Annotated in this window: 54 protein-coding genes, 1 tRNA gene, 1 pseudogene and 1 riboswitch (2 of these 57 running past the window's edge); of the genes and pseudogenes, 30 read left to right on the top strand and 26 right to left on the bottom strand. The window is 58.9% G+C overall.

Annotated features, from left to right (window positions below; translation table 11 throughout):
* The 4 genes from RLW41_RS11885 to RLW41_RS11870 all read left to right on the top strand — a co-directional run.
* Positions 1-1246: the 3' portion of a glucan biosynthesis protein gene (locus RLW41_RS11885; protein ID WP_013945944.1), read on the top strand. It extends 323 nt beyond the left edge of the window; the window shows 1246 of its 1569 coding nt (coding positions 324-1569); its start codon lies beyond the left edge, outside the window; its stop codon occupies positions 1244-1246.
* A 295-nt stretch (positions 1247-1541) separates the two neighbouring features.
* A complete protein-coding gene (locus tag RLW41_RS11880) occupies positions 1542-3848 on the top strand; it encodes an FdhF/YdeP family oxidoreductase (RefSeq protein WP_414461558.1) in 2307 nt (768 codons plus the stop codon).
* Positions 3845-4168, top strand: coding sequence for a hypothetical protein (locus RLW41_RS11875; protein WP_414461557.1), 324 nt, complete (start codon positions 3845-3847; stop codon positions 4166-4168). The genes RLW41_RS11880 and RLW41_RS11875 overlap by 4 nt, the downstream gene beginning before the upstream one ends.
* Positions 4169-4386: 218 nt before the next feature.
* Positions 4387-4644: a hypothetical protein gene (locus RLW41_RS11870; protein WP_414461556.1), complete on the top strand. Its 258-nt coding sequence runs from the start codon at positions 4387-4389 to the stop codon at positions 4642-4644.
* A gap of 355 nt (positions 4645-4999) precedes the next feature.
* On the opposite strand, the gene RLW41_RS11865 is transcribed toward RLW41_RS11870, so the two are convergent.
* Positions 5000-5470 carry a CreA family protein gene (locus tag RLW41_RS11865; protein WP_414461555.1) on the bottom strand — a complete coding sequence of 157 codons (471 nt, stop codon included), beginning with the start codon at positions 5468-5470 and terminating at the stop codon, positions 5000-5002.
* A 41-nt stretch (positions 5471-5511) separates the two neighbouring features.
* Here RLW41_RS11865 and RLW41_RS11860 point away from each other — a divergent pair, with 41 nt between their 5' ends.
* Positions 5512-5847 carry a hypothetical protein gene (locus RLW41_RS11860; RefSeq protein ID WP_414461554.1) on the top strand — a complete coding sequence of 112 codons (336 nt, stop codon included), beginning with the start codon at positions 5512-5514 and terminating at the stop codon, positions 5845-5847.
* Here RLW41_RS11860 and RLW41_RS11855 read toward each other — a convergent pair.
* Positions 5831-6166 (bottom strand): hypothetical protein, encoded by a 336-nt coding sequence (locus RLW41_RS11855; protein WP_414461553.1) that lies wholly within the window; start codon positions 6164-6166, stop codon positions 5831-5833. The two genes, RLW41_RS11860 and RLW41_RS11855, sit on opposite strands and share 17 nt — an antisense overlap.
* 219 nt (positions 6167-6385) lie before the next feature.
* On the opposite strand from RLW41_RS11855, the gene RLW41_RS11850 reads away from it, so the two are divergent.
* The 7 genes from RLW41_RS11850 to RLW41_RS11820 all read left to right on the top strand — a co-directional run bounded on the left by RLW41_RS11850 (position 6386) and on the right by RLW41_RS11820 (position 13927).
* A complete protein-coding gene (locus RLW41_RS11850) occupies positions 6386-7204 on the top strand; it encodes a hypothetical protein (RefSeq protein WP_414461552.1) in 819 nt (272 codons plus the stop codon).
* A gap of 90 nt (positions 7205-7294) precedes the next feature.
* A complete protein-coding gene (locus RLW41_RS11845; RefSeq protein WP_414461551.1) occupies positions 7295-7693 on the top strand; it encodes a translational machinery protein in 399 nt (132 codons plus the stop codon).
* 160 nt (positions 7694-7853) lie between these two features.
* Entirely contained in the window at positions 7854-8261 is a 408-nt protein-coding gene (locus RLW41_RS11840; RefSeq protein WP_409561927.1) for an Hsp20/alpha crystallin family protein, read from the top strand.
* 10 nt (positions 8262-8271) lie between these two features.
* Positions 8272-10683 (top strand): endopeptidase La, encoded by a 2412-nt coding sequence (gene lon / locus RLW41_RS11835; protein ID WP_414461550.1) that lies wholly within the window; start codon positions 8272-8274, stop codon positions 10681-10683.
* A gap of 64 nt (positions 10684-10747) precedes the next feature.
* Positions 10748-11710 carry a cation diffusion facilitator family transporter gene (locus RLW41_RS11830; RefSeq protein WP_414461549.1) on the top strand — a complete coding sequence of 321 codons (963 nt, stop codon included), beginning with the start codon at positions 10748-10750 and terminating at the stop codon, positions 11708-11710.
* A 274-nt stretch (positions 11711-11984) separates the two neighbouring features.
* Complete coding sequence (locus RLW41_RS11825) at positions 11985-12869, top strand: alpha/beta fold hydrolase (protein ID WP_414461548.1); 885 nt, start codon at positions 11985-11987, stop codon at positions 12867-12869.
* A gap of 134 nt (positions 12870-13003) precedes the next feature.
* Positions 13004-13927, top strand: coding sequence for a hypothetical protein (locus RLW41_RS11820; protein WP_414461547.1), 924 nt, complete (start codon positions 13004-13006; stop codon positions 13925-13927).
* A 132-nt stretch (positions 13928-14059) separates the two neighbouring features.
* Here the strand turns inward: RLW41_RS11820 and RLW41_RS11815 are convergent, their stop codons facing one another.
* The 4 genes from RLW41_RS11815 to RLW41_RS11800 form a co-directional block, all read right to left on the bottom strand.
* A complete protein-coding gene (locus RLW41_RS11815; RefSeq protein WP_414461546.1) occupies positions 14060-14638 on the bottom strand; it encodes a hypothetical protein in 579 nt (192 codons plus the stop codon).
* Between the two features lie 95 nt (positions 14639-14733).
* Positions 14734-16824 (bottom strand): TonB-dependent receptor plug domain-containing protein, encoded by a 2091-nt coding sequence (locus tag RLW41_RS11810; RefSeq protein ID WP_414461545.1) that lies wholly within the window; start codon positions 16822-16824, stop codon positions 14734-14736.
* A gap of 260 nt (positions 16825-17084) precedes the next feature.
* Positions 17085-17311: riboswitch (cobalamin riboswitch) on the bottom strand.
* Between the two features lie 209 nt (positions 17312-17520).
* A complete protein-coding gene (gene pncB / locus RLW41_RS11805; protein ID WP_409561920.1) occupies positions 17521-18825 on the bottom strand; it encodes a nicotinate phosphoribosyltransferase in 1305 nt (434 codons plus the stop codon).
* A 103-nt stretch (positions 18826-18928) separates the two neighbouring features.
* Positions 18929-19357: a MarR family winged helix-turn-helix transcriptional regulator gene (locus RLW41_RS11800; RefSeq protein WP_013945925.1), complete on the bottom strand. Its 429-nt coding sequence runs from the start codon at positions 19355-19357 to the stop codon at positions 18929-18931.
* 67 nt (positions 19358-19424) lie between these two features.
* Between RLW41_RS11800 and RLW41_RS11795 the strand changes: the two genes are divergently transcribed.
* Positions 19425-19787 carry a VOC family protein gene (locus RLW41_RS11795; RefSeq protein ID WP_414461544.1) on the top strand — a complete coding sequence of 121 codons (363 nt, stop codon included), beginning with the start codon at positions 19425-19427 and terminating at the stop codon, positions 19785-19787.
* A gap of 518 nt (positions 19788-20305) precedes the next feature.
* Here the strand turns inward: RLW41_RS11795 and RLW41_RS11790 are convergent.
* The 3 genes and pseudogenes from RLW41_RS11790 to RLW41_RS11780 form a co-directional block, all read right to left on the bottom strand.
* Positions 20306-21304 (bottom strand): serine/threonine-protein kinase, encoded by a 999-nt coding sequence (locus tag RLW41_RS11790; RefSeq protein WP_414464588.1) that lies wholly within the window; start codon positions 21302-21304, stop codon positions 20306-20308.
* 144 nt (positions 21305-21448) lie between these two features.
* Positions 21449-21994: pseudogene (locus tag RLW41_RS11785) on the bottom strand (PP2C family protein-serine/threonine phosphatase); the annotation flags it as partial.
* Positions 21995-22007: 13 nt separating this feature from the next.
* The gene (locus RLW41_RS11780) at positions 22008-23483 is read right to left on the bottom strand and encodes a PLP-dependent aminotransferase family protein (RefSeq protein ID WP_414461543.1); all 1476 of its coding nucleotides are present in this window, start codon (positions 23481-23483) and stop codon (positions 22008-22010) included.
* Positions 23484-23636: 153 nt separating this feature from the next.
* On the opposite strand from RLW41_RS11780, the gene RLW41_RS11775 reads away from it, so the two are divergent.
* The 4 genes from RLW41_RS11775 to RLW41_RS11760 all read left to right on the top strand — a co-directional run bounded on the left by RLW41_RS11775 (position 23637) and on the right by RLW41_RS11760 (position 27253).
* Positions 23637-25064: an APC family permease gene (locus tag RLW41_RS11775; RefSeq protein WP_414461542.1), complete on the top strand. Its 1428-nt coding sequence runs from the start codon at positions 23637-23639 to the stop codon at positions 25062-25064.
* Between the two features lie 67 nt (positions 25065-25131).
* Positions 25132-25923, top strand: coding sequence for an aldolase (locus RLW41_RS11770; protein WP_414461541.1), 792 nt, complete (start codon positions 25132-25134; stop codon positions 25921-25923).
* Positions 25924-25947: 24 nt separating this feature from the next.
* Complete coding sequence (locus tag RLW41_RS11765; protein ID WP_414461540.1) at positions 25948-26856, top strand: dihydrodipicolinate synthase family protein; 909 nt, start codon at positions 25948-25950, stop codon at positions 26854-26856.
* A 235-nt stretch (positions 26857-27091) separates the two neighbouring features.
* Positions 27092-27253 carry a nitrile hydratase subunit alpha gene (locus tag RLW41_RS11760; RefSeq protein ID WP_414461539.1) on the top strand — a complete coding sequence of 54 codons (162 nt, stop codon included), beginning with the start codon at positions 27092-27094 and terminating at the stop codon, positions 27251-27253.
* A 423-nt stretch (positions 27254-27676) separates the two neighbouring features.
* Here RLW41_RS11760 and RLW41_RS11755 read toward each other — a convergent pair whose 3' ends face one another.
* The 9 genes from RLW41_RS11755 to RLW41_RS11715 form a co-directional block, all read right to left on the bottom strand.
* Positions 27677-28321 carry a class I SAM-dependent methyltransferase gene (locus RLW41_RS11755; protein ID WP_414461538.1) on the bottom strand — a complete coding sequence of 215 codons (645 nt, stop codon included), beginning with the start codon at positions 28319-28321 and terminating at the stop codon, positions 27677-27679.
* Positions 28322-28359: 38 nt separating this feature from the next.
* A complete protein-coding gene (locus RLW41_RS11750; protein ID WP_414461537.1) occupies positions 28360-29049 on the bottom strand; it encodes a tetratricopeptide repeat protein in 690 nt (229 codons plus the stop codon).
* A 51-nt stretch (positions 29050-29100) separates the two neighbouring features.
* Positions 29101-29985: an SDR family NAD(P)-dependent oxidoreductase gene (locus tag RLW41_RS11745; RefSeq protein WP_414461536.1), complete on the bottom strand. Its 885-nt coding sequence runs from the start codon at positions 29983-29985 to the stop codon at positions 29101-29103.
* On the bottom strand, positions 29942-30610 hold the full coding sequence (locus RLW41_RS11740; protein ID WP_414461535.1) for a TenA family transcriptional regulator: 669 nt from the start codon (positions 30608-30610) through the stop codon (positions 29942-29944). Before RLW41_RS11740 ends, RLW41_RS11745 begins: the two co-directional genes overlap by 44 nt.
* A complete protein-coding gene (locus RLW41_RS11735; RefSeq protein ID WP_414461534.1) occupies positions 30607-32097 on the bottom strand; it encodes an AMP-binding protein in 1491 nt (496 codons plus the stop codon). Before RLW41_RS11735 ends, RLW41_RS11740 begins: the two co-directional genes overlap by 4 nt.
* Entirely contained in the window at positions 32090-32662 is a 573-nt protein-coding gene (locus RLW41_RS11730) for a thermostable hemolysin (protein ID WP_414461533.1), read from the bottom strand. Before RLW41_RS11730 ends, RLW41_RS11735 begins: the two co-directional genes overlap by 8 nt.
* 190 nt (positions 32663-32852) lie before the next feature.
* On the bottom strand, positions 32853-34238 hold the full coding sequence (locus tag RLW41_RS11725; RefSeq protein WP_409561908.1) for a sensor histidine kinase: 1386 nt from the start codon (positions 34236-34238) through the stop codon (positions 32853-32855).
* 2 nt (positions 34239-34240) lie between these two features.
* Positions 34241-34918: a response regulator gene (locus RLW41_RS11720; RefSeq protein ID WP_409561907.1), complete on the bottom strand. Its 678-nt coding sequence runs from the start codon at positions 34916-34918 to the stop codon at positions 34241-34243.
* A gap of 226 nt (positions 34919-35144) precedes the next feature.
* Positions 35145-35474 (bottom strand): hypothetical protein, encoded by a 330-nt coding sequence (locus tag RLW41_RS11715; protein WP_414461532.1) that lies wholly within the window; start codon positions 35472-35474, stop codon positions 35145-35147.
* A 1079-nt stretch (positions 35475-36553) separates the two neighbouring features.
* Here RLW41_RS11715 and RLW41_RS11710 point away from each other — a divergent pair.
* On the top strand, positions 36554-38554 hold the full coding sequence (locus RLW41_RS11710) for a DEAD/DEAH box helicase (protein ID WP_414461531.1): 2001 nt from the start codon (positions 36554-36556) through the stop codon (positions 38552-38554).
* 344 nt (positions 38555-38898) lie between these two features.
* Here RLW41_RS11710 and RLW41_RS11705 read toward each other — a convergent pair whose 3' ends face one another.
* The 4 genes from RLW41_RS11705 to RLW41_RS11690 form a co-directional block, all read right to left on the bottom strand.
* Entirely contained in the window at positions 38899-39195 is a 297-nt protein-coding gene (locus RLW41_RS11705) for a hypothetical protein (protein ID WP_409561905.1), read from the bottom strand.
* Positions 39196-39506: 311 nt separating this feature from the next.
* Positions 39507-42110 (bottom strand): TonB-dependent receptor domain-containing protein, encoded by a 2604-nt coding sequence (locus tag RLW41_RS11700; protein WP_414461530.1) that lies wholly within the window; start codon positions 42108-42110, stop codon positions 39507-39509.
* A 558-nt stretch (positions 42111-42668) separates the two neighbouring features.
* Positions 42669-42758 (bottom strand) — tRNA-Ser (locus tag RLW41_RS11695).
* 65 nt (positions 42759-42823) lie between these two features.
* Positions 42824-43867 carry a hypothetical protein gene (locus RLW41_RS11690; RefSeq protein ID WP_414461529.1) on the bottom strand — a complete coding sequence of 348 codons (1044 nt, stop codon included), beginning with the start codon at positions 43865-43867 and terminating at the stop codon, positions 42824-42826.
* A gap of 286 nt (positions 43868-44153) precedes the next feature.
* Here RLW41_RS11690 and rplU point away from each other — a divergent pair, with 286 nt between their 5' ends.
* The 11 genes from rplU (at position 44154) to RLW41_RS11635 (ending at position 52763) form a co-directional block, all read left to right on the top strand.
* A complete protein-coding gene (rplU, locus tag RLW41_RS11685) occupies positions 44154-44468 on the top strand; it encodes a 50S ribosomal protein L21 (RefSeq protein WP_013945767.1) in 315 nt (104 codons plus the stop codon).
* Positions 44469-44498: 30 nt separating this feature from the next.
* Complete coding sequence (gene rpmA / locus RLW41_RS11680; RefSeq protein WP_013945766.1) at positions 44499-44771, top strand: 50S ribosomal protein L27; 273 nt, start codon at positions 44499-44501, stop codon at positions 44769-44771.
* Positions 44772-44910: 139 nt separating this feature from the next.
* Entirely contained in the window at positions 44911-45432 is a 522-nt protein-coding gene (locus RLW41_RS11675) for a GNAT family N-acetyltransferase (protein WP_409561901.1), read from the top strand.
* Positions 45429-46469, top strand: a complete 1041-nt coding sequence (obgE, locus tag RLW41_RS11670; protein ID WP_013945764.1) for a GTPase ObgE — start codon at positions 45429-45431, stop codon at positions 46467-46469. Before RLW41_RS11675 ends, obgE begins: the two co-directional genes overlap by 4 nt.
* 228 nt (positions 46470-46697) lie before the next feature.
* A complete protein-coding gene (locus RLW41_RS11665) occupies positions 46698-47801 on the top strand; it encodes a calcium:proton antiporter (protein ID WP_414461528.1) in 1104 nt (367 codons plus the stop codon).
* A gap of 149 nt (positions 47802-47950) precedes the next feature.
* Positions 47951-49111, top strand: a complete 1161-nt coding sequence (gene proB, locus RLW41_RS11660) for a glutamate 5-kinase (protein ID WP_414461527.1) — start codon at positions 47951-47953, stop codon at positions 49109-49111.
* 3 nt (positions 49112-49114) lie between these two features.
* Entirely contained in the window at positions 49115-50401 is a 1287-nt protein-coding gene (locus RLW41_RS11655; protein ID WP_414461526.1) for a glutamate-5-semialdehyde dehydrogenase, read from the top strand.
* A 26-nt stretch (positions 50402-50427) separates the two neighbouring features.
* Positions 50428-51081, top strand: coding sequence for a nicotinate-nucleotide adenylyltransferase (locus RLW41_RS11650; RefSeq protein ID WP_414461525.1), 654 nt, complete (start codon positions 50428-50430; stop codon positions 51079-51081).
* A 111-nt stretch (positions 51082-51192) separates the two neighbouring features.
* Entirely contained in the window at positions 51193-51654 is a 462-nt protein-coding gene (rsfS, locus tag RLW41_RS11645; protein ID WP_414461524.1) for a ribosome silencing factor, read from the top strand.
* Between the two features lie 66 nt (positions 51655-51720).
* Positions 51721-52203 (top strand): 23S rRNA (pseudouridine(1915)-N(3))-methyltransferase RlmH, encoded by a 483-nt coding sequence (gene rlmH, locus RLW41_RS11640; RefSeq protein ID WP_414461523.1) that lies wholly within the window; start codon positions 51721-51723, stop codon positions 52201-52203.
* The gene (locus tag RLW41_RS11635; RefSeq protein WP_414461522.1) at positions 52200-52763 is read left to right on the top strand and encodes a DNA-deoxyinosine glycosylase; all 564 of its coding nucleotides are present in this window, start codon (positions 52200-52202) and stop codon (positions 52761-52763) included. Before rlmH ends, RLW41_RS11635 begins: the two co-directional genes overlap by 4 nt.
* Here the strand turns inward: RLW41_RS11635 and RLW41_RS11630 are convergent.
* The 3 genes from RLW41_RS11630 to RLW41_RS11620 all read right to left on the bottom strand — a co-directional run bounded on the left by RLW41_RS11630 (position 52742) and on the right by RLW41_RS11620 (position 55853).
* Entirely contained in the window at positions 52742-53566 is an 825-nt protein-coding gene (locus RLW41_RS11630; RefSeq protein WP_414461521.1) for an SDR family NAD(P)-dependent oxidoreductase, read from the bottom strand. The two genes, RLW41_RS11635 and RLW41_RS11630, sit on opposite strands and share 22 nt — an antisense overlap.
* 190 nt (positions 53567-53756) lie before the next feature.
* The gene (locus tag RLW41_RS11625; protein ID WP_414461520.1) at positions 53757-54149 is read right to left on the bottom strand and encodes an META domain-containing protein; all 393 of its coding nucleotides are present in this window, start codon (positions 54147-54149) and stop codon (positions 53757-53759) included.
* A 24-nt stretch (positions 54150-54173) separates the two neighbouring features.
* Complete coding sequence (locus tag RLW41_RS11620; protein WP_414461519.1) at positions 54174-55853, bottom strand: acyl-CoA dehydrogenase family protein; 1680 nt, start codon at positions 55851-55853, stop codon at positions 54174-54176.
* A gap of 353 nt (positions 55854-56206) precedes the next feature.
* Between RLW41_RS11620 and RLW41_RS11615 the strand changes: the two genes are divergently transcribed.
* On the top strand, positions 56207-57115 hold the full coding sequence (locus tag RLW41_RS11615) for a YihY/virulence factor BrkB family protein (RefSeq protein ID WP_409561891.1): 909 nt from the start codon (positions 56207-56209) through the stop codon (positions 57113-57115).
* A gap of 74 nt (positions 57116-57189) precedes the next feature.
* On the opposite strand, the gene ccrA is transcribed toward RLW41_RS11615, so the two are convergent.
* Positions 57190-57671: the 3' portion of a crotonyl-CoA carboxylase/reductase gene (ccrA, locus tag RLW41_RS11610; RefSeq protein ID WP_013945752.1), read on the bottom strand. Its footprint extends 832 nt past the window's final position; 482 of the gene's 1314 nt are visible here — the last part of the coding sequence; the start codon falls outside the window, past its right edge; its stop codon occupies positions 57190-57192.

Genomic DNA, 57671 nt, shown 5'->3' with positions numbered 1-57671 from the left:
CTTCTACGCCGAGCCCGTTCGCATCTACGTGCTCGAAAACGGCTCGGCGCGGGAAGTTGTCTATAGTCCCGACTATTTCGATATGCCGGCCGATCATCCGCTGCGCAAACTGAAGAACGCCGGTTTCGCGGGGTTCCGCCTGATGAGCCGCGGCGGCGTCAGCGATTGGCTCGCCTATCTCGGCGCGTCCTACTTCCGTTCCTCCGATCCAAACGATCAATACGGCGGCTCGGCGCGCGGACTTGCCATCAACACCGGCAAACCGGAGGAATTCCCCCGCTTCACGAGCTTCTGGCTCGAACAGAACGGCAGCGGCATGACGATCTATGCGCTGCTCGAAAGCCAGAGCGTGACGGGTGCCTATCGCATGGACAGTCGACGGATCGAAGGCGGCCAAGGCGGCGCGCTGCAGGACATCGAGTGCGAACTCTATTTCCGCGCCCCTGTTGACATGCTCGGCATCGCACCGCTCACCGGCATGTTCTGGTATGGCGAAAACTCCGGTTTTACACGCGGCGACTGGCGGCCTGAAGTCCACGACTGCGATGGACTGTCGATGTGGACCGGCCGCGGCGAACGCATCTGGCGCCCACTCTCCAATCCGCCGCGCATCGTGACGAACAGCTTCGTCGACGAAAATCCGAAGGGCTTCGGATTGATTCAGCGCGACCGCAATTTCGAAAACTACCAGGACGACAGCTTGTTCTACGATCGGCGGCCGAGCATGTGGGTTGAACCCCTGTCGGGCTGGGGCAAAGGCTCCGTCAACCTCGTGCAACTGCCGACGACCAACGAAACCGAAGACAACATGGTCGCCTTCTGGACGCCGGCGGAGCCCGTGGTTGCCGGCTCGGTCATCAACTCGCGCTATCGCTTGTTCTGGGGCATCGATTCCCCGCCGGTCGGTGATGTCGCGCGTATCGTGGCGACCCGGATCGGAATAGGTGGTCTCGGCGGCCGCGACCTTGACCTGCGCCATATCAAGCGAAATGCCAAGAAATTCATGATCGATGTCGAAGGCAAGACGCTTGACGATGAGACCCGCTATGGCGGCACCAAAACCGTGGTGACGACGAGCCACGGCACGCTGAGCGGCATCGAGGCCTTCCCGGTTGTCGGCACCAACCGCTGGCGCATGATGTTCGACCTTAGTGACCTGAACGGCCAGCCTGCGGATCTCCGCGCCTATCTTGCGAAGGACGGCGAAGCCCTGAGCGAAACCTGGATCTATCAGGCCTTCCCCTAAGCGAAGTCTCCGGCCAGCGATTTGTGTTGTGGCAGCCGCACAGCCCAAAGCTGTGCGGTGCAATCCATTTTTGACCTGGCGCAGATCGCCGGGAGGCGTCTTGCGCCGTGATTTTGCTGCGACAGAGCGCCTTTTTGAGGCACACTCCTGCCCAATCCCTGAGCGCTAAAATGCTGAAAACGCTTTGGATATACCGTTTACGCATAACGGTTATTCCGCCACCAAGCGTTGCAGAAAAAGCCCATTTCGCAGATGCAAAAGAATTGCCGGGGCGGCGATTGATGGAAAAGGTGCGATGGGCAAACCCGAATTCATTGGCAAGAAGTCGAAAGCCGCTGGCGGCTGGGGCGCACTGAAAAGCTGCGGGAAAAAACTTCTCGCAAGCGGCGCGCCGCTGTCCGGCGCCGTCACGATGCTGAAGGCCAACCAGCCCGACGGTTTCGATTGCCCGGGTTGCGCCTGGGGCGATCCTGAGCACGGCTCATCGTTTGAGTTTTGCGAGAACGGCGTCAAGGCCGTCGCCTGGGAATCGACGGACAAGCGCGTCCATCCCGACTTCTTCAAAAGCCACACCGTCACCGAGCTTCGCACCTGGACCGACTACGAAGTCGAACGCGCCGGCCGCCTGACCAACCCGATGCGTTACGACCGCGCGACCGACCGCTACGTTCAAGTTACCTGGAACGAAGCCTTCTCCGAAATCGGTCAAATTCTGCGAAACCTCGACAGCCCGGATCGAGCCGAATTTTACACGTCCGGCCGCGCATCCAACGAAGCCGCCTACATCTATCAGCTCTTCGTTCGCCTCTACGGCACGAACAATTTCCCCGACTGCTCCAACATGTGCCATGAGGCGAGTGGCGTAGCGCTTGAGCAAGCCGTCGGCATCGGCAAGGGCTCCGTTCTGCTCGAAGACTTCGAGAAGGCCGACGCGATCTTCGTGATCGGCCAAAACCCCGGCACCAATCACCCGCGCATGCTGGGTGATCTCCGTCGTGCCGCGCTACGCGGCGCCAAGATCGCGGTCTTCAATCCGGTCCGCGAAAAAGGCCTTGAGCGCTTCGCCGACCCGCAAGACAAGCTCGAAATGATCACCGGCGGCAGCACTGCGATCGCCAATGAATATTATCAGGTCCGTCTCGGCGGCGACATGGCCGCCATCCGCGGTATCGCCAAAGCTGTGTTGGCAGCCGATGACGCCGCAATCGCCGCCGGGCACGCCTCGCTTCTCGATCGCGCATTTCTGAAGCAGCACACAACCAGCTTCGACGCCTATCGCGCCGCCGTCGATGCGACGACGTGGGAACATATCGAAGATCAGTCCGGCATGTCGCGCGAGCAGCTCGAAGGCCTGGCGAAAATCTATATCGAATCCAATCGCACGATCTGCACATGGGCGATGGGTGTCACCCAGCACCGCCACTCGGTGCAGACGATCCGCGAGATTGCAAATTTCCTGTTCCTTCGCGGCAATGTCGGTCGCCCCGGCACCGGTCTTTGCCCTGTGCGCGGCCACTCTAATGTGCAGGGCGACCGCACGGTCGGCATCAACGAAAAGCCGTCGAAGGCTTTCCTTGACGCGATGGAAAAAGAATTCCGCGTGCCGATGCCCCGCAATCCCGGCCATAACGTTCTGGCCGCCATCGGCGCCATGCTCGACGGCACGGCGCAAGCGTTCATCGGCCTCGGCGGCAACTTCGCCCGCGCGACGCCCGACAGCCCGTTGATCGCCAAAGCGCTGATGAACCAGAAGCTGACAGTCAATATCGCAACCAAGCTCAATCATGGCCATCTGCTGCCGGGCGAAGTGAGCTATGTGCTCCCTTGCCTCGGCCGCACCGAGATCGACCGCAACTCCGATGGCGTCGCGCAGATCGTGACGGTCGAAGATTCGATGAGCATGGTGCATGGCTCGGGCGGCATCAACAAACCGGCTTCGCCAGAGCTGAAGTCTGAAATCGCCATCATTGCGGGTATCGCCGAAGCGACCGTCGGCTCCGAGATCGTCGACTGGAAAGGCCTCGCCCACCATTACGATCGCATCCGCGATCTGATCGCGCGAACCATTCCTGGCTTCCACGACTTCAACACGCGCGTTCGCAAGCCACGCGGCTTCCGCCTGCCGAACGGCCCAGCCGAACGCATCTGGAATACGCACTCGGGCAAGGCGACGTTCTCGGACTGCGAGCTTCCCGTAAAGACCGAGCATCAGCGCGCGCTCGGCGAGCACGGGACGTTCGTGCTTCAGACGTTCCGCTCTCACGACCAGTATAACACCACGGTGTACGGCCTCGATGACCGCTATCGCGGCATCTACGGTGAGCGCCGCGTCGTATTCGTCAACCCGGACGACCTCGCCGAGATCGGCGCCAATGCCGGTGATCGCGTCGATATCATCGGCCTGCACGACGATGGCGTCGAACGCATCGCCGAAAGCTTCCGAGTCGTGCCCTATCAGCTGCCGCGCGGCTCCGTCGCCGGGTACTATCCGGAATTGAACGTGCTCGTACCGATTTCAACGGCGGGTGAACTCAGCGATACACCGACGTCAAAATCGGTTCTCGTGACCTTCCGGCTGTCCGAGCAAGCTCAGGCCGCATGAGCTCTGCGCCTGAAAGCGAACTCACCGAAGACGATTTTCTCGAGGCCGTCTCTGCCATCCGCTTTATCGCGCCCGATCTTTCACCGATCGGCGCGGCGATGCTGGCTGCAATTCATTTCGGCATCGCCAACGACAGTCGCGCCTTTTCACTGAAGCTCGGCGTCGAGCATGCTCTGACCCTTCGCGAAGTCACGGCACTATCGAGCCCCGAGCTTGGACTTTTGAATATCGTCAGTCGTAGTGAGCGCACACAACGCACGCACTTTGCGTTGACTGACAAAAGCAATCAGCTCATTGCGCGCGCATTCGCTTCAAATTGAACGAATGCCGCGCCGATGCCGCTCGCGACAATGTGATGATCTCTGAAACGCACTTTCTCTCACACTGCGGAAATGCACGCATTCTTGCGATGAACACCGACCAATCGGCATATGCTCTCCAGCAATGCGTATAGAGCTGATGGCTTCAGTGTCTTCGATCTGACGTGAGCATGTGCTACGGTGTTGCGTGTGGGGGAAGAAAGTTCGGGAGTGAACCGATGGACTCTTCTCGCGCGTACCTGCCAGACGCACTCGATCGCATGACGATCGTCCTCCAACGCGCCGCCAAAGAGCTCAATCTCGCTGGCTTGCCGTCTTCAGAAAAAGAACGACTGGCTGTCTGCATTCTCTCAGTCGGCAATACATATACCGACGTCAATCGCCTGCTCGAAAAATCGGTCCGCATTTATCTTCGCGCCCGCACGGCGAGCATCACGCAGCGACGTCAGCCTGCTGAAGTGACGGCCTTCTTCTAATCTTGTGTCGGCGCCAAACTCGGAATCACGTCGTTATCGGCATCCGTTTGCGTTACGACGCCGTTTCGTTCCGACAAACTCTTGTCGTTATCGATGCTGTAGCCGACCGCAAACAGCATCCCGAGCACAAAAACGGCCAATAGCCAAGGGAACGGGCCGTGCTCCGTTACACCGTCTAAGCTGCGTTGCGTTGATCGAGGCGTTCGGACCATACGTCCTCCGGAACGTTTCTTTCGTTTCCTCCGAACCCGCCATCATCGTCGAAGTTCCACGCTTTCAATATTTGCCACGCAGCTCCAGAGCGCGCCAAATCACCACGGTCGAGCGAATTGGATAATTTCGAACTGAGCCGGGCTCAGTGCCCGCTCCACGGCATGATCGGAACCGTCGAAATGGCATTATACGGCGAGCCATCGACCAGCCGGTCGCTGATCGCGACGTAAACCAACGTGTTGCGCTTTTTGTCGATAGCTCGGTAAACGTGCGTGTGCTTGAAGAACAGCGACGTGCTTTCCGAATAGACTTTCTCTTCGTCGGCGAGCTTCGCAATGTCGACGGTGATCGGGCCGACTTGGCGGCAAGCGATAGAAAATCTCGACGGATCTTCAGCGATTCCGAACGTGCCCTTGAGACCGCCCGTCCTAGCCTGACTGATGTGGCAGGCCACGCCAGGAACTTTAGGATCGTCAAAAGCGCTGATGCAGACTTTGTCGTTGGCGCCGATCAGCCGGAACGTCGTGCTGATGCAGGCGATGTCATCCGCCCTGGCGCCCGGAGCGTTGGCCATCCAAAGCCCGAGAGCTGCCGCCAACCAAGTATATCGCATCGAACATCTCCATTCCGATCGTTCGTCGAAGAATGGAGAAAGTGGCCATTACCCAAGAAACGCGCAAGGCCGAGGCGCGCTTGGGCGCGCCGTCAGCCCGCAGCGATCAAGCGCTCAAGCTCGGCAAGATAAACCTGATCGACCTCGCGCATTTCGCTCGTCAGGTTTTCATTGTGAAGCCGCTCCTCGGCCTCAGCCTTTTGCAGCCTGAGCAGATCCAGCAATCCCATTCCCGCCTCCATGGTAGCTTCCAAAAAGGCTACACCGAACCATGCTCTGCGCGAAGAAAAGCGCAGAGCATGCAGGATTTATGTTGTGGATTGTCGATTCGCTCTAAACGCGGATACGCGCCTGATACCGCTACCTTCGTTGCTTGAGATAGCGCGCCGGAACTTCGCCCGCATCAACCAGCGCCTGCACGCATTCAGTGGAGAGCACGCGGCGATTGCTCTCGAAGCAACGGCGAAGCTCTGCGCTTCCCTGCTTGTACTTCGCACAGAGGCTTCCATAGTCTGCCGAACAGGCATCCTTGACCTTCTGTGAATAGGCCAGGGCCGATGTGCTCACGAGGCCGACCGCACCTGCGGCAATTACAAGGTTCAGCGCGATTTTACTTTTCTTCATTGCGTCCTTCCCAACAACTTGCCCCTCAACTTTCTTAACCCGAATTGCCAATGCCACGACATTGGTTTCCACGTTATGCATTTTGCACGGATGGAGGCTAATGTGGCACTTCGCGCCATGAACCTGCGATGAACCCGCATTGTCTCGGCCGCATCTTGCAACCCATTTCAAGATAACCATATTTTTGCCGCGATGAACCTTCGCGTTTGCTGGCCGCCAGAAAGCCCTTAAAGTCGTTGGGATGTGCGGTTGTACTGGATTTGGTTCGCAAATCTTCGGGACAGGGTCGCGATGACGGACGGACTGAGCGTTGGTTGGCGTTGGAAATCGCTACGCAGCGGCATCTGCGGCGGCGCCGTATTGGCTATGTCGCTGCTTTCGAATGCCGCCGCCTACGCCGTTAGCGATCGCGTCAAAAGTGCCTGCCGAAACGACTATTTTCAACATTGCAGCCAATACATGGTCGGCAGTGAAGAGCTTCGCCAATGCATGCGCAAGGTCGGCGAAGACCTCTCGACACCATGCCTTGTAGCCCTCGTTCAGGACGGCGAGATCACCAAGCAGGACGTTGAACGCCACAACGCCGCAAAGACTGCGGTCGAGAAGACCGGAACAGCGAAGACTGGGCCCACCAAAAAGACCAGGGTCGGCCAGGCGGCAAACGAAGCGATGGAAGACCCCAAGGCCGCGGCAGCCAAGGCAACAGCCGCTCAGACCGCCAAAACGCATAAGACGGCCGGCAAGAAAAAACATGCCAAGAAGACGGACGCGGAGAGCGCCGCGAAACCAAAGAGCGCAACTGAGCCAGCCGTGACGTCGGCCAAAACCCACCACTCCGGGAAGAAAACCAAATCGGCGAAATCGACGAAGGCAGCCAAGACGACCGCCAAAAAACCGATCTCTGGCAAAAAAGCGAAGGCGAAAACTGCCGCGAAGACCGCCACGAAAAAGGCTTCGCACTCCAAAAAGACCGCCAATGCCGCTCACGCCAAAACCAAGTCCGCAAAGACGGCAAGCAGCGCCGGGACAGCCGTTAAAACCAAGAAAACCTCAAAGAAAAAGAGCACGGCCAAACATGCAACAAAACCTGTTGACGCGACGGCGCCTTAAGGATTTTGACAAATCGCAAACGACCGCCGCGCAGGACAGGCGATCGTAGTCAGGCACTCCGCCCTTCAGGCCAGCCCAATGGGAGAATTCATGTCAGGCCATTTCCACGCTGTCGTTTGGATCGATCACCACGAAGCCCGCGTTTTCCACTTCAGCGCTTCAGAGGCCGATACCATCGTTGTCCATCCCAAGGATCCTGTCCGCCACATCCATCACAAGGCGAATTCCATCGGCAGCGGCCACGCGAGCGAAGATCAGGAATTTCTGCAAAATGTCACGAATGCGCTCGCAGATGCCGGAGCCATTCTCGTCACCGGCCCGGCCAACGAAAAGAACGTCCTTGTAAACCATATCGCACAGCACGCACCTGCGCTGAAGCCAAAGATCCAAGGCGTCGAAACGCTCGGCCATCCCACGGACGGTGAGGTGCTGGCGTTGGCACGCAAATTCTTCTGGGAAGACCACCAGGAACCGCCCCGCGTCAGCTAATTACGATGGGTCGAGCCTCCTATAGCGGCTTGCTTCGCGGCATTGCTAAAACGCCCGATTAACGGCGGCGTGGATAGCGACAGATCGCGGATAGCGCGCTAGATTTCCCCTCCAACGAGCAAAAACGTCGACGGACCGATCCCCAAGGGAAAAAGTATCTATGTCGAACAAAGACCCGATGAGCTGGATGTTGTCCGAGGCCGTCGAATCCCTCGCCCGCGCCGAACGCATGCATCGCCAGTTTTTCCGGCTGCAGCCTTCGGGGCCAGCGAACGAACCTTCGTGGGAACCGCCTATTGACGTTCTGGAGACCGAAACCGAAATCCTGGTGTTCGTGGCGTTGCCGGGCGTCGATCCCGACAACGTCACAGCCGCCATCGACAACGGCGTTCTTGTCGTCTCGGGACGCCGTGTCCTGCCGCGCGAGCTTCGCGACGCAATCATCCACCGCCTCGAGCTGCCGCAGGGCCGCTTCGAGCGCCGCCTTCAATTGCCGGCGGGCCGCTACGTCGTGCGGCAGTTCGTACAAAATGGCTGCCTTGTCTTTTCGCTGACAAAGGCCGGTTGAGGGATTCCCAATGAAGACACTCGGTGAGACGAACCCACCCACCTCGGAAGGCTCTGCGCCTTCGAGTCAGGGCGCTACGCCGAACATTGCACTACCGTCGGACGCACTGATCCTCGTGCCGGTTCGCAAGCTTGTGCTTTTTCCGGGCCTCATTCTGCCGATCACCGTCGGTCGCGCGAAATCCATTTCCGCAGTTCAGCAGGCCGTGCGTGAGGAACGCCAGATCGGCATCGTCCTGCAACGCGATCCGGAAAACGATGATCCCGGCCCCGACGATCTGCACCGTGTCGGCACACTTGCCAACATCGTCCGCTACATCGCGGCGCCCGACGGAACGCATCACATCGTCGTCCAAGGCGTGCAGCGCATTCGCATCCTGGATTTCCTTCCCGGCACCCCGTTCCCGGTGGCTCGCGTAGTCAACATTCCCGAGCCCGAAACGCGCTCGACGGAAATCGAAGCGCGCTTCCGCAATTTGCAGGCCCAGGCGCTCGAAGCCGTTCAGCTTCTGCCGCAGGCGCCGCCGGAACTGATCGCGACGATCCAGAACGCGACATCCCCGGCCACCCTCGCCGATCTCGCGGCAGGCTACATGGACATCCCATCCGAGCAGAAGCAGTCCATCCTCGAAACTGTCGACCTCTCGACGCGCATAGACCGCGTCTCGGCGCTCCTTGCCGAGCGCATCGAAGTCATGCGTCTCACCCAGGAAATCGGCCGCCAGACCAAAGCTGCTTTCGACGAGCGTCAGCGCGAAGCCGTGCTGCGCGAGCAGATGGCCGCCATTCAGCGCCAGCTTGGCGAAGGCGACGGCAAATCGCAGGAGGTCGCCGAGCTGACGGAGGCCATCGCCAAAGCGAAAATGCCTCCCGAAGTCGAGAGCCAGGCCAAGAAGGAACTCGCACGCTATCAGCGCATGCCGGAAGCGGCAGGCGAAGCAGGCATGATCCGTACCTATCTTGACTGGCTGATCGAATTGCCGTGGAGCTTGCCGGAAGTAAAGCCGATCGACATCGCCGAAGCCCGGCGCATCCTCGATCAAGATCACTTCGGCCTCGAAAAGATCAAGACGCGCATCATCGAATATCTCGCGGTGCGTAAGCTGGCCCCTCAGGGCAAGGCTCCGATCCTGTGCTTCGTTGGTCCCCCAGGCGTCGGCAAGACGTCACTCGGCCAGTCGATCGCGCGCGCCATGGGCCGCCCGTTCGTACGCGTCAGCCTCGGCGGCGTTCACGATGAAGCCGAAATCCGTGGCCATCGCCGCACGTATGTCGGCGCGCTGCCGGGCAACATCATTCAAGGCATCAAGAAAGCCGGGGCGCGCAATTGCGTCATGATGCTCGACGAAATCGACAAGATGGGCCGCGGCATCCAGGGCGATCCGTCGGCCGCGATGCTTGAAGTTCTCGATCCTGAACAGAACGGCACCTTCCGCGACAACTATCTCGGCGTGCCGTTCGACCTGAGCCGCGTCGTTTTTATCGCGACAGCGAACATGCTGGACACAATTCCTGGCCCGCTGCGCGACCGCATGGAGATCATCAGCCTTGCGGGCTATACGGAAACGGAAAAGTTGCAGATCGCGCGCCGCTATCTCGTCAAACGCCAGCTCGAGGCCAACGGCCTGAAGCCGGAGCAAGCCGATATTGACGACGAAGCAATCGCCGCGATCATTCGGGGTTACACCCGTGAGGCCGGCGTCCGCAATCTCGAACGCGATATCGGTCAGGTGTTCCGCCACGCCGCCGTGCAGATCGCGGAAGGCAGCACCCAGCATGTCCATATCGGCGTCGCGGACGTCAGCGCGACGCTTGGACAGCCACGCTTCGAGAACGAAGTCGCCATGCGCACCAGCGTTCCGGGCGTCGCGACAGGCCTAGCCTGGACACCCGTCGGCGGCGACATCCTCTTCATCGAAGCGACCCGCGCACCCGGCAAAGGCGGCCTGATCCTGACCGGCCAGCTCGGAGACGTCATGCGTGAAAGCGCCCAGGCGGCGATGACGCTCGTCAAGAGCCGCGCGACCTCGCTCGGTATCGATCCCGCCATTTTCGAACGAAACGATATCCACGTGCACGTCCCCGCCGGGGCTACGCCAAAGGACGGCCCGAGCGCGGGCGTCGCGATGTTCATGGCGCTCGTCTCGCTGCTGACGAACCGCACGATCCGCAGCGACACCGCAATGACTGGCGAAATCTCGCTGCGCGGGCTCGTGTTGCCGGTCGGCGGCATCAAGGAGAAAGTTGTTGCAGCAGCCGCGGCCGGCATCACCCGCGTGATGCTACCCGCGCGCAATCGCCGAGACTACGACGACATCCCGGAGGATGCCCGCAAGCACCTGGAGTTCATCTGGCTCGAACGCGTCGACGATGCTGTAGCTGCAGCGCTCGAAAGCGCGCCTTCCGAGAAAGTGCAAAGCTGATACTGCCGCTCGCCGAGCGATAGGGAATTGCAATTGCGGCCAAGCTCTAGCAACCATACGGCAAATGAGCGAAACCGCACTTTCCAAAAGAGTTGTCTACGCCGCCCTCATCGGCAATCTGCTCGTCGCCGCCACTAAATTTGTCGCCGCGGCGGCGACCGGAAGCTCGTCGATGCTGAGCGAAGCGGTTCATTCGCTGGTCGACACCGGCAACGAAGCTCTGCTGCTCTATGGCTATTTCCGCTCCAGCCGCCGACCCGACGACTCGCATCCCTTAGGATACGGTCGCGAACTCTATTTCTGGAGCTTCATTGTCTCGTTACTGCTGTTCGCGATCGGTGCGGGCGTGTCGATCTATGAAGGCATCGCTCATATCATCGAGCCTAATCCGATCACTAATCCGGCCGTCAATTATATCGTATTGGCGCTGTCGGCGATCTTCGAAGGCGCGTCTTGGTGGATCGCTTTGAAGCGGTTCGGCAAGCTCAAAGGGCGGCGCAGTTATTGGGAAACGGTGCGCGACAGCAAAGATCCGCCCTCGTTCATGGTGCTGTTCGAAGACACTGCAGCGCTCATCGGTATTGCAATTGCGGCGGCCGGAAACTTCGCCGCACAGCATTGGGATATTTCCTGGGTCGATGGCGCAGCGTCGATTCTCATCGGCATCGTTCTCGCGATCGCCGCGACTGTCCTTGCCCGCGAAAACAAGGCGCTCCTTATCGGCGAGCGCGCCAGCGACGAAGTGATCAATTCGATCCTCTCGCTCGCGATCGGAGAACCGAGCGTCGATGGTGCCAACAACGTCTTCGCGCTGCATTTGGCGCCCGATCAGATTCTGGTCGCACTGAGCCTAGAATTCTCCGATGAACTTCGCACACCGCAAATTGAAGCCGCCGTCGTCCGTCTCGAAGAGCGAATTCGCGCCAAGCACCCGGAGGTCATATCGCTCTTCATCAAGCCGCAGACGCGCCGCACGTTCGAAAAAATGCGCGCAGAATTCTACGGCGATAGCGAAGAAACCGGCTGACGACGCAACAGCGGAAACGGCGTCGACGTCGACCTTTAAACAGCCAAAACCTTGCGATCGCGGGATTGCGTGCGATGTGCGTAACGCGAATCGAGGCGGCGACGTAACGCTTCTGTATGTTCCCAGTGATCCCAACCCTTCGCGGGTGCCTGCCAAGCTACCGGTCCAGCCAATCCGCCTCCTTCATGAAACGAGGACACGAACCGTGAAAGCTTTTATTATCCTCGCCCTCGCAGTCTCTTTCTTGGCGGCCGATGCCGCGCAGGGGGCTCCCTTGGAATCGACGTCCGCTTCGACGACTTATCACCGCGTTGCGATCGACGGCATCGGCATATTCTATCGCGAGGCCGGCCCGAAGAACGCACCGGCGATCGTTCTGCTGCATGGCTTTCCGTCGTCCTCTCGCGAGTTCGACACGCTCATTCCTCTGCTCGCGACGCGCTATCATGTGATCGCACCGGATTTTCCGGGCTTCGGCCAGAGCGACGCGCCCCCACCGTCAGCTTATGCTTACACGTTCGATCATCTAGCGAACACGATGGACGCGTTCCTCGATCAACTCGATATCAAGACGTACTCGTTCTATCTCCACGATTATGGTGGACCTGTAGGATTCCGCATCATGCTCGCGCATTCGGAGCGCATAAAGTCGCTCATCATCCAGAACGCAAACGTCTACAAGGAAGGTCTGGGAACCAAGTGGGCGACTATCGCAAAGTACTGGTCCGATCCGAAATCCCACCCCGAGGTATTTGAAGCATTCGTTTCGCGGACAGCGACCGAGCAGCGCCACACCTTGGGCACATCGCATCCGGAGCGTTACAATCCAGATACGTGGACGGACGAGTACGCTCATCTCTCAAAACCCGGACAGCACGCCATACAATCCGCGCTTCTCTACGATTATCGCACGAACGTCGCATCCTATCCGGAATGGCAAGCGTGGCTGCGGGCGCACAAGCCGCCGACGCTGGTGGTGTGGGGACGGAATGATCCCTCGTTCATTGCGCCGGGTGCCGAAGCATTCAAGCGCGACCTACCCGATGCCGAAATACATTTGCTTGATGCGGGACACTTCGCGCTGGACGAGAAAAATGACGACATCGCTCGTCTGATACTCCAATTCCTGGCGAAACGTGTCGACCGGGCCGCGCCCTAAGAAGCGGCGGCACCCTCCGGGCGGCAAGTAACAAACCGATCCCAATGCACGTAGTGCTCGACGGCAGGGCAGTCATGCTTGCCGCGATCTCTCATGTTCGCTCAGCTTTCCAAGAATTCAACCCGGAGCATCCGATGACCCCCCGCATCGCAATCATATTAACCGGCGTCTTGATCGCCGCAGGAAGCAGCGTCGCGCAGGCAAAGCCTCACGCCAAGAATCCCGATAAGGCACAGATCGTCGCCGTAGATCGCTTCAGCGCCAAGGCGGCGCATTTACAATTGCGCACCTCGACCAATGGCATCCCGGGCCCCAATAAGCCCGTCGATTTCGACAAAGGCCCTTTCATTACCACCGGACTGTCACCTACCACGGGCAAGCCGGTGCGCTATTACAATTTCGATGTCCAGAATCTGACCCCTGCTCCCGTCTATGTCTTCTATCGCAAGGGTGAGAAAAGCCCGATCTCAGATCAGCTCGACATCATCGACAATCTGCCGGGAGAAAAGGGCTATAACGATTTCCGCCAGGTCTACAAAGTCTCGGTTCCATCCGATTATGTGGCGAATTCAATCACCGATAAAACTCAATTGCGCCAGTACGGTTACACGATCGAGAAAACCGATACCCTGTTCAACATGCCTGTGGTTCCCGACAAATCGGTTGCGAGACAACGTTTGAACGGTGAGAGCGCCGAACTGCAGCGCGCCTGGTACAAGGGCAAAGTTGCGAAGTATTTCGCTTTCAACGAAGCGCCGCTTTCTGTGGCTGGGGCGGACGTCCCCATTTCGCCGATCTACGTAACTTTCAATGTCAATCCCAATGAGCCGAAGGGCGGTCCAGGTTCGGGTTTCCGCAGCGAACCCAACTCCCCGCAAACCCACAACGTCCCAGCCACGCTTCCGGGCGAAGAAGGTTATTCGCCGCTGTGGTCGGTCAACGTCTACGACAATGCCGATTGGTCGAAAGTCAGCAATCTGGATACCGCGCAGAACGCCAAATTGCTCGGCCCAGGGGTCGCAAACGTGAATTGCCCGATCGTTTTCGTCACCCCTTGAGGTGACAAGAATGCGGAGACCACCGGGGCCTCTGACACTCCCGCACTTCGCCGCGCGTGAGCCGCGTTACCGGCCACGCCGCGAATTGGCCCTATAAGCTGACCGCGGGATGACGGCATCGTCGTCCCGAGATCAACAGAAGTTGAGATGGTTCACGCCGTGCGCAGAAACCAACGGGCGAGCGAAACGGCTCGCAATGACGGACAGAATCAACAACCCAGCAAACGAAAGGGCGTTGACTTCAAACACTCGGGCGACGGTTGCGACCGAGAAGGCATCATCCGAGCTTCCGAGCGGGATGCCTGCGACGTAGAGCGCCAGCTCATAGGCAGCGAAAGCCAGCAAGAACGAGACGGTCAGAAGCCCCGGCCAAGCGCGGGTCATCCCAGTTGCAAGCCGAGCAGCAGCGAATGCAGCGATCGTTGCGACGCCGATCGCCGCGCCCCAGGCATACGACTCGAACGTGTGCGGATAGCTCAGGAACGCATAACCGACGATCTGGTTGGTGAGCCATGCCGTGACGACGAGCGCCAATCCCGTGCGGGCATCCATTCGTGTCGCCGCCAGCGCTGCAATAGCGGCGAGCGGCGCGGCGCAGGCGAACGCGAAGCTGCCGCCAACGCTCAAAGCTGCGATGAGCGCCACCCAAATGGCACTCAGGGCAAGCGAGGAGGAAAACGTCTGATCGTCAAATCGGGAACCAAATTTCATTGTCATGTCCTTCTGAAATCGTTCTCTGTCGGACGAAAGCGCCGGGACGGGAGGCTATCCGTAAATACCATAGCCGTCGCCCGCCAGAGAAGCCCTTAGTTCGTAAACCTGATACCGCCATAGGCGCCGATGCCGGTCGCCAGGAAGCCGTCAGGAATCTCGTAGTGCTCGTCGAAAAGGTTATCGATGCGGCCGTAGATGCTCATATTGTCGGTCAGCTTGTAGTCGGCCGCGACGTTGACCACCGTGAAGCTCGGCAAGATCTCGTTCTCGAATGTCGCGCGATTGATGTCGAGCGAGTCACCGTAGTAGAGCACCGCACCCGTCAGGAGCAGCTTGTCCGTCGGCGTCCATCCGAGAGTGACGCTCGCCTTGTTGTGCGGGCGGCGCAGAAGCCATCCGCCCGTATCTTCGTTGGTTGCCTGCGTGTAGGTATAATCCGCACGGATACGAAGATCCTTCGTCAAATCCGCTGAAATAAACGCTTCGACGCCATCCGTTTTCGCCTTACCGACATTGGCATACGTTGAAACGAAGGTCGTTGGATCGTAAGTGCTCTCGATCAGATCCGTGATGTCGTTCCGGAAGTAGGTCGCGCCAAACTGTGCGCGGCCACCGAAAATTGCTTGCTCGAAGCCGACATCGTAACCGGTATTTTCCTCCGGTTTGAGATCAGGGTTTCCATAGAAAAAGTAAGCGGGATAATCCTGAAACCGCTGGCTGAGGCTCGGCGCTTTGAAGCCTGTGCCAATGCTGCCCTTGATCTTGGTTCCTGTGCTCTCGATCACATAGGCCGGCGCAACGCGCCAAGTCGTGTGACCGCCGAAGTTCTCGTTATCATCGTAGCGCACGTTCGCCGCGACGAAGAGATTGCGAATGACCTCAGCCTGAAGCTCCGTATAGACACCGTTGTTCCACTCCTCGGCGAATGTGTGCTGGCCCTCATAGGAAGAACCGCCGCCCGAAAAGACCTCATTGATCTGGCGGCCATCAAATTGCTCGATCTGATGTTCGGCGCCTGTAACCAGCGTATAGCTCGGCGCGAGGTTCCAAACATTGCGCCAATCGTACTTAACCCGGTCGCCTTGATAGTAGCTGTTGCCAGTGAGGTTGACGTGGTCGATATTATCGGTCTGAGAGTTGGAATAATTGATGCCGAAATAGTTCGTCAGATTGCTGAACGTGCGCCAGACTACTTCGCTGCGCGAGTAAAAATCATCGACGTCGGAACCCGATTGATATGGCGCCGGATAAGATGTGTTTGTGAACGGATCGTAGGCGTCACCCGTGTAATGCAGCGTGCCGTCGGTATATCGGGCGACGAGATTGACCGTCACATCCTTGGTGATATCGACACCGACTTTCGATGAGTAGGTCCAGTTATCGTATCGGTTCGAATGACGCTGCTCTCCCGGAAGAAGTAAATTCCCGGGCGTCACGGGGATGTCGTCGGCGCGAAAATGCGAGACATTGAAGTAGTAGTTGTACTTGTTCGTGCCACCGCTAATGCTCGCAGCCTGATTGAACGTCCCAAAAGAGCCGCCCTCTATCATTGCGGTCGTCTTCGGCGGACCATAGCCCCTCTTCGTGTAAATCAGGATCACGCCACCGAGCGCATCCGCGCCGTAAAGACCACTCTGCGGACCGCGCAAAACTTCAACGCGTTCGATATCCATGGCGAGCATCTGGCCCAGATCGAACGTGCGATTGGGTGTGGTCGGATCGCTGACGTCGATGCCGTCGATCAGAATCTTCGTGTGATTGGAGTTCGTTCCGCGCATGAACACCGACGTCTGACCGCCAGGACCGCCGGTCTGCACGATGTTAAGGCCGGGAACCATCTTCAAAACGTCAGGCAGCGTGCGGCGCTGTTGAGCCGCGATTTCTTTTGCGGTGATCACGGTGACGGAACTTCCGATCTGATCGACTGGCTCGGGCGTACCCGTTGGAGACACCGCGATGTCAGAGGATTCGGCGGTCGCCGAAGAACCGCTGGAATTCGAAACGGCCGGCGTTGAAACCTGTTGGGCCGCTGCCGGCGCGTTGACCTTTTTGGACGGCGCATCGCTGTCGTCGTCCGCCATGACGTTGACCGCCGGCAACTTGGTATTCGGCGAAGCTGGAACTTGCGCGCTCGCTTCCTGAGCTGAAATTCCAACTGTTGCAAAGGCGAACGCTATCCGCATTTTTCGCCGTCTTGACACGCGCAGCATGAGACCCCCGGTCGCTGAAATCGGGGTGAGTTTCCAATTCGATCTGCAGATGTGCGGGATACGAGCGCGCGGACTATGCGACGCGGCTCTTGAAAGCTGCGTCCCATGAATGCCTGCACACTTGAAAGTTTTTATCCGCTCAGCATAACGACCTGCACGACCGAAGTGGTTGCCCACCGGTTGACATACAGCCGCCGCTACGGGTTTCCGCTCTACCGCGCCCTGCGCACGGGAGATGGGCAGCTTGTGCCGGCAGGTCTCCTGACTTGCGGCTCAGGCGTCTTCTCCGGCCTTCCCGAGGATCTCTAATGCAAGATCTTCAGTGGCTTTAGTCGGAGCCGACTCGCCGCTTACAGTTGCGAGGGCAGTCTCGGCATTGGCGCAAGAAGCGCCGCACCGCGTTCCCTTTTCATGACCGCTCAGCTTTCGCCGAGGGCCAACCGTCACGCCAACGATAAAGAAATAAGTCGGCCGAGCTGTCAATCCGAGATTTAAAGAAATTCAGCAGCACGCGTTTTGCGGATTTGCAATGCATTTGCCGCTGCCTTCCGGGAATCGGACAAATTCAGCATACGGATGTATCTCCCTGGATATTTTTCGAGGATGATTACGACCGGCGAGGATTGGCTTTTCTTTCTTCGCAACCTTTCGAGATCAGTGCTTCGACCATCACACGCGCACTGGATGAATAGCACGACCCTCCACTCCAAAGACACGCTCGTAGCGTTTCATTTCCGCAGACTCTCCCGTAGCTTTCGCGGAATTGTCAGACAGCTTGACCGCCGGTTTGCCATTGACGCGCGTGACCTTGCAGACAAGCGAGATCGCATCAAGACCAGGAGCGCCGTCCGGATCGCAGCCGCGAAAATCATTGGTGAGATTGGTGCCCCAGCCGAAGCTGGTTCGCACCCGCCCGTGAAAATGACGATACGTGTCTTCGATACTGTCGATATCCATACCGTCGGAGAAGATTAGTAGTTTTCCGCGCGGATCGACACCGTGCGCCTTCCACCACGCGATAATCTGTTCTCCGCCCTCGATCGGAGGCGCGCTGTCCGGGCGAAAGCCAGTCCATCCTGCAAGCCAATCGGGCGCACGCGCCAGAAAGGCTTTGGTTCCGAAAGTATCGGGCAACGCGATCAGCAGATTCCCGCGGTATTCCTGCCGCCATTGCTCCAAGACGCGATAGGGCGCCTTCGCCAAGTCCTCGTCACTATCTGCAAGAGCCGCTTCCACCATCGGCAATTCGTGAGCGTTGGTGCCGATAGCTTCTAAGTCGGCATCCATTGCAAGCAGCACATTCGACGTTCCGATGAAGTGTCCGTCCAGCCCTTCTTTCAGTGCTTCGACGCACCAACGTTGCCATAGAAATCCGTGCCGACGCCGCGTGCCGAAGTCGGAAACGACAACGTCCGGCAGAGCGCGCAGCCGCTCCACCTTCTGCCAGAGCTTCGCCTTGGCGCGCGCGTAGAGCACGTCGAGCGCAAAGCGACCCTTGGCGCGCATCGCGGCGCGCGACCTGAGTTCGTTGACGATCGCCAACGCCGGAATTTCCCACATGGTCGTGTGGGTCCAAGGCCCTGCGAAATCGAGTTCATACTGACCATCGACTTTGCGAAGCTCATAATCCGGCAACTGAAAATCGGCGAGCCATGCGATAAAGTCGGCACCGAACATCTGCGTTTCGCCGTAAAAGCTGTTACCGGCGAGCCAGATCAGCTCCTTCTTGGTAAAACGTAGAGCACGCGCATGATCGAGCTGAGCACGCAACTCGCCCTCATCGATGATGTCGGCAAGACGCACATCCTTCGAGCGGTTTATGAGCGAGAAAGTCACCCGCACGTCCGGGTGGACCTTGCGGATCATTTGCAGCATCAGCAATTTGTAGAAATCGGTATCGAGCAAACTGCGGATGATCGGATCGAGCCGAAAATTGTGATTGTAGGTACGCGTCGCAATGTCGGTGACGGTCATGATGTCAATCTAAGATGATGCGCTAAATGATGAGCTACAGCAAACGCCAAAGTTATCAGCAGCAATAGTGGATAAGCCCTGAAGCGCCATACCTCCAACAGTTCTATTTGCACATGGCATTGTGAAGCCGGTTCATCAGATCTACGGCATCCGTCACGGTATCTGGAGAGACCGCAGCCTCAAGAACCTCCTCAATCCGCATCACCTCAGCATTTGCCGCCTCGGCCTTCAGACGCCCTTTGGGCGTTAAACGCGCAAGCTGCCGGCGACCATGATGAGCGTCCTGTCGGCGCTCCACGAGCTTCCATCCTTCCAGCTTCGCCAAAACGCCCTGCATCGATTGCGGCGTTATGAATGCGCGCTCCGCAAGATCCGCGTTGGTCTGGTCCGGCCTCGCATTCAATTGGGCGAGCACCGCATATTGCGCAGGATTGAGCCCAAGGGGCTTTAAAGCCTCCTCCAAACGGCGATGCAGGGCATGCTGAGCAAGCTTCAGCCGGTAACCCAGCAGCGGGGTCATGTCCTTGTTCATTGCAATATCAGCCGCCTTATATTATATCAGGTGACTGATATTATCACCGCACGCCAAGGAGGCAACGATGAGCAGACTGACTGGACCCGATTTTATCGCCATCCAAACCGAAGACCTTCAAGCTGCCCGAGCCTTCTATGGCGACAAGTTGGGCCTGCCCCTGTTGCAAGAGACGCTCGAAGCGGTCGTCTTCAACAGCAAGCCTGTTCCGTTTGCGGTCCGAAAGCCGCTGATGGATCTGGAAGCCGCTCAAGGAAAATTGGGCTGGGGCATTGCGCTATGGTTCGCCTGCGATGATGCCGACGCGCTGCACGAAGAATTAGAGGCAGCAGGAACACCCATCATCTTCTCGCCGAAGGACGGCCCATTCGGAAGGTATTTCGCGTTCCGCGATCCATTTGGCTACACGATCACGGCGCATACCGTATGACACGCTAATGGATCGGCATTGCAAATCGCGAAAGCAGACTTCGACAAATTCGAGGCGCGGCGGAAACGTGATCTCAAGATTCCAGATGCAGCGGAAAGCAATTTCCACCGGCCCCAGCCCATACCCAATCGATTAAAGAGGGAAATCTGCGGCACAAGCATCAGTCGTTCGCAAGGGTAGTCAAAACTGGCGGTGCGGACGGTCTGACGCGAACTCGTGTCTCGCAAACCAAATTCCCTGCGTTTTAAGCGAAGCAGCGAACTTAGCGCGCGATCAGACATCTAAGCCGAATGCGGAGCCACAGTACTGCGCCCATCCGTTGCTGTCCGCATTCGGATTACGAGTGGGCGGCATAGCTAAAGGATCGAAGCCTCGTCACGACCCTTAGCGGTCATCACGCTAACTCGGAACCCCGTCGCTTGTTTTGCGATCAACAGAGAAAGCAGACACCGCCCCTTGCTCGCTCCGGTCCGAAAGCTGAGCAATTCTCCACATGGCGGGGCCAAGCGCACCTCACCTTATCTCACAAGGAGGAACTCGACGATCGCGACAGCGATAAGCAATGCGGAAATGCATTTCCAAAGAAGAACCGGATTGCGCCTGAACAGCGGCACCGCATTTCGTGGCGGCAACACATTCAGCATCCCTGTTTCAAGCTGGTAGATCAGCTCTTCCACGTCTGCAAAGCGGTCGTCTCGGCGCAGGGAAATCGCTTTCATGATTGCGGCCTCCAATCGCGCCGGCATCTCAGGACGGTATTGAGAAGCGGGGATGGGTGGACCAAAAAGAGGCGTAGTAAATGGTGCGGTCTCTCCATACGGATAATGCCCCGTGAAGAGGCGATAGATCGTGACGCCGAGAGAAAATTGGTCGGAGATGGCATCGCCAAGCTCTCCTTTGAAGAGTTCGGGAGCCATATAACTCGCGGTTCCGGGCACTTCCTTTTCCGGAAGTTCTTTAAAATTTGGTACGCGTGCGATGCCGAGGTCGATGAGTTTGAGCCCTCCGTCACTCGTTAAAATGACGTTTCCAGGCTTGATATCGCGATGTGCGATGCCTCGCCGATGAAGCGAGGCAACCCCGCGGGATAATTTTAGTGCGATCGCAACCGCATCGCGGAGGGGAACCTGTTCTTCGGAAATTTTAGTCTCGAGGCTTTCGCCCGCATAAAAGGGCATCGCAATATAGAGCCGGCTTTGACTGCCTTCGGGCAAGGCCAGTGTCCGTCCCACATAGGGACTTTCGACTTGCCGCCCAAGAAAGCCCTCGCGCAGGAAGGCAAGCCTTGCACCATCCTCCGACAGCAACATCGTTTTTGGAAATTTCAGGACGATCCGATTTTCCCGATCTCTAGCGACGAAGATACGAGCGTATGCGGCGTCGGAGAGGAGATGTTCGAGACGATAGCCGTCGATTGTTTCTCCTTCTTCCGGAGGCGGTAGAATCGCGAGGCTATCCATTTCCGCCGCCAACGCATCAAAATCAACCGATGGCAGCGCAATGAAATCGACGACCAATGCTGTCACATTGTCCTGCGATCCGGCAGCAAGCGCTGCGGCTGTAATCGCATCCGCGTCAGCCTGCGAGCTTTTTCGAGCGCAAAGCAATCGAGCGATCTCTTGCTGCGTGAGGACCCCATGTACGCCGTCGCTCGTGAGGAGGAGCCGATCGTGATCGTCAAGTGACTGCCGAATGAAGTCCAGCCGTAACACGGGTTCAAGCCCAAGCGCGCGCAACAGAACTGCCCTATCATCGCTACTGATCGAAATGTGATCTTCGGTCAAGAGCGCCAACGCAGCACCACGCAAGTGCCAAGCCCGACTATCGCCGATATGCAAAACAAGTGCCTCTCGACCGCGAAGGACGACGCCCGTGAAGGTCGTTGCGGCGCCCTTCATAGTGGGCGTTCGAGCCTGAGCGTTCAGCCATCGATTGAAGCCATCCATGGTCTTTGTCGCCGCCGAAGCCACCCCACCCAGAGGATTTTGCGAACGATACCCATCAAAAAAATTTTGGACTGCAAGTTCGGCTGCGATACGGCCACCTTTGCTGCCGCCGACGCCATCGGCGAGAGCCACGAGCACGCCCTGAAGTGCACGCTCCTCCTCAGAACCGAGATCGGCGGCGGCAAAATCCTGATTGTCGAGGCGGGCACCGCAGTGGCTGGAGAAACCTATGCTGACTTCTATGTTGGTGCGGCGCGCCATCACAATTTCCCGATTAACGTTTCGTTTCGGCGAGTGCCGCACCCAATCGCGCTGTCGCGGCGGCCAATTCCTTGACGTCGAGGCTGGCGAAACCCAACCGAAGCGCGCCGACCGCTTGTCCAGTGGACGAGAATGCATCCGGCATTTGAATATGGAGCTGCTTCTCCCGGCACCGCGCGACCAGACGCTTCAAGTCAATACCATCGAAGCGAACCCAAAAGGCGAGACCACCGTCAGGCACGTTGAATCTTGCTCTCCCTCGAAGTACTGCATTCAGCCCATCAGCAAACTTCGCCCGCCGCTCGATATAATGGCGAAGCATTTTGCGCGTGTGGCGATGGATTTCGCCTACTTCGATCAGCTCCGTGATTGCTGCCTCCATCGCCGGATCGCCCTGCCGGTCGATCATCATGACTTCTCCCGCCATCCGATCAATAAGTGACCTGGGCGCACAAACGTATCCGAGCCGCAAACTCGGGCTCAGGAGTTTCGAAAGCGACCCGATATAAATGACATGCCCGGCAGTATCGAAGCTTGCCAGCGGTAGCATCGGCTGATGGCTGAAATGAAATTCATGCTCGTAGTCATCTTCGATGATCGCGAAGCCGAACTGAGCCGCCAACAGAATAAGCCGCATCCGCCGCTCGGGCGTCATGCAAACCGTCGTTGGAAAGTGATGATGCGGCGTCACGTAGACCGCGCGCACACGCTTCCTGCGGCACACCCGCTCAAGATCCTCGACATCGATACCATCATCATCAACATGGACCGTCGCGATTTCCGCGCCCACGCGCCGAAACGCTTCCCGTGCGGGAGGATAGCTCAACGTCTCAACGACGACCGTATCTCCAGGGTTAATGAGCGTCTGCGCTGCGAGAAAAATACCCATCTGACTTCCTCGCGTCAGACAGATGTTGTCGGAGCCAGCCGCCAAGCCCCGGTCCGCCGTCAGCATCGCCGCGAGCGCAGATCTGAGGCCCTCCGATCCCCGAGGATCACCATAGCCCAACCGGCGGAGTTGCAGTGTCGAGCGCAAGCCGTTTCTATAGGCGCGCGCCACGGCTTCGATTGGCACGTGACGTATTTCGGGTGCGCCGTCATTGAAGCTGAGCCATTTCGATGGTGGCAGATCGGCAGCAAGCGTGACTTCCGGTCGAGAGAGCTTGAAAGATGGCTCTAGCGGAATGGTACTGGCGCGCGGCCGCTTGTCGACGCTGACCTTTGCCAGTTGCGGAAGATTTTCCGCAACGAACGTTCCACGACGCAATTCCGTTGAAACCCAACCTTGGGCCTCCAACTCGGCGTAGGCGTCCATCACCGTTTTTCGATTGATGCCCAGCGTCTCACCGAGTTCACGGCTTCCTGGCAATGGGAAGCCCGGTGCAAGCCGTCCGCGTCTCACATCCTCGATGACGGCGTGAACAATCTGTTGGGAGACGGATTTCTTTCCCCGCGTGAGTGCGAGAGAGAGGTGCCAGGGGCGCAACATTCTGGTCCACTCGCTTTTTAAGATCTGGCTGTGTTGATGGGGCCAGTTGCTAGCATATCCTTTTCGCAGATGCAGCAGGAAAGAGCCGAATGACGGGTCGCGAGAAACACGCGGCACCGAACGATGTCCCTCGCGCTCAATAGGAGATACGGGATGCAACCCACGAACCAGCTAAAGTCGAACTGTCTCAGCTTCACGGAACTATTGGCCCAAGCTGTGGCCTTGATTTCGCCCACCATGACGGCAGCGCTAATTATTCCCGTCATGTACTCGAACACCGGCGACTGGAGCTGGCTTTCCTATGCTCTTGGCACGGTCATGTTGCTGTTCGTTGCCTTCAATCTCAATCAGTTCGCGCGCCGCTCGACAGGGTCTGGTTCGATGTACGCTTACATCTGCCGCGGGCTTGGCCTTAATGCTGGCGCTGTTGGGGGATGGTCGCTGCTGTGGGCGTATATGGGAATCACCACGGCAGGGGTGACAGGCTTCACGATTTTCTCGGGCAAACTTCTGGCGATGGCTGGAATCAGCGCGCAGCCGCTGCTGCTTTCCGCCGTTTGCGTCGCCACCGCCTGGTTCCTGGCATGGAAGAACGTGCAGCTTTCGGCGATCATGATGCTCGTCTGCGAAGGCGCCTCGATGGCCCTGATCGGCTTGCTCTGCTTCATTGTCCTCTTCCAGCATCACTTTGCAATCGACAGCGCTCAGTTCGCGACGTCGACCTTCCCAGCATCTAGCATGGGCCTCGGCGTGGTAGTGGCGATCTTCAGCCTTGTCGGCTTCGAGTGTGCAACGGCTTTTGGCGATGAAGCCAAAGATCCGCTGAAAACGATCCCTCGCGCGGTCGTCATGAGCTTGCTGATTTCCGGCGCCTTCTTTGTCTTCGTCACCTACGTCATGGTGCTCGGAACGCGTGGATACTCGACGTCTCTTGATAAGCTCGACGCGCCCCTGAACGTTCTCGCCGATCTCGCACACGTGGGCGCTCTTCAAGTTCCGCTTTCGCTGGGCGCGATGATCAGCTTCTTTGCGCTCGCGCTATCCTGCCTCAATGCCGGATCACGCATCCTCTACACGATGGGTCGCCACGGCATACTTCCGCCCGTTACCGCGACGTCGCACAAAACGAATGAAACACCGCATGTCGCTGTGACCGCGCTCGCTGGCATCGCCTTCCTCATCCCCGTCGCGGCGACGGCCGGCGGAATCGCGATGCTTGATCTCTTCAATTATGCTGGCACATGCGCAGCATTTGGTTTCCTCGTGCCCTATGCGCTGATAACGATCGCCGCACCCGTCTATCTGAAAGCCATCGGCCAACTTCAAACGAAAGATGTGGCGGTTTGTATAGTCGCGTTGATGCTGCTCGCGATCCCGACTGTCGGAAGTGTCTATCCTGTGCCGGCCGCGCCCGTGGACAGCTTCCCATATCTTTTCCTCGCCTATCTCACGATCGGCCTTGTCTGGATCCTAGCCTTCCACCGCCGCAAACCCTCGGCCGCTGCAGATATCATCAGCGACCTCAAGAGCAATCACGACCGCTTCGTTCCTGGCAGCGGCCCGGCCCTCAATGCTCCCTGACGCCGACGTGAGAGGCCGAGCCGCCGGCCTCTCTCACTTTACCGCGCGATCGAAGGAGAGAAAATGAATGTCCGATACACTTACGCTTTCAAAAAGCGAGTTGGTCTCGATAGCCCACCAAAGAATGGGCACCGAACTGGCCGACGGCGATTACTCGACGAGGCAGAAGCTCGCGCTTACCTGCCGCATTCTTTTTGACGGTGGCCACGATTCAGGCCTTGCTGGCCAGATCACGGCGCGAGCCGAGGAGCCCGGCACTTATTACACACAGCCCTTCGGGCACGGTTTCGACGAGATCACCGAAGACAATCTTCTTCGGGTCAATGAGAATCTCGAGACCGTCGACGGTCGAGGAATGCCAAATCCAGCCAATCGGTTCCATACCTGGATTTATCGCGAGCATCCGCGCGTCAACTGCGTAATCCACACGCATCCATTCTATTGCTCCGCGCTTTCCATGCTCGAAATTCCTTTGGTGATTTCGCACATGGATACGTGTCCGCTCTACGAGGACTGCGCGTTCCTCGAGAAGTGGCCGGGTATCCCTGTTGGTAATGAAGAAGGGATCATCATATCGGGAGCGTTGGGGGAAAAGCGCGCCATCTTGCTTTCTCACCACGGAATGCTCGTTACCGGCTCCACGGTCGAGGAAGCTTGTGTGCTCGCGTTGCTAATGGAGCGAGCAGCAAAGCTTCAGCTGACTGCAATGCCCGTCTCGGACATCAAGCCTGTCCCCGAGCTTTTGGCCCGCGAGGCGCATGACTGGATTTCGACGCCCAAGCGCTATTCCGTCGCTTTCAATTATTACGTCCGCCGCGCCCTCAAGAACCACGCGGACGCCATCAGAGCCACAGCCTAAATCACCGTCAAAAAGAGGTTTATCATGACACCGAAATTCAAGGGCATCATCGCTTATCCGATTACGCCTTTCACGAGCAATGAAGGCATCGACGCTGCGGCGCTAAAGGCATCGATCGACATGATGATCGCAGATGGCGTGCACGCGATTGCGCCATTGGGAAGCACAGGCGAAAGCGCCTACCTCACCGATAGTGAATGGGACGAGACGGCTGAGACGGCGATCAATCAGGTGGGAAAGAGAGTTCCGGTTGTTGTCGGCATTTCCGATCTTACGACGCGCAACGCCGTACGCCGGGCGAAATATGCCGAGCAAGCCGGTGCAGACGCGGTTATGGTGCTTCCGATTTCATATTGGAAGCTCAACGAGCAAGAGATCTTCGCGCATTACGCCGCGATCGCGCAGAGCATCAGCATCCCGATCATGCTTTACAACAATCCAGCAACTAGCGGCATCGATATGCGGCCGCCCTTCATCGCCAAAATGGTGAAGGAGATCGACAATATCACGATGGTCAAAGAAAGCACCGGCGACATCCAACGGATGCATCAGCTCTACAAGCTCTCCGACGGTCAGATCCCATTTTACAATGGTAGCAATCCGCTTGCGTTCGAGGCTTTCGTTGCCGGAGCTACCGGTTGGTGCACCGCGGCGCCCAATCTCATTCCAAAGCTCAATCTCGAACTTTACAGTGCGATACAGGCGGGCGATCTCCCGGGGGCGCGCAAGGTGTTTTACGACCAGTTGCCGCTGCTGGAGTTTATTGTCGGCAACGGAGGATTGCCGCCGACGATCAAAGCGGGCCTCAAGATCAAAGGTCTTGATGCCGGCAAGCCGCGGAGCCCATTGAAGCCTCTTTCGGACGAGAACGTAGCGATCCTTTCGAATCTCATGCGCACGCTCAGCGCCGACCCTTACAAGGCGGCGGCGTAGGCGCAGGGTTTGTGCGAAGGATCTGACGGTTGAAAAACTCGTCATCTTCGGCAACGGCATGGCACCGGGGCGGATGCTCGAGCATTTGCTCGAAGCCGCGCCGGATCGTTATGCCGTGACGACCTTCAACGCCGAGCTGCGCATCACAAGTGGTTGTTGGACTGGGTCATGCCGGCGGCCACAACCATGCGCTTCCTGACGAAGTCGATTCCGGGTAAAAGCGCTTGAGAACCTGATGGTGTCGAAGGCGCTGTTCGATCCCACCGCGATTGACGAAATGGTGGACTACTACGAAAACCGGATCGGGCCGCATATAGTCGCGAAAATCGTTGCGACAGCGTGGAACAATGCAGCATTCAAACATCGTCTGCTTACCGAGCCTTTGCTTGTCGTCTAAGAGAATGCTTAGATACTTGCCAGTGGTGCTGGCTCCGTTTCGGGTCAGGGCGGCGGACCTGCCCACCGCAACTACTGAGCCGCCTTTTGATCCTGCTCCATTGGGGTACGTTTGTGCAGGTCTATTCCTAATCAGACAGCCGACCTCATGACTTATTCTGCTAATGGCCATTCAGCGGAAAGCGGCGCGAATGGCCCGAGAAATCGGTCGTAAGCTGGATCAGCACGTCGGCGGATCCACCTATGGTGGCGTGACCTGACTATCGCGAATGTCGGGGGGCATGTCATGGTTCTGCATGGTCGAGCAAGCCGCGAGAGAAAGCGGCGCGACCAATAAAAAAAGCAGCGCAATTCGTGTCATATTTTCGCCTTTGCATTCTCCGCTGTGTAGCCTTTGACGATCCCGTCGTACGCAATCCGTCCTTCAGTTCTTGACCGCCGCCGCTACCAAGCCCCGCATGCCAAAGGGCAGCCTGATCGTTTCGATGAAGATGTTCCGATCGTCGAAGCCGCCCTGGCGAAGGGTACGGTTTAGGTCGGCGGCGTCATAGAGCCTGTGGGTGTCAGAGCCTGAGAACTTCCACTTGCGCATCGTTGCGCGGTCAGTGACGTAGATCACGACGCGTCCTCTGGGCTGCAACACCCGATAGATCTCGGCAATCTCCTTGCCCTCAATGCCGAAGAAATAGGCGACGTTGATCGCGATCACCTTGCTGATGCTGTCATCAGCATAAGGAAGATCGTCAAAATGACCGAGACGTAGATGCACTCGGCCGTGGGAAATTTCTTGACGGTTGGCGCGCTTGGCGATGTCGAGCATCTCGGGCGAATGATCGATTCCGAGCACTTTTCCCCGCATGACTTGTCGTGCCAAGCTGACGATGCCTCGGCCCGGGCCAAAACCAAGTTCCAACACCGTATCGTGGGGCTGAACGTCGAGCGCAGCAATGGCGCACCTGTATGGTGCGCCATTAATGAGTGCCATTAGCCGACCAGCAAACCGGCCGTAGCGCCCGCTAGGCGTGCGCAGTTGCTTGCCGAGGCCGGCCCAGATCGAGACCATGTGCATGGCGGTCCTTTTTCTTCAATGCATGCAAAGTCCGCCCATCACGAGCGTTCTTTTTCCTGCACTTTGGCGAGGAGGCCTTGCATTACCTTTGGGAAATACGTGTTCCAGATTGGCCGCTCCGGATGCGCCGGAGATGACAGCCCTTGTTTCAGCTCATACTCAGCTGCTTTGTAGTCTCCCTGCTCGTATAAGAAGTCTGCATAGAAATAGTGGGCGTCTCTACCGTTTGGGGCGTTCTTGACCGCTTCCTCCAGGTAAACGCGGGCCTTGTCTTTGTCGCCCCAACCGAAGGGAAAACCGGGCACGCGATAATAGAGGACGCCGAGGCTGGTGGGTGCACCGGCGTCGGCGGCCTTGGGGTTCAAGCTTTCAGCTTTAAGAAGCACGTCGCGCGCCTTCGAGGCGAGGTTGAGGGCGCCGATGCCCCAGGTAAGCGAAGCGCGCTCGCTGGTAACGATCCCGTCCCAAATCAAAGCCTCTGGCCGATCGGGATACCGCTGCGCGAGCTCATCGGCCTTCGCTCCAACCGCATCCATATTCCGCTGGCGCTCGTCATTCGACTTGCTCAAATATTTGACGCGCGCCCAGTCATTGGCAACGGCTAGAACATCCTCGTCGAAGCGACTTTTTGCTGCTGGAGCGGACTTGGCATGCGATACGAATCCGCTGGCGATCACTGCGGTGATGGCAGCGGCAGCGATCGTGAGGTGATTGTTAGCCAGTTTCATGAGTTTCCTCATTGGTTGCTTGTTTTTGAGTCTGCGGCTGACTTGCGATTTTCACGTGCTTCCACTGCTCCGCAATCCGACCTCAAGCGTCGTAGGGGATCCGTTCTGGCTCATTAAGAATGCACGCACGCGCGTGTCCGCCATCTGTGCCTCCAGCGAGCGATCAACGAGCTGCGGGAACAGTCTCTGCACGAGTACGAACAGACGCTCGGGGCCTTTCGCATAGACGCTGTCCGCATCACGTGCGACGGCCGCCCAGATATCGCGCGCGACCTTCGCAGGATCATCGACGCGCATCCGCAGCGGGTCGATGAGACGTGCGAAGTTGCTAAATGCATCCGTTTTTGTTGCGCGCGGCGCCGCATAAGTAATGCCGACCCCGAACTCCTTGAACTCGCGCCGCAGTGCAATCGAAAGCCCGCGAAGGCCGAATTTAGATGCCGAATAGGCCCCAAACAGTGGGTAGGCAATGTCACCGAACATGGACCCGATGTTGACAACTCGCGAGGGAGCTCCACGATGAAGCAACGGCAACAGCTCACGAATTAGAGCTGCTGGCGCGATTACATTTGTCTTCATCAGACGCTCCAGTTCGGCGTCGCTGGTACTCGCGAGTGGCCCGACGGCTAGCACACCAGCGTTGTTGACAAGAACGTCGAGCCGCCCCCACCAGTGCGCGATGTAGTTTTTCAAGGCGATGCGAATTTCCGGATCCGTGATGTCGCCGGGAAGCGCCACGTGATTGCGCTGATGGCCCATCATCTCGAGCGTTCCATGCAATGCGTCGGCGCGGCGGCCGATTAATGCCACCGTCAGACCTCGCCGAGCCGCTTCGACAGCAAGCTGGCGGCCGATACCCGAACCCGCGCCGGTTATGACGGCTAGCTTACCCTTAAGCTGCATCGCGGAGGCCCGGATGACGCAGAGATAGCTCACGGAAGATGTCGCCGTAGAGCCTGTAAATAATCTTCGATGTCGAGATGATGACGGGACGCGCCTCAGCTGAAATTTCGTCGACAAGGCTTTTGAAAAAGGCGACGTGCTGAATATCAAGCGCACCGTGCGAGCGAAGGTAGGAGAAGCCTGACTTGTCCGGAGGAGCAAGTGAGCGCTGAATGGCGTCAGCGGCTTTGTCGGCCAGCATCGTCGACATGCCCTCCAGCACATGCACGCTGCCGAGCATTGCATAGGGGCTGATCCACTCGACCGCATAGTAGGTGTAGCCGACCATGATCTGGCATGCCTGTCCCGGCGCACCACATCTCACCGCTTCGACATCGCCACCGAATGCGCGAATATCATCGAGTATCCACTTCTCATGCCCGCGCTCTTCCTCCATGTATTCGACGAGTGCATCCTGGTAGGTCTCGTCGTGCGTGCGTGCAGAAGCGAACGCCAACAGTGGAAAGGTGTGCTTCACGTGGTGATAGGCCTGCGTGAGAAAGTCGACGTAGAGTTCGCGGGACGCTCCCTTCTGCATGGCCGTCTGAATGAGTGGCATGGACAGGAAGGCCTGACGGTCAGGTGCTGTCTCGGCTTGCAACGTGTCGTAAAAGCTCATGCGCTCATCTCCTCTTCTTGCGTAACAGGACGCCGCTCGGCGGCGGCTTTGATCTCGGCGTAGGCGTCAGGCAGTAACGCGCGGCGGAATCGGCCGTTGGGTGTGAGAAGGTTGCGCCGAACTGCATCGTTGCGAGCGAGCAGGACGAAATCGCGCGGTATCGCGTACACAGGGGCGTCGCGGCAGATATTGGAGAGCGCCAACAGCACTTCTGCTTTGCTGACAGTGGCGAACCAATCTGCAATTCGAGAACTCGGAACTATGAGTACGCTCAAATATGGCTCGCCGTGACCCAGCACGGCGCACGCGGCAATTCGCTCGTCCGTCGTTATCAGTGCCTCGATCCATTCGGGGCTCACATTGCGGCCGAACGAAGTGACGATAAGGTTGTCCTTGCGGCCGGAGATCCGGAGATAGCCATCGGCGTCGAGCATACCCAGATCACCGGTCCGCCAAGGATGGGCCGCATCGCAGCCATTCTGATAACCCTGCATGATCGTCGGCCCGTCGACGACGATCTCGCCGTCTTCGATGCTGATGTTCAAACCTGGCAGTGGCTGTCCCACCGTCCCGGGTCTGCGCTTGCCGGGGCGGTTGACTGCGACGACGGAACAGCATTCGGAAAGACCGTAGCCCTCATGCGCGGGGATGCCTTTGCTCCAGGCCTTATCGGTTATGGCTGTCGCAACCGGGGCACCGCCGATCGCAACAAAACGCAGACTAGTCGGTGCCCTTTGGCCGCTTGCATCGAGCTCCGCCACCCATGCGGCGAGAAGCTCGGGTACGAGGACGGAAGTTGTCGGATCATGCTTGGCAAAGGTTGCGCTCAGTCCTTGCGGCTGGCCTCGTGCCACCGAGGCGGTCATGGCCCGATCGAAGCGCGTGCGTGCCTTGGCGAACAACGGCACGCAGATCGCGCATATCGTCTCGAGAAGGAGGGGAAGCGGCAGCACAGAAAGATACAAGTCGTCTTGCGTGGCGCATGTCGCTTGCGCCAACATGGCTGCCGAGCGCTCGATCTGGGACAAGGCGAGCCGCACGCCCTTTGGGCGCCCAGTGCTTCCTGATGTGTAGATGATTTGTCCGCCACCATGGCGAAGCTCCGGCGGAGAGGCCCGCCGCCCGTTTGTCACCGGCACAACCTCGACACCGAGCTGGCGTGCCGCATCGACCGCGTTCGGAGTCGCGATGACGTGCGAAACGCTGCAGTCGGCAAGAATGTGCTTCTGCTGTGCAGAGCTGAAGAATGCAGGGATCGGGACGATTATTTTGCCTGCGACCCAACCTGCGAGTTGCGCGACGACCGCGTCGTTTGAGTTTTCTCCCAAAAGTCCCAGGTGGTGGGGCAACGACTCCAGATTGGCCGCACATTCAGCGACACGGGCTGAAAGATCAGCGTGCGTTAGCGAGCCAGAGTCATCGGAAAAAGCCGGAGAGGCATCTTGGTCGATAGCGTTGCGGCGCAGTGCGGAGATGATATCAAGCATGGACCACCGTGCTCGTCTGCTTGTTGAGATAGATTTGCGCCGCAGAGCGGCTGACAGCACAAACGAGCGGCGCGCCGTCGTAATAGGATCCCCACACTTGGGGATTTTGGGCGCGCTGCTTGTAAGCATCTCCTAAGACGATGTGCGGTAGGCCGAGAGCGCTGAGGAGACTGCGTAGGCGCTTGGTGGCGGTGAAGAAGGCCCAGTCGAAGCCAGCGGTATCACCATACGAAACGATGTAGTGAAGAAATTGTGCGGCCCGCGCCGGTGCACGGCTGGCGAGGCCGGAAACCTCGAAGATGCTTTCGCGATTTACAGCTGCCCCAGAAGCTCGTGCAAGAAGTATCTCGATCGGTTCATCAAGATAGCACTCGGAAAAAAAATCGCTCTCAGCAAAGCGCAGTCCCGAAGCGCACAGCCAATTACCATCGCGCCCGAGCAAAGCAAGGAGTGTAGGTGAGAATTCTGGAACGGAAGCCCCGTAATGCCTACGATAAACATCAGCAATGAAGTGCTCAACCTCGGACCGACGAGCATGGCTCTGCGTCACGACAATGATCTGCACCGAATCGCTCCCCTCGTTGTTGCGACCGGCCATGACCATCGAGGTAAGCGCTTACGGCGTGCTTACAGCCTTCAAGAAATCACAATGAAAAGTTGGGTCCGCTGTTTAGTTCGAAGGCGAGGGGACAGCCTCTCGATGAAGGCGATACGAGGCAACGGCAGTGAAGTAAGATGGATTTCAATTTACAAAATTACGAAAAGCGAACGTCTGTTGTCCGCGCCACATCTTTTGGCGGTAGGAAGCGCAATGTGAACACCGCGCCTCCTCCTGGGGCATCGCCTACGGACACGGATCCGCCAAGGGCGGCAACAGTGCGTGCAACGATATCGAGGCCCAACCCGGCACCGCCGCCTCGGTCTCGCGTACCTTGCCAGAAGCGCTTAAATATGCGCTCGCGCTCTTCCACCTTAACACCAGGCCCGTGATCAATTACCTCGAGCGCGGGAGGGTAAGAAACGACCATCACGACAGACGTGCCAGGGGCAGTGAAGCGAATTGCGTTCTCGACCAAATTGCGCACGGCAGACGCCAGCATATCGTGGCAACCATTCACCTCAACCTTCATCGGACAAGGTAAAACCTCCAGGCACTTGCCGCATTTGATGGCCATCGGCCCAAGTTGCAAAACGACTTCTTCGACAATCGAGTTGAGATCCGTCACATCAGTTGCGTCCAACACGACGACATCCAGCCGAGCCGAATCGAGCAGCTGATTGACGAGGCGTTCGGCAGCCCTGATCTCCTCCTTGAGAGACTCAATTTCGGGCGAATTGGGAAGAATGCCGACGTGGGCTTTGATCACCGCAATGGGCGTTCTCAGTTCATGCGCAGCATCAGCGATGAAATGTTGCTGAGAATGGAATGCGATTTCAAGCCGGTCGAGAGCCCTGTTTACAGAACTCACGAGCGCGTCCACCTCACGTGGAAGTCCTTCATTTGACAACCTAGTCGAAACAGCGCTCGGGCCAATGGATTCGGCCTGCAAAGCGGCGATCCGTAACGGCCGCAAACCGATCCGGGCAACAAGAAGATTTGTTAGCAGGAGGAAGATGACGAAGGGCAGCCAGATCCATCCGATATCGACGACAAAGTTTTGTAGCAAGGAGTCAAAGGCTGCCTCACCTTGTGGTAATGCGATTTGAATCCAAACTGGCTTTGATCCAAACATCCCTTTGAGGGTAAAACCATACAGTCGTCCTTTTCGCCTATCGGCCGCGGAGACGAAGAAATCGCGGGTATTTTGGCCGTCGATCGGAGCCAGCGGCGCGTTGACACCAGTTGAGGCAGCCAGAAGAACTCCGTTTTCGCTAACGATGGCGAACTTGCCATTCCCGTTTCGGAAGTCGCCTGTCAGGAAATCCGAAAGTTGAAGCGGCCTCCCTTCGGCCGCACGCTGAAGAAGGTTTTTTATAGCACGCGCGTCGTTCTGAAGCGTGCGATCCCTAAATTCAGAATTCGTCGAGACAAATCTCTCGTAAATCAGCCAGCTCGTGGCCGTTGCGGCAAGTAGCGAAACTGTAACAAGGCCGACGATCAATCGCAGCCAGATCGAGGGTGCTGCTTTCGAACTCTGCATGCCTAGTTCGTGGAATTTGATAAAATATACCCAACTCCGCGCAATGTGTGGATATGGACATTGGCGTTGGCATCGCTCATGCGTTTGCGTAAACGATGGATGAGAACTTCGATTGCGTTAGATGAAAGCTCCTCGTCGAAGCTGTAGAGCGCTTCCTCGATTGCGGTCTTGGGAACGACCCGCCCCGCGCGTCGGAGCAAAAGCTCAAGCGCACTGCATTCGCGTTTTCCAACTTCGACCCCGACGCCATCGACGAGCACTTCTCGCGTGCTCGTATTGAGCGAGATATTGCCGTGAGAGAGATGCGTCCCGATGGTATGGTTCGGCCGCCTCAGCAATGCGCGCACGCGCGCAACGAGTTCATCGACCTCGAACGGCTTGCGCATATAGTCGTCTGCGCCAGAATCGAGCCCCTGCACCAAATCGCGTAAAGCGTCTCGGGCAGTTAGAACGAGAATGGGAACTTGATTGACTTGCTTTCTAACGGCGCCAAGCCAAGTAAGGCCGTCGATATCAGGTAATCCAAGATCGAGAATAACTGCGTCGTAGGATGTTGTCGCGATCGCGGCATCACCATCCGCGCCCGTTCCTACGGCATCGACGGCAAATCCTTGAGCGCGAAGTGCTGTTCCTATGTATTCAGCAATTCGCACATTATCTTCTACGATCAACAAGCGCATGCATTTCCCCGAATCCCCGAATGCATTCACGTCCGCGACTGCGGGTTCGGCCCCCTTTCCGGCCCAACAGCAGTGTGATGACGTCAGTGCCTGATGGACCCGCGGAAGGGATGCAAATGCGGCCCTTAAAATACAGAATTGTTATTCTTGGACGCTTTCCTGCACGCGTCTGACACAAGTCACAATTGTAAAAAATGAGCTTAGGTGGAGCCTCTCCAACTTTGTCTCATTGGCGATATTTCAAATCCAGGCATCCAAAAATTCCGCACTCGTTTGTGAGCTGTCCGTTGCCGGCTTGGTTCGATTCAAAGAAATCTATCGTTTCGACGCGAAGCGTTTCCGAACAACTGCGTCGGCAGAATACCCATTGTCCTCCGGGCAGCTGCACTTGCCATCCCAGTTTATCCTGTCTGATCGGAGCAGTGATCATTCCATTGCCGTATCTGCTAACAGCACTGACGCTGTCGCCAATTTCAGTAGCGTGAACCGGAGTGGACAACAGAAGCGAATAAAAACTCGCTCGGATGAAGTGCCTACGATTTTTACCGAAGTTCATATTGTGCGCGAACAAGACATGAAGGTTTGGCGGCAACCGATGACGAGTGAAGCTAGTAAGTGCTTAACACAATCTGCTTCGCGCGCTGTAGCGGAGCGATCACAGGCAAAGTCCAGTCACTTGCGGCTCTTGTCGTACAAAGATGGTGGCGCTTATCGTCACCAATTTTGTCTGCGCGACGTAAGCAAGTCGTAATGTTCGCAGCTCACAATGTGTTGTCGAGTCCGTCCGCGACGTGCTCTCATCCCGATCTTTTCCGACATGCACCGGTACCGCTGCAGTGAAGCGGACATAGTCAGCCCTGTTCTCGCATCACGTAAGACGCGTGTAATCAGGGCTCGACATCAAAACCCGTCATAGGAAAGCGCCCGACGACGCCACTTGGTCCATCGGAATTGCCGACCCTTTCGGCTCAAGTACAGCGCTTGCCGCTTTGTTCGTGCCTGGTGGTGGCATTGCGACCAGCGGGACTTATGAGGGATGGCGAACTTCTCGCGTTATGGGGCAGCGAGTGTCTTTTCTAGACACGAAGAGACTTCGCTCCACCATCCGCATCGCTCGTTCTGAATCTGAAAGGGGCCATCGGTCTGTTCTTGAGTGAGGAGCAGACGTGCGCATGCGCCGTCCGATGTCATTCGGCGAATGCTGCTCGATGCCCGCCTGCTCTGCATCGCGACAACAGGAGCAACAGAAGGTGTGAACTTGTGGGGAAATTCACCGCCTGTCCTAATGAGACCATTGAGATAATGCCGTTGGACCTAATTCAGGCATACGAGATCTCAGTCGATTATGTTCTATCTCAATCGTGCCTATCCCGCTCTGCCACTCAGGGGCGCTACCGACCAACTCTGCGCGACAAAACAAAAAGTCCTTGCCAACGGGGTGCCGTCCACACATGGGAACTTCTGGCCGAAAGTCTTACGTGGCAGGCTAACCAATATTCGAAGCGCGCCAACCTGCCTCTGGCGTTTACGCCGAATACCGGCTAGGCACGCTAAATAACGACATTCTTGACGAAGTGCGCCTGCCACTCGAACAGAGCCAGGTGGGCTTTCTCCATTCGAAAAGTCTTCACAATCATGGCCTTCTCGTCGGTTCATCCCGCGCTCGAGCGCGCTCTTTCTGCGCGCGGCTATTCTGCGCCGACCGCCGTACAATTAGCGGTTCTCGAAGCCAACACGATTGGACGCGATTTGCTGGTCTCGGCGCAAACCGGCTCTGGCAAAACGGTCGCCTTCGGACTTGCGATGGCGCCGACGCTGCTTGGAGAAGCGGAACGCCTCCCGCAAGCCGCTGAGCCGCTGGCGTTGATCATCGCGCCGACGCGTGAGCTTGCGATGCAAGTTCAGCGCGAACTCGACTGGCTCTATGCAGACACCGGGGCGCGTGTTGTGACCTGCGTCGGGGGCATGGACGCACGTGCGGAAGCCCGCCAACTCGGCTTCGGCGCCCATATCGTGGTCGGCACGCCCGGACGTCTGCGGGACCATTTAGAACGACGGCGGCTTGACCTGACAAAACTCGCAGCCGTTGTGCTCGACGAGGCCGATGAGATGCTCGATCTCGGATTTCGCGAGGATCTGGAATTCATTCTCGACGCAACCCCTGAAGGGCGCCAGACGCTCCTGTTCTCGGCCACCATGCCGCGCGAGATCGAAGCACTGGCGCGCCGCTACCAGCGCGACGCCGTTCGCATCGAAACGGTGAAGCGCAACGAGCAGCATGCCGACATCGAGTATCGCGCCATTCGCGTGGTTCCGGGCGATATTGAAAACGCCATCGTCAACGTGCTTCGGTTTCACGAGGCCGGCGCCGCGATTGTGTTCTGTTCGACGCGCGAAGCTGTAAAGCGGACGCACGCGCGTCTGGTGGAACGAGGCTTCTCTGCGGTCGCCCTATCCGGAGAGTTGACGCAGAACGAGCGCACGCATGCGCTGCAAGCGCTGCGCGATGGCCGCGCGCGCGTTCTCGTCGCGACGGATGTGGCGGCGCGCGGGCTCGACTTGCCGGCTCTCTCGCTCGTCATTCACGCCGATCTGCCCAATGATGCAGAGACACTTCTTCACCGCTCGGGTCGCACGGGGCGGGCCGGCAACAAGGGCCTGTGTGTGTTGATTGTCCCGTTCAACCGCCGGCGTAAGGCAGATGCGCTGCTGGCCGGTGCGAAGCTCAAGGTCACGTGGGGCCCGGCACCGACCGCTGAGGAGATCCGCGCACGAGATCAGGAGCGCTTTCTGGCCAGCTCTATCTTCACCGCTCCCGCGACGGACGAGGATCTGAAGCTTGCGCAATCCCTTCAGTCTAGCCGCACGGCAGAAGAGATTGCTCTCGCGTTGGTCCGCATCCACCGAGCCCAGCTGCCCGCGCCGGAAGATCTTACTGAGGATACGGGCCCGCCGCGGCGGCGCGATGATCATGCGCGAGTACCTCGGGAGCGGGTCGAGGATAGAAAAGTACGCAGCCAAGGGCCGCAAGGCCGAGAGGAGCGCGCGAGGGCGCGCCCGAGAGACGGCCGCTCCACGCACGCCGTTCGTGATCAGGGCCGTGAGATGGTCTGGTTCCGGATCGATATAGGCCGCGAGCGTAATGCCGAGCCCCGCTGGCTGCTGCCGCTTCTCTGCCGCGCCGGCAATGTGACGAAATCCGAGATCGGTTCTATCAAGATCTTCGACCGCGACACGCGCTTCCAGATCGCCGCCAATTCCGCAGACACGTTCGCGGATGCCGCGCGCACCATGAAGCCTAACGAGGGGCGGATTTCGCGCATCGGCGCCACCATGGGTGACGACGCTGGCACGCACGGCGATCCGCCCCTCGCTGCCCGGCAGCAGAAAGACGACGAAGCCAGAGCCGCAACCTTGTCTGATCCTCAAACGGGTCGGCACGCGAAGACGCCATGGCGGGATCGAAACAAAGAAAAAGCTGGCGCGCATCCTCATCGAAAGCGTGACGCGCAGAAAACTCATCCCAAGGGCACCGGGCCTCACCCAGGTTCATCAAAATCAAGCGGCGAATATAAGCCTGTGCCAAAATACGCTCATGGGAAGAAGCAGCAGAAGAAGCATCGCCCGGCCTCATAGCGATTTCCGAACTTGAACAAGTCAATTCAGGGCTTGAACACGTGATCGAGCATCCGAAGATTCGACCTATCTCGTCTCACAGCGAACGTGGTCGGCGGGGCTCCCGCATCGCCGATCGCTGCCACTCCACGCGACAGCTATTGGGACCGACCGTCGGCTCTGCCGAGACGCCGACGCCTCCTGGCTCTGCTTTCCCGGAGGTGAAGCGATCCGTTAGCTTCACTCGAGCGGCCGCGTTACGGGCAATAACGCGCCCGATGCATCTTTGCGGATAGTGCTCGACATAACTGCGAGGTTCGAGCCGCAAGAACAGATTCAAAACGAGGCCACGTCTAGTGCCTAGTTTAGAAGCAAAGCCAGGGGCCCAAGCAGGCCGCAGGCGTCCCGCCCTTACAGGCCATCTGCGAGGAGTAACACTCAATCATCGCCCCTGATTTGCAGGTGGTTTTCACTGGCCCCTTCGGTATAAGCCCTTTCCCGGCGATCGTATTCTTAAGTGCGTTGTGAGAGAACAGCACCGCCAAATCGTGGGTGAAGTTATCGCCAATGGCGGCGACCCTCGTACATTCGGCCGCCTGAGCCGTCGCCGAAAGTGCGCACACCATAATCGCGGCCACGAAGCCTGACTTGAAAACCTGCATTGCAACCCCCCGGTCCGGACAAATCACCTCTAACGCTAGTCGAGTGCTCGGCAGTTGCCAAGTAAAGGACTGTTGCTGTCACAGATATTTTCCGCAATGCGACTCTCCACACACACGCCATGGCCATCCATGCGTGTCCGATTTGGGTCAAAAGCGATGACCACTAACCAAGCTACGAAAGTTTTAGCCAGAATCCGGTTGTCGAGTAAGGCGTAGGTGTTGCCGCGGAGCATGTTCGTTTGTCTCTCGAGAAATGAGACAAATCCTGGAACAGGAACATACCCGAAAGCCAGTGACCCGAGTGCGACTACTTAGAATCTGACCTTCATTCCACCGTAAGCCGCAAGCGGTGTCGCCGGGACGATCGTGCGCGGATCCGTGAAATCTATGGTTCCGAGCGATGCTGCGGTTGCGTCATCGAGCGTGAAGTAGTTGCCGTACGTTCCGTACTGATGATCGAAAATGTTATTCACGATCGCATAGAGCTGTATGTTTTGCGTGACGTCGTAGGACGTATGAAGATTGACGACGGCATACCCAGCTAACGGCTTATTCAAGTTCGCCTCGTCGCCGAAGAAAATCTGATCGGACGCGGCCGTCAAATCGCCGCCGAACTTCCACTGGTGCGTCAGCCAGTAGTCGAAACCCGCCTTGAACCTGTGCTGCGGGATACCCGGCATACGATCACCCGGATGCACGGTCGTTATGAAATCGTCGCCGTTCGATGGGTTCTGAGGGTTGTTGGGCGAATTGACGTCGAACGTGCTCTCAAAGCGCGCATCGGTGAAGTTATAGTTGGCGAAGAGATACAAACGATCGTTGCGATAATCGATGCTGGCATCGAGCCCTTCGCGAAGCGTGTTGCCCGCGTTCTGAAAGTAGCTTCGACCGGCGATCGACGACGCCACATTTATAATGTCGTCGCTATTCATGGCGTGAAAGAAGCCAAGTGTCCAAGTGACTTTTTGATTGTCGCCGAAGCTGGTGATCTCACCGCGGAGGCCCGCTTCCGCGGTGCGCGAGACGACCTGCTTTAACGGAGGATCAGAGGTCAGGAAGCTTGAAATGAGGCAGGGATTGTTGGGATCAGCGCAGGCTAGCTCAGCTGCGACCGGCGCGCGGTTGGCTTCTGAATATCCGCTGTAGAGCGACAGCCCCGGCAGAAGTTCATAGGTACCTCCGGCCATCGGATTGAAACGCTGATAGACATTATTGCCATTGAGATCGGGAGCCAGCCCCGTGTTGTCCTTGAGACGGATATCGGCGTAATTGAAGCGGCCGCCGGCCGTCAGCGAGAGCCGGTCAGTTACATCAAAGGTGTCGGAAAAGAAGACGCCGTAATAGGTGTTCGTCGTCGTGATATCGACCGGCGCTATATCCGAGTTGGCGACGATCTGGCCGTCGCCGGTTACCGTGAAATTGGGACCGATACTTCCGATCTCGGCGCTGGTCTGATAGCCGACGCGGCCATGATCGATGCTGCCGCCCAACAAAAATTGATTCTTATGGCCGAAGATCTTCGCCTTCTGCACGCCCTGCAATGACGCCCCGTAACTTTCGGCCTGTTGCGATGTACGATCAATTTCGCCGACGTAATTGTCGCCGCCAGCCGGCGTTAACACCGGGTTGCCGTTTTGATCGACGAGCTGAACGGTCGTGCCGTCGAGATTGTCGAAGCAGAGCACACTTGCATCGCCCGCGCAGGGCGCCGCTTCGGAACCGTTGGCATCGACATGATGCTGATTAAACCGACGATAGTAGCCGACGCCCGAGACCTTCAACGTATCCGTGACATTCACAGAGCCGTTGACCGATCCCATCGCCATGTCGTTCTGCGTCGTCTGCGGATTTGTGTAGACGGCGCTGTAGCTTTCATCCAGCAGCTGGACCGGAGAGGCCGTAACGGCCCCAACGAAGTTGTCGGCGCCAGTGAAGTTGGCATGGAGCTCGGCATCGTGGTTCTTGAACCCGATATCGGCGAACGTGCGGCGGATATCGGATGGTGAGAACTGCCGCCAACCGCCGTCGTGAATATCTTCGACCGCGATATAGGCTGCGTAATTGCCGACTTGCTGCCCTGCCTGTACCGACCCTTGTATGCGTCCGAACGAACCGCCGCGGATGTCGGTCTCGACGCCCTGAAAATTAAATCCGTCCTTCATCGATATGCTGATGGAGCCACCGAGCGCATTGAGGCCGAACGCCGGATTGTTGCTCATCACGGCAATATCGGAAATGGCAATCGACGGCAGGAAGTCCCAGTTGACGACGTCGCCGAATGCCTCGTTGATGCGGACGCCATTTTCGTACACCGCCAAGCCCTGAGGCACGCCATCGAGAGGCGAGGCTTCAAAGCCGTGGAATTGGACATTCGTCTGGAACTCATTGCCCTGCAAGTCATTCACGATGACGCCGGGGATGCGCGATTGGAGCACGTCCTGCACTGCCATCGCGCCGCTGCGCGTCACGTCGGAGGATGAAACCGTACCGACGGACCCCGGAACCTTCGCGATCGGAAGTTCGCTGCCGCCCACGGGCGACATCTTCACCTGCGTGGGCTCGGCAACCGAGAAGTCCTTTTCAACCGGTGCCGTCGGTGGCGTCACCGGGGCCTGGGCAACGGAAGCTTTCTTCGGCTTCGCAGTCTGCTGGATCTTTCGCGGTGGCGGAGCTTTTGCCTGCTGCTGGATGACCTCTACTTCCGGAAGCTGCTGCGTGTTCGCGGCCGGAGGCGTGGTCGTAGTCCCGCTCGCGGCGGGTGGTGGCTGCGTGGTGGGTGCTTGCGTCATCGTGGCGGGGGGTGGGGTTGGAGCTATATCCGTGCCGCCGCCGGTCTGCTGCGCGAAGACACTGTCGACGCCCCCCGTCAACAGAAGAGCAGCTGCGAGCGCGGCCAGGCGATAGATCGGCAGCATTCCAATTTCCCCCGGTGCGATCTCTTGGAGTCGGCTTTTTCCCGCCGATTCACCCTCGTCGGAGGAAATCTTCCTTCCTGAAAGCGGTCAAACGATCTGGCAGCAATTGCATCTTTTTCCTGAAGGAGGTTGTAAGGACGCAACCGTTCGAGCCAGAAAAGGAAAATGTCGAATTCAAATTATCCCGATTTAAGCAGTGGTCTCGATATGAATTCGATATGCACCTGCGTGTTTCTTGACCGGCTTGTCGGACCGGGGCGCGCGGCGAACGAGAAAATGATCTGCTCCGAAACGGAAACGTTCCAACCTTAGAGCGGGGGAAACCGGCTATGCTGATCCGGTGGATGCTGGCATCGAAGACCCCACTCCTTTCCGACACTCAGCGGTACCACCTGAAAGCCGACAAGAGACTTTCGGCACGACGGCCTCGCAATTCCGGTCCGAAACCCGTCTCTCAGTCGCGCGCCGACGGCGTGCACGCGCTAAGTCTCCGACGGCGCCCAGGAATTTGCGACGACCGTAGAGATACGAATTTTCCTATTTGTATTTAATATTTTATGGCGGAGAGGGAGGGATTCGAACCCCCGGTACCCTTGCGAGTACTCCGCATTTCGAGTGCGGCGCGATCGACCACTCTGCCACCTCTCCGGAAGCCGTGGCGCCTGACGGCGAAGTGGGGCTTTTAGCGGCGCTCGCTTCCGGACGCAAGCGGCTCAGACCGCCGCATGCCATTCAAGGTCGAGGGATTGCGTCGCAGGGCCATCCGCCTCGTAGCCACGCGCGAGGAGACGGCCGGTCTTGGCATCAGCAACCATCGCCAACCGCGTCTTGGCGTTGAGCACCGGCGAGGCAAGCCACGCGAAGCCGTCATCGAATGTCGGGGGAACACTCTTAAGGGCTCGGCACCGCTCAAAGCTGCTGTCACCGCGCGGCCGTCCCCTCCAGCCCGCCTCGCTCCAATGGTTGGCGGCGACCGCATCGACACCGTTACGCACACGCGCCTCATGCTCCGTCCGTTCGATGACGACGGTCTCGTCAGGTGCCAGCCCCGCAAGCGTGAAGATGCCGGGCGTGGAAATCAGCGCATCCGTCAGCATCCGGCGCGCCTCGGCGAAGTCTCGTGCCTCTTCCGCAACCCGGCGCAGCAGGTGCGCAGGTGTTGGAAAGGGCATTTTCCACACGCGACGTCGATTGACGGCCCAATCGACGTAAAAAAGCCCCGTCGGATCACGCATCGGCGCCTGGTTCAGCGCCGCCGAGAACCGGCCCGGCGCCATCACCTGCAGCACGCCGGTGTATCCCGGCCAGGTGAGAACGGCGAACGGCCCGGCGGACGAACCCACGACTTTTGCGCAAACGAGGTTCGCGCCAAGCCCCGGCGTCTGCCAATCGAGCACTCGGATCAAACGCGCCGAACGGCCATCCGCCGACGACGCCGCTCGGCAGGTGCAGCCCCACTCATAGTTGATCGAAAAGAAATAGGCGCCTGGTCGGCCCAGCGCTTCGGCAATGGCGTCGATCTCGGACAAATGCACATTGTTCGCGCGAACGAGCCACGCCCGCGAAACCCCGTCGAGGCCCGCCAATAATCGCTTCGGATAGCGCCGCGTCGCCACATTGAGCAGCGCATGTGTTTTTTCTACTGAGGCACGCAGCGTTGCCAGCGGAAAATCCAGCCCGGTTTCGATCACAGGTATCGCCGGCAGGACATCGCTCTGCGGTCGCGTGCTGACAGACGAAGCAGGAACGGCCATCATCACCTCTGGTGACAATCCCAGGAGCCCCTAAAAATGGGCGACCCGAGCGGCATTTACGATGTGTTATCAAAAAGAAATTGGCCGGCTGAAACGCCGCACGGCCGTTGACAATAGCCCTCACATCGACAATAAAGCCCGCCACCCGTGGGCCAGGAAAACTGCCCGCGTTGAACGCGCTGCCCGAGGCTCCTTGCTGGCTCTAGCTGGCAACATATTGAAAGTTCACCGTTTTCGGTGACGCCATAGGGCGCGGCAACAGGCCTGAAAGGCCGAAAGGACAAGAGCCATGTACGCTGTCATCAAGACAGGCGGCAAGCAATACCGCGTTTCCAAAGACGACGTCGTAACGATCGAACGTGTAGCTGGCGATGCCGGCGCTACCGTTGAATTCGGTGAAGTTTTGATGGTCGGCTCGGGTGCCGACGTCACCATCGGCGCGCCGTTCGTATCGGGCGCCAAAGTGGTCGCCGAACTCGTGAAGCAGTCGCGCGGGCCGAAGCTGATCGCCTTCAAGAAGCGCCGCCGCAAGAACTCTCGCCGCAAGAAGGGCCACCGTCAGGACCTTTCTGTCGTGCGCATTACCGACATCGCAGGCGCGTAACGAGCCGCCGCTCCATTCGAGGATTTTGAAATGGCACAAAAGAAAGCAGGCGGTTCGACACGTAACGGCCGCGATTCAGAAAGCAAACGCCTTGGCATCAAACGCTACGGCGGCGAATACGTGATTCCGGGTAACATCCTCTGCCGCCAGCGTGGCACGCAGTGGCATCCGGGTTCGGGTGTCGGCATGGGCACCGATCACACGATCTTTGCCGTCGAGGAAGGCACCGTCGAATTTGCCACCAAGCGCAACGGCCGCACCTATATTTCGGTGAAGCCGGTCAAAGCGATCGCCGCGGAATAATCCGCTTTCGATCGAAAAGCTCGGTTGTACGGACTACGGGGATGGCTCTGCCATCCCCTTTTGCCTTTTCAGAGCTCCCCTCATATCGTCAACGGATTGCCCCACAAGCCTAAGGCTCCTTCGCCTTTGATCGGACGTCATGAAAACCGCCCGTCTCACTCTCCGGACTGTTGTCCATGGTGATGCCGCCCGCATCGCCGTGCTGGCCGGTGACTGGGACGTCGCAAGTATGACAGGGCGCATTCCGTTTCCCTATTCCGAGGAAGCCGCCAATCACTGGGTCGATGGCGTCGCCGAGCATGAAGAAGTGTTCGGTATTGACCTCAACGGTGAGCTGATCGGCATCTGCGGCTTCACGCTCGACGACAACGGCGACGCCGAGCTCGGCTATTGGATCGGCAAGCCCTACTGGGGCCAAGGATACGCCACCGAAGCCGCACGCGCCGTGATGGCGCATGGCTTCGCGAAATCCGGCGTTCGCCGCTTCATCTGCAAACATCTAACCGGCAACGAGGCGTCGGCGCGCGTCATTCGCAAACTCGGCTTCCGCCCCACCGGCACCTCCACGGGCTGGTGCGAGGCGCGCCAATGTGAACTTCCGGCGCTGACGTATGAACGCCGGCGTCCGTGGACCATGGCCATTCGAGCGCGCGCATCATGAAATTTCTGGATCAGGCAAAAATCTACATTCGATCGGGCGCAGGCGGAAACGGCTGCATCGCCTTTCGTCGCGAGAAATTCATCGAGTTCGGTGGACCGAACGGCGGTGATGGCGGCAAGGGCGGCGACGTCTGGGTCGAATGCGTGCAGAACCTCAATACGCTGATCGACTACCGCTATCAGCAGCATTTTTTCGCCCAGAACGGCACGCCCGGCATGGGTCAGAACCGCGCCGGACCGAACGGCAAGGACATGATCGTCAAGGTGCCCCCCGGCACGCAGGTTTTCGCTGAGGACGGCGAAACGCTCCTTGCCGATCTCACCCATCCGGGCGAGCGCGTACGCCTGGCAAAGGGTGGCAACGGCGGCTTCGGGAACGCGCACTTCAAAAGCGCGACGAACCAGGCGCCGCGCCACGCCAATCCCGGCCAGCCGGGCGAAGAGCTGACGATCTGGCTCAAGCTGAAACTTATCGCCGACGCCGGTCTCGTGGGCCTGCCGAATGCAGGCAAATCGACATTCCTCGCGGCCGTCTCGGCGGCCAAGCCGAAGATCGCCGACTATCCGTTCACGACGCTGCATCCCAACCTCGGCGTCGTCCGTGCGGGCGATACCGATTTCGTGCTCGCCGACATTCCAGGCTTGATCGAAGGCGCCCACGATGGTGCCGGATTGGGCGATCGCTTCCTTGGACACATCGAGCGCTGCCGCGTGCTTCTTCATTTGGTCGATGCGACCTCCGAAGACGTCGCGGCCGACTACAAAACCGTCCGCCGCGAGCTTAAGGCCTATGGCGAGGGCATCGAAAAAAAGAAAGAGATCGTCGCGCTGTCGAAGTGCGATGCGCTTGACGAAGCCACACTCGCAGAACGCCGCGAGATTTTGAAGAAGGCCGCCCGCAAGACGCCGCTGATGCTGTCGGCGGTCTCCGGCCAAGGTGTCAAAGATGCTCTCTATGCGCTCGTCCGCGAGATCACGCGCGCAAATGAGACAGACGATGAAGCTGACGGCGACGAGGCCGGTCCCTGGCAACCCTAATCGCCATGATGTCATCCTCGGCTTCAGGCCGAGGATGACATCATGCAGATCACTCGCTGATGAGTAGATCCTCAGACTGTCCGGAGGATAACATTCTGCGGCGTTCTCAGACATCGCAGAGGCTACAACGCAGCCCTTGAGCCAAAACGATCGCCTTGCCGCCCGCTGCCAACTCGCTCACAATAGCTGCCTCGCATCCAGCAATTCCCAACATCAGGAAGTCTCGAAATGACCCACTCCGCGCGCACACCGGTCTGGACATGGGTCGTGCCTGTGCTTGGGCTTCTACTTTTCATCGAAGCCACTGCTACGAGCTATGGCGAGGATTTCTCGACGCACACTCTCGGTATCGTCAACACAATCCTCCTCGTCCCGATGCTCATCGGCGTTGTGTTTGCGGCCGTCTACCACGCGGAGGAAGTCGCCCACATTATGGGTGAGCCAGTCGGCACACTCGTCCTGACAGTCGCCGTCACGATCATCGAGTTGGCGCTAATCATCTCATTGATGCTCACCGGCAAGGCGACGCCGACGCTCGTGCGAGAAACCGTCTTCGCCGTCATCATGATCGTAACGACCGGCCTCGTCGGGCTTTGCATCGTCGTTGGAGGTCTTCGCTTCCGAGAACAGACCTTCGACGTGACGTCGGCGAAGATCTACCTCGCTATGCTGATCGTTCTGGCGACGCTCACGCTCATCCTGCCGAACTACACGACGACGGTTCCAGGAGGGCTCTATTCGGAAAGCCAGCTTAGCTACATCAGCATCGTGACGATCGCGCTCTATCTGGTGTTCCTATATACGCAGACCGTTCTGCATCGTGGCTATTTCGTCGGCGAGCATCCCCATACCGCGACGGAGTCGTCGGGTCCGGCGGAGGGTAAGCTCGCGCTCTCGGCGTTCTTCCTTTGTGTTGCATTGGCGGCCGTCGTTCTCTTGGCAAAGCTCGTAGCGATCATCATCAACGTCGGCGTCTCGAAGCTCGAGGCACCATCGAGCATCAGCGGCGTCATCATCGCCCTTATCGTGCTGCTGCCGGAATCGATTGCGGCGGTGAAGTCTGCCCGAAACAATCAACTTCAAAAGAGCTTGAACCTCGCACTTGGCTCGTCACTGGCGACAATCGGGCTGACGATTCCGGCTATCGCGGCCGCCAACCTCTTTCTGCACACGCCCCTGGTCCTCGGTCTCGAACCGGGAGACCTGGCGCTCATCGTCATGACGCTGGCGGCCAGCATCCTGACGTTTGGAACCGGCCGCACCAACGTCCTGTTCGGCTTTCTTCACCTTGTGATCTTTGGGACGTTCCTGTTTCTCTCCTTCGTGCCGTAAAGAGGCGTTTAGCGACGTTTTCGCGGCATATTTGGTAAAATTCCACCCGGCATTGCCGATATGCGAGCCCTTCCCCTTGCCGGAATGACGACATTTGCAGATAAGGCACGCCCAAGCTTACCTATTTTGACACCGTTTCCGAGATGACAATGGCCGGCATCACCGCTTCCAACGCTACGACGCCGACCGCACGGCCCGAATGGGCCGAGGCGCAGCGCATTGTCGTCAAGATCGGCTCGGCGCTGCTGACGGACCGGACAACCGGCGGCCTGAAAGCCGAATGGCTCAATTCGTTGATGGATGACGTCGCCGCCCTTTCGCGCGCGGGCAAGGAAGTCATCCTAGTCTCGTCGGGCTCGATCGCACTCGGCCGCCATGCATTGGGTTTGCCGAAAGGCCCGTTAGCGCTCGAACAGAGCCAAGCGGCCGCCGCCGTCGGCCAGATCAGCCTCGCCCACGCCTATCGCGAGCTTGCCGGAGCCCGCGGCCTGACGGCTGCGCAAGTGCTGCTGACGCTCGGCGATACCGAAGAGCGCCGACGCTATTTGAATGCCCGCAACACCATTGAAGTCCTGCTGAACCTCAAGGCCATTCCCGTCGTCAACGAGAACGACACCGTCGCCACCACAGAAATCCGCTACGGCGACAACGACCGGCTGTCGGCCCGCGTCGCATCGATGGTGTCCGCTGATTGCTTGGTGCTGCTGTCGGATATCGACGGCCTCTACACGGCTCCGCCGAACGAGCATGCAGATGCGCAGCACATTCCGCTCGTCACCGAGATCACGCCTGAGATCGAAGCGATGGCGGGCGACGCCGGGACCGAGCTGTCGAAAGGCGGCATGAAGACCAAGATCACGGCCGGCAAGATCGCGCTCGCCGCGGGCACCAACATGGTCATCACGACAGGCAAGATTCACCATCCGCTGCGCGCCATTTCCGAAGGCGCGCGCGTGACGTGGTTCATCGCCAAATCCGATCCCGTAACCGCCCGCAAGCGCTGGATTTCCGGCCAGCTCGTGCCCAACGGCCAGATTTTCCTGGATCTCGGCGCCGAGAAAGCCTTGCTGACAGGCAAAAGCCTCCTACCTGCTGGCGTAACACGCATCGACGGCTCGTTCGACAGAGGCGATGCCGTTATTATACGGTCTGCCGACGGCCGTGAGCTTGGGCGCGGCCTGATTGCCTATGCGGCGGCCGATGCCCGGCGTATCATGGGCAAGCATTCGAGCGATATTGCCACGATCCTGGGCTACGAAGGGCGCACCACTCTCATCCATCGGGACGACATGGCGCTGACGAGGACTTGAGCGATGAACAAACCGGAGCGCATCGAAAACGAAACCGCAGCGATCATGCGCGGCATCGGCGAAGCTGCGAAAGCTGCGAGCCGCCGCCTCGCCATCGCCACGCCGGAAGAAAAGAACACGGCTCTGAAGGCCGCGGCCAAAGCGTTGCGCGCTGCCGTTCCGAAAATCCTTGAGGCCAATGCCAAGGATGTCGAAGCCGCGAAAGCCGCCAACCGCCTCGCATCCTACATCGACCGCCTCGAACTCAACGAGAAGCGCATCGAAGGCGTCGCCAAGGGTATGGAAGAGATCGCGGAGTTGCCCGATCCCGTCGGCACCGTTCTGGCGGAATGGACTCGGCCGAACGGCCTGAAATTCCAGCGCGTTCGTGTTCCGCTTGGCACCATCGGCATCATTTATGAGAGCCGCCCGAACGTAACGGCTGACGCCGGTGCGCTTTCGCTCAAGGCGGGCAATGCCTCGATCCTGCGTGGCGGCTCCGACAGCCACCATTCGAGTATCGCCATTCACGCTTGCCTCGTCGAGGGCCTGCGCGCGGCCGGACTGCCCGAAGCCGCGATCCAACTCGTGCCGACGACCGACCGCGAAGCCGTCGGCATGATGCTGCGCGGCCTCGAAGGCGCCGTTGACGTCATCGTACCCCGCGGCGGCAAAAGCCTCGTCGAGCGCGTGCAGACGGAAGCGCGTGTGCCGGTCTTCGCGCATCTCGAAGGCATCTGCCACACCTACGTCGACAAGGCCGCGAACATGGACATCGCGGTACCGCTCGTCGTCAACGCCAAGATGCGCCGCATCGGCGTCTGCGGCGCGACCGAGTGTCTGCTGATCGACAAGAACGCGACGTCTGATATCGTCACGCCGCTGGTGAAAGCCTTGCTGGAAGCGGGCTGCGAAGTCCGCGGCGACGCTGCGATCCAGAAAACCGATGCGCGCGTGAAGCCCGTTGCGCCCGACGACTTCGGCAAAGAGTTTCTGGATGCGATCATCGCCGTGAAGCTGGTCGACGGGGTCGAAGGCGCCATCGACCATATCGCACGCTATAGCTCGCAGCATACCGACGCCATCATCACCGAAGATGCTGCCGCAGCCGAACGGTTCCTCAACGAGGTCGACTCGGCAATCGTTCTGGTCAACGCCTCGACCCAGTTCGCCGATGGCGGCGAGTTCGGCTTTGGCGGCGAGATCGGCATCGCGACCGGCAAGATGCACGCGCGCGGCCCGGTCGGCGTCGAACAGCTGACGAGCTTCAAGTACAAGGTGCGCGGCACCGGCCAGATCCGGCCGAAGTGACGTATGTGGAATGAGGCACGTCTGAGTTGACGCGAAAGATTCCGCCGCAAAGCTTTGGCTCCCTTCGCGTCCACACCCCTCTCTGCCTTCCCGGGCAGCGCATCGGGATCATGGGGGGAACGTTCAATCCGCCCCACGACGGTCACCGCATCGCTGCGGAGGCCGCCGTGAAACGGCTTGGCCTCGACCAGTTGTGGTGGCTGATCACGCCCGGCAATCCGCTCAAATCCCACGACGGCCTGTCGGGACTCGACAGCCGCATGGAACTCGTCGAGGTCTTCGCTCACGGCCCGCGCATGAAGATCACCGGTTTCGAGCGCGAACTCGGCACCCGCTACACGGCGGGCACCCTGTCGTTCCTCCGTCACCGCTTCCCGGCCGTTCGCTTCGTCTGGGTCATGGGCGCCGATAACCTCGCCTCGTTCCACCGATGGCAGCATTGGCGCGAGATCGCCCAGACCATGCCGATTGCCGTCGTCGACCGGCCCGGATGGCGACACGCTGGCCTCGCCTCCCCCGCCGCCCAGTGGCTGAAACGCTACCGGCTTCCGGAGTCCGAAGCCGCTTCTCTGGCCGACCGCCAGCCCCCCGCCTGGATGCTGCTGACCATCCGGCTTTCCGGGCTTTCCTCCACCGCCCTGCGCAGAGCAGCGCCCCACTCTGCGCGTGAAAACACCTAAGCCTATGACTTTTATGACACTTTTAAGGCGGCCTAGAGCGCATTTCCAATTGCGGCTCAGGCCGACGCCCTTTAATATCGGTGCTGTCCGGATTGTCCGGGCCGTAGTGACATGCGGGACCAACCAGCAAAGGACGCTCGCCGCTTGATCCGACCCACAACCGAGGCCGCTCGCAAGAGCTCCTCAATCGCCCCGTCCGCCGCCAAGGCGCCGGACACGGCAGCCCTGCTTAACGACATCGTCAATTGGCTTGACGAAGCTAAAGCAGAAGAAGTTGTTTCCATCCCCCTCGAAGGCAAGTCAGCGCTTGGCGACTACATGGTCGTCGCGTCGGGCCGTAACGACCGGCACGTCGGCGCCATTGCCGAGCAGTTGCGCGAGAAGCTGAAGGCGCGCGGCGAAGCCCGGGTTCGCGTCGAAGGCCTGAACGCCTGCGACTGGGTGCTGATCGACACGGGCGATATCATCGTCCACGTCTTCCGCCCCGAGGTCCGCGAATTCTACAACCTCGAAAAGATGTGGCAGGCGGAGATCCCGCCCGACGCATCGCGTGGCGACTCCTCGCAGCACTAACGGCGAGGTCTGAGAAGAATTTCGTTGAAACGCGGCTGAAACCTTCGGCCGCGGAGCGTTCCCCTGATGCGTATCGCTATATCTGCCGTCGGCAAATTGAAAGACGCCGAGGAGCGCGCCATCGTCGAGCGCTATGCCAAACGGTTGAACGGCGCCGGTAAGCCGCTCGGCCTCGGCCCCATCGACATTCGCGAATATCCCGAAAGCCGCGCCGCCGACGTCGGTGAGCGCAAACGCGACGAAGCAGAAAGATTGCTGCGAGACGTCGGCCCTGGCGACATTGCCGTCGCCCTTGAGCCAACCGGCAAGTCGCTCTCCAGCGAGGCTTTCGCCGCCTTCCTGCGTGACACACGCGACGGCGGTGCGAAGTCCTGCGTCTTCCTTATCGGCGGTCCAGACGGGCACGGCGAAGCAGCCTTGAGTGCTTGTTCGTTAAAACTCTCACTCGGAGCGCTGACGCTTCCCCACGGCCTTGCGCGTGTTGTATTGGCTGAGCAGCTTTATCGTGCCGCCACGATCCTCTCAGGCCACCCCTATCACCGCGCATGAAAACGAGAGCCAAGGCATCGCCACCGCCGGCGATCAAATACAGCTTCCCGCCCTTCGTCCCGAACGGCGCGGGTCTTCTGATTCTCGGCACGCTTCCGGGAGAAGAGTCGCTTCGGCTACAGCAGTACTACGCCCATCCGAGAAACGACTTTTGGCCCCTCATAGCAGCACTCGCGGGAAAACCATTGCCCTCGCTATTCATCGAGCGTGTCGCGCTTCTTGAAAGCAACCGCTGGGCGCTATGGGATGTACTCGAAGGCGCCGAACGCATCGGAAGCTCGGACGCTGCCATTCGCAATCCGATTGTCAACGACTTCGGCGAGTTCTTCGCCAAACATCAAGCAATCAAGACGGTCGCATTTAACGGCCAAAAAGCCCGCGATCTCTTTCGACGCTATATCGTGAAGCCCGGCATCGTCGGAGAAGAGCGCTTCACGGCGATCGAGCTTCCGTCATCGAGTCCGCTTCACACGATTCCTTTCGACGAAAAGCTGAAAGTGTGGCGCGCAAAACTTGGCATGTATTTGCCCAGCAGGGGTCAAAACCGACGCGCGAAATAATCGATCGCAAAGTTCGGCAGCACCCGGCGCATCACCGCTGCCAGATACGTCGGCGTCGTCACGTAATAATGCCGCCGCGGCCACGAACTCTCGACCGCATGGATCAGCTTCTTCGTCACCGCTTCCGGTTCGAGCTTGAACATCTGCTGCCCGCCCGCCTGCATCGCATCAAGCCGTGCGCGATAGATGTCACGATGAGGCGAATTGTCGATATCGACCGTCGCCAGCAGCCGGTTCACGGAATGCTCGACGAACCGCGTCCGGATCGGTCCGGGCTCGATCAGCGACACGTGAATGCCCGAGCCTTCGAGTTCGAGCCGCAATGACGTCGTCAAGGCTTCAAGTGCAAACTTCGAAGCACAATAGGCGCCGCGATAGGGCGCAACAATCATGCCGAGCACCGACGAGCAATTGACGATCCGCCCCGCGCCGTTCTTGCGCATCGCCGGAATGAGCCGCCGCGTCAGATCGTGCGTGCCGACGACGTTGACTTCGAACTGCTCCCGCAGAAGCTTTGGCGTCAGATCTTCCACCGCGCCGGGCTGACCGAAGGCGGCGTTATTGAACAGCGCATCAAGCTTGCCGCGCGTCATCTCCAATGCACGAATGGCGCATGTCGCGATCGACTGCGAGTCGGCGAGTTCCAGCGGCAGAACCTCGACGTTCAGAAAGTTCTTCAAGCGTGCGAGATCGTCAGGCTTGCGCGCGGTGGCAATAACGCGCCATCCGCGCTCGCGCATGGTCCTGGCCGCGTCAAGGCCAATGCCCGAAGAGCATCCGGTGATGAGAATAGACCGTGTCATTGGGCTCCAGTTATTGCGGCTCTTCGTTCGCGCCTTCCCGCCGGTTCTTCAGAGAAGAGTCGGAAGGCGCAAACAAAATACTGGAGGTTTGCCTTAGCACGAGCCGAAGCGTCGCGTCTTTCCCCGAAAAACGGGTTATGCCGCAGATGTTTTGAGATCGGGCTTGGGCGTGCGAGCCGCCCGCCACGAATCACTTACGGAATTTCACGAGGTCGTGGCCGTCTTCCGACTTGAGAGTCAGCGTATCGCCCTTCACGACGAAAGAACGCGCAGCTTCGAGCGCCGAAAAATACTGCGCTTCAATCTCCGCCTTCCCCTCGCACATCATCTTAGTCGCCGCGAGCGGCCCGATCTGGATAGCGTCGTCCTCGATCGAGATCGGGCCTTTGAAGCGGTTGCAGCCGCCCGTGCCCGACACTCGGTCCGTCGAGTAGGCAAGCGTCGGTCCGTCGACAGGCTTGCCGCCCAGTTCGGTAGCGACCCAAGTTGCCGTGAGGGGGCCGTCATCGTCCTCTTGCGCCATGGCCTGCGCCCCAAGCGCAAACCAGAGCACACCGCCAAGGATCGCTATGACGTACCTCATCACGAGTCTTTCCTCGCTGCCCGCTTAATTCGCACCTTCGAGCAGACGCCGTGCGATGACCTGTGCCTGAATTTCGGCGGCGCCTTCGAAGATGTTCAGGATGCGCGCATCGCAAAGCACGCGGCTGATCGGATATTCGAGAGCGAAACCGTTGCCGCCGTGAATCTGCAGCGCGTTATCCGCGTTGGCCCAAGCGACACGCGCGCCGAGCAGCTTCGCCATGCCCGCTTCAAGATCGCAGCGCCGGCCGGCATCCTTCTGGCGCGCCGAGAAATAGGTGAGCTGCCGCGCGATCATCGTTTCGACCGCCATCATCACGACCTTGTTGCGCACGCGCGGGAACGAATAGATCGGCTTACCGAACTGCACGCGTTCCAGCGCATACTTGAGGCCGAGGTCCATCGCGCACTGCGCCACGCCGACCGCACGCGCCGCCGTCTGGATGCGCGCACCCTCGAACGTGTTCATGAGCTGCTTGAAGCCCTGTCCCTCGACGCCACCGAGCAAGTTTTCCGCCGGGACCTCGAAGCTGTCGAAGGAGATGTCGTATTCCTTCATGCCGCGATAACCGAGAACTTCGATCTCGCCACCCGTCATGCCCTTGGCCGGGAACGGCTCGTCGTCTGAACCGCGCGGCTTCTCGGCGAGGAACATCGACAGGCCCTTGTAACCCGCCTCATTCGGATTGGTGCGCGTCAGCACGGTCATGATGTCAGCGCGGACGGGATGCGTGATCCACGTCTTCTGGCCTGTGATCTTGTAAACGTCGCCGTCCTTCACAGCGCGCGTCTTGAGCGACGCGAGGTCGGAGCCCGTGTTCGGTTCGGTGAAAACGGCCGTCGGCAGCATTTCGCCGGACGCGATCTTCGGCAGATACTTCTCTTTCTGCTCTGGCGTGCCGTTGTGCAATATGAGCTCGCCCGCGATTTCTGCGCGCGTACCGAGCGAACCGACGCCGATGTAGCCGCGCGACAGCTCTTCCGAAGCGACGCACATCGATTCCTTGCCCAGCGCCATGCCGCCGAATTCTTCCGGTAGCGCCAGACCGAAAACGCCAAGCTCCGCCAGCTTCGCGATCACTTCGAGCGGAATGTATTCGTTCTTGAGGTGCCACTCGTGTGCGTGCGGAATGACTTCCTCAAGGCTGAACTTGCGCATCAGATCCTGGATCTGCGCGTGCGTCTCATCGAGGCCCGTATCGCCGAAGGTCATGGCTTCGGGCTGCGCCGCGATCAGCTCGGCAAGGCGGGCCTTCACACTTTCCGCACCACCTTCCGCGACGAGATCCGCAACCGAATCCTCGTAACGGCGAAGCTCTGCCTTCGGCACGCCAAGCGCATCAGCGCGGGCGATTTCGAGCTGGCTCATCGGGATGCCGTTCGCGATCTGCGCCGCGTATTCGCCGAAAGCTGCGATCAGCAACAGTTGCTCGAACTCGCCGAACCGGCCCTCGTCCTGGAGGCGGGCCGCCCAGTCGTGCATCTGGCGCAGACCTTCGACCGTGGTCGCCAGCCACGCCAGACCGTGCGCGGCATGTTGCGCCTGATCAACGCCGCCCTCTTCCTGAATTTTTATCCTGACACCGGCTTTGGCGGCCTGCAGGATCTTGTCCGCAGACGCCACGGCTTCGCCGCACCGCTCTATAAGCTTGACGGGACCGGCGGCGAGAAGATTTTCTCCAGCCTTCATGGGCGTCACGGACATACGTTTCTCCTGAAGAATACCTATATGCCCGGGCTGACGCCGGGCCAAATCTGATGCGCTGCGCGACCAATTCACCGCTCGGGAATGATTAGTCAACTGGTCATCGACCGCAACAAATGCTCTCGCGACCTATCCGCGCGAAAATGCGTCGCGGCCCACCTCCCGAAAGCATGACGAACCGCACCGGCCTTTCCGTGTTTACGATATCGAACCCGTCCTTTGGACTGTGTCCAAATTGCCGACGTCTCGCTAGACCCGCACTCACAGCCGGAAATTGACCTGTGGACCGGAGTTGGCCGAAACACTAGGTTCCGCGCCACAAAATCAAGGCGTCCCGGGAGAAGAGACACCATATGAAGCGCATGCGCAGATTGGTCGAAGCCCTTTATCGGGTTTACGAGCATTCGGGCTTCGCGATGGCCGGCGCAGTCGCGTTCTCGTTCGTCGTCTCGATCTTTCCGTTCTGCATCTTTCTCGGCGCCCTATCAGGCTATTTCGGCGGCCGTGAGCTGGCACAGGACGCGATCAATCAGCTGTTTGCAATTCTGCCCGCCCCTGTCGCCCAGGGCATCGCCCCTCAGATCGAAGCCGTGATGGGCACGCGGCGTATCGATCTTGCCACCGTCAGCGGTTTCCTGGCGCTGTTTTTCGCAACAAGCGCCGTCGAAACGCTGCGCGCGGCTTTGAACGGCGCCTACCGGGTCCGCGAAAAACGCCCCTATCCGTTATGCCTGCTCATCAGCATGCTGTTCGTTTTCGTTAACGGCATCTCGACGCTGGTGCTTACCTGGGCGGTCGTCGTCGGCCCGAGCGTCTTCGGCCCCGCGATCGCGTCGCACCTGCCCGACAACTGGGTCCGAATTCTCGTCGATTCGAGCGACATCGGACCGGTCATTCGCTACGGCCTCTCAGGTGCCGTGATGGCCGCGCAGCTCTTTGCGTTGCATTTACTGCTGGCGGCAGGCCAGCGGCGGATGGCCGATGTCTGGCCCGGAATCGCGCTGACGATCGTACTCTGGCTGGCGCTGGCAGGACTATGGTCGAACTATCTCGAAATCACGAACTACTCTCTGTTCTACGCCGGTCTTTCCCAGCTCATGATCGCGCTGATCTTTTTCCAATTCACGGCCATCACGATCCTGCTCGGTGCCGAATTCAACCGCGGAATCATGGAAATGAAGCGCATGCGCCGGGAAGCTGCCGAACGCGCCGCCTTCCGCGCCGACGCCTCGCGACAAGCGCCAGCGCAACAAAAATCCTGATAGGGCACAAATGCAAAAGGGCCCCTCACCGGCAAGTCCGGTAAGGGGCCCTCGATATTAGATCGTGAGTAAAATCAGGCTGACTTCGGCCCGGCCTCGATGACATCTTCAAGCGTGCGAAGACCCGTCGTCGGCGCCTGGACAAGCACCGCCATATTGCCCGGCTTGTGCTCGTTCCTCATCATGCGCATGTGCGCCTTGGGGATCTGCTCCCACGAGAACACTTCCGACATGCACGGGTCGATGCGCCGCTCGATGACGAGACGGTTGGCCTGGCTTGCCTGCATCAGGTTGGCGAAGTGCGAACCTTGCACGCGCTTCTGGTGCATCCAGAGATAACGCGCATCCATCGTCAGATTATAACCGGTGGTGCCGGCGCAAATCACGACCATGCCGCCGCGCTTCACGACCTGCACCGAGACCGGAATCGTCGTCTCGCCGGGATGCTCGAACACGCAGTCGACGTTGACGCCTTTGCCCGTGATGTCCCAGATCGCCTTGCCGAACTTGCGCATCTCCTTCAGCCACTCGTGATACTCAGGCGAGTTCACTTTCG

Origin of the sequence: Hyphomicrobium sp. DY-1 (assembly GCF_047497105.1) — a bacterium.
GTDB lineage: Bacteria > Pseudomonadota > Alphaproteobacteria > Rhizobiales > Hyphomicrobiaceae > Hyphomicrobium_B.
The sequence above is the reverse complement of the archived record's forward strand: the minus strand, read 5'-3'. Positions and strand labels throughout refer to the sequence as shown.

Coding starts and splice junctions, on each gene's coding strand:
- RLW41_RS11690 (WP_414461529.1), bottom strand. CDS start 43,867: ATGATGGCCGTTCCTGCTTCGTCTGTCAGCACGCGACCGCAGAGCGAT.
- RLW41_RS11810 (WP_414461545.1), bottom strand. CDS start 16,824: ATGCGGATAGCGTTCGCCTTTGCAACAGTTGGAATTTCAGCTCAGGAA.
- lon (WP_414461550.1), top strand. CDS start 8,272: ATGAAGACACTCGGTGAGACGAACCCACCCACCTCGGAAGGCTCTGCG.
- RLW41_RS11675 (WP_409561901.1), top strand. CDS start 44,911: ATGAAAACCGCCCGTCTCACTCTCCGGACTGTTGTCCATGGTGATGCC.
- RLW41_RS11720 (WP_409561907.1), bottom strand. CDS start 34,918: ATGCGCTTGTTGATCGTAGAAGATAATGTGCGAATTGCTGAATACATA.
- proB (WP_414461527.1), top strand. CDS start 47,951: ATGGCCGGCATCACCGCTTCCAACGCTACGACGCCGACCGCACGGCCC.
- RLW41_RS11795 (WP_414461544.1), top strand. CDS start 19,425: ATGAGCAGACTGACTGGACCCGATTTTATCGCCATCCAAACCGAAGAC.
- obgE (WP_013945764.1), top strand. CDS start 45,429: ATGAAATTTCTGGATCAGGCAAAAATCTACATTCGATCGGGCGCAGGC.
- RLW41_RS11850 (WP_414461552.1), top strand. CDS start 6,386: ATGACGGACGGACTGAGCGTTGGTTGGCGTTGGAAATCGCTACGCAGC.
- RLW41_RS11700 (WP_414461530.1), bottom strand. CDS start 42,110: ATGCTGCCGATCTATCGCCTGGCCGCGCTCGCAGCTGCTCTTCTGTTG.
- RLW41_RS11705 (WP_409561905.1), bottom strand. CDS start 39,195: ATGCAGGTTTTCAAGTCAGGCTTCGTGGCCGCGATTATGGTGTGCGCA.
- RLW41_RS11635 (WP_414461522.1), top strand. CDS start 52,200: ATGAAAACGAGAGCCAAGGCATCGCCACCGCCGGCGATCAAATACAGC.
- RLW41_RS11775 (WP_414461542.1), top strand. CDS start 23,637: ATGCAACCCACGAACCAGCTAAAGTCGAACTGTCTCAGCTTCACGGAA.
- rsfS (WP_414461524.1), top strand. CDS start 51,193: ATGCGGGACCAACCAGCAAAGGACGCTCGCCGCTTGATCCGACCCACA.
- RLW41_RS11715 (WP_414461532.1), bottom strand. CDS start 35,474: ATGAACTTCGGTAAAAATCGTAGGCACTTCATCCGAGCGAGTTTTTAT.
- RLW41_RS11800 (WP_013945925.1), bottom strand. CDS start 19,357: ATGAACAAGGACATGACCCCGCTGCTGGGTTACCGGCTGAAGCTTGCT.
- RLW41_RS11710 (WP_414461531.1), top strand. CDS start 36,554: ATGGCCTTCTCGTCGGTTCATCCCGCGCTCGAGCGCGCTCTTTCTGCG.
- RLW41_RS11765 (WP_414461540.1), top strand. CDS start 25,948: ATGACACCGAAATTCAAGGGCATCATCGCTTATCCGATTACGCCTTTC.
- RLW41_RS11770 (WP_414461541.1), top strand. CDS start 25,132: ATGTCCGATACACTTACGCTTTCAAAAAGCGAGTTGGTCTCGATAGCC.
- rpmA (WP_013945766.1), top strand. CDS start 44,499: ATGGCACAAAAGAAAGCAGGCGGTTCGACACGTAACGGCCGCGATTCA.
- RLW41_RS11840 (WP_409561927.1), top strand. CDS start 7,854: ATGTCGAACAAAGACCCGATGAGCTGGATGTTGTCCGAGGCCGTCGAA.
- RLW41_RS11820 (WP_414461547.1), top strand. CDS start 13,004: ATGACCCCCCGCATCGCAATCATATTAACCGGCGTCTTGATCGCCGCA.
- RLW41_RS11875 (WP_414461557.1), top strand. CDS start 3,845: ATGAGCTCTGCGCCTGAAAGCGAACTCACCGAAGACGATTTTCTCGAG.
- RLW41_RS11755 (WP_414461538.1), bottom strand. CDS start 28,321: ATGCACATGGTCTCGATCTGGGCCGGCCTCGGCAAGCAACTGCGCACG.
- RLW41_RS11760 (WP_414461539.1), top strand. CDS start 27,092: ATGGTGTCGAAGGCGCTGTTCGATCCCACCGCGATTGACGAAATGGTG.
- RLW41_RS11655 (WP_414461526.1), top strand. CDS start 49,115: ATGAACAAACCGGAGCGCATCGAAAACGAAACCGCAGCGATCATGCGC.
- RLW41_RS11830 (WP_414461549.1), top strand. CDS start 10,748: ATGAGCGAAACCGCACTTTCCAAAAGAGTTGTCTACGCCGCCCTCATC.
- RLW41_RS11615 (WP_409561891.1), top strand. CDS start 56,207: ATGAAGCGCATGCGCAGATTGGTCGAAGCCCTTTATCGGGTTTACGAG.
- RLW41_RS11865 (WP_414461555.1), bottom strand. CDS start 5,470: ATGCGATATACTTGGTTGGCGGCAGCTCTCGGGCTTTGGATGGCCAAC.
- RLW41_RS11870 (WP_414461556.1), top strand. CDS start 4,387: ATGGACTCTTCTCGCGCGTACCTGCCAGACGCACTCGATCGCATGACG.
- RLW41_RS11750 (WP_414461537.1), bottom strand. CDS start 29,049: ATGAAACTGGCTAACAATCACCTCACGATCGCTGCCGCTGCCATCACC.
- RLW41_RS11845 (WP_414461551.1), top strand. CDS start 7,295: ATGTCAGGCCATTTCCACGCTGTCGTTTGGATCGATCACCACGAAGCC.
- RLW41_RS11735 (WP_414461534.1), bottom strand. CDS start 32,097: ATGCTTGATATCATCTCCGCACTGCGCCGCAACGCTATCGACCAAGAT.
- RLW41_RS11740 (WP_414461535.1), bottom strand. CDS start 30,610: ATGAGCTTTTACGACACGTTGCAAGCCGAGACAGCACCTGACCGTCAG.
- rlmH (WP_414461523.1), top strand. CDS start 51,721: ATGCGTATCGCTATATCTGCCGTCGGCAAATTGAAAGACGCCGAGGAG.
- RLW41_RS11625 (WP_414461520.1), bottom strand. CDS start 54,149: ATGAGGTACGTCATAGCGATCCTTGGCGGTGTGCTCTGGTTTGCGCTT.
- RLW41_RS11630 (WP_414461521.1), bottom strand. CDS start 53,566: ATGACACGGTCTATTCTCATCACCGGATGCTCTTCGGGCATTGGCCTT.
- pncB (WP_409561920.1), bottom strand. CDS start 18,825: ATGACCGTCACCGACATTGCGACGCGTACCTACAATCACAATTTTCGG.
- RLW41_RS11620 (WP_414461519.1), bottom strand. CDS start 55,853: ATGTCCGTGACGCCCATGAAGGCTGGAGAAAATCTTCTCGCCGCCGGT.
- RLW41_RS11815 (WP_414461546.1), bottom strand. CDS start 14,638: ATGAAATTTGGTTCCCGATTTGACGATCAGACGTTTTCCTCCTCGCTT.
- RLW41_RS11880 (WP_414461558.1), top strand. CDS start 1,542: ATGGGCAAACCCGAATTCATTGGCAAGAAGTCGAAAGCCGCTGGCGGC.
- RLW41_RS11725 (WP_409561908.1), bottom strand. CDS start 34,238: ATGCAGAGTTCGAAAGCAGCACCCTCGATCTGGCTGCGATTGATCGTC.
- RLW41_RS11665 (WP_414461528.1), top strand. CDS start 46,698: ATGACCCACTCCGCGCGCACACCGGTCTGGACATGGGTCGTGCCTGTG.
- rplU (WP_013945767.1), top strand. CDS start 44,154: ATGTACGCTGTCATCAAGACAGGCGGCAAGCAATACCGCGTTTCCAAA.
- RLW41_RS11780 (WP_414461543.1), bottom strand. CDS start 23,483: ATGTTGCGCCCCTGGCACCTCTCTCTCGCACTCACGCGGGGAAAGAAA.